Here is a 49659-nt window from a genome sequence, read left to right on the forward strand (position 1 = left end):
CAGAAAGCGAGACGCCGCCTGGGTCTCCGCCCAACCATGACACGCGCCCGGAATGCTCGCCGTGGGTCGCTCGGCCAGACGCTCCACCAATTGAACCACCCGCCGATCGCGGCGCGCGTCGCCCAGAGCGATCCCGCGAAATTCGTCTTCTGCCCAGCCCATGCGATCCCCAATGAACGTGAATGCTCAAACCTATTTTACCCGCACACGGGGAGTTGTGTGTAATGGGATGCGTATTGACGCGATAGATGCCCTCTGCCACTTCATGAACATTCGTGGCGTAACGGTGACTCGTCTGCGTCATGACATGGTTCTCCGGTGATTTGAAGATCCTGTCCCGACTCGCAGGCCGTCATTGCATTCCGATCACGAACGGCTTTGCGGCCTCGAATAAAATTGCGCGACCAAGCCATCATGCATTCCGCATCCTGGTTAGTTCTACTTTGTTACCTTCAAAAAATCTTTAAGTGTTTAAATTTTATGATAATAAACAAAAATACACATAAACAATAGGGTTCTAGTGGCGCGTTGAGCGCCTATAATCACCCATAAACCGCCAACATCTATCTTCAATAGGGGCATAGTAAATGAAGATTTATTGCGCCTAATAAAAAATAACTTAAAATTCATTAATTTATGCGACAGTCAAAGTTAACAAAGTAGAATTAGGAACTTGAGTATAGCTGAGCAATCAATTTCCACCTCACTGAAGCGATTGGACGGATAGACATTTATGCCATCATTGATGATCGTTCCTACAATTGCCTTGGCATCGATTCGACCGATCTGGAACATTGGTTTTATCCTTGCAAGCGAGGTTGGCCGATCAAACCATCGCAACCAAAGAACAAAAGAGGACACCCGAGGATGAGCCACCCATCGCTGACCGATCCCTTCGGTCGCCGTATCGACTATCTGCGTCTCTCGGTCACCGACCGTTGCGATCTGCGCTGCGGCTATTGTCTGCCCAAGGGGTTCAAGGGCTTCGAGGAACCCGAACATTGGCTGACCTTCGCGGAGGTGGAGCGCGTGGTCGCCGCCTTCACCGCGCTGGGGGTGCGGCGTGTCCGTCTGACCGGCGGCGAACCCCTGATGCGGCGCCACCTGCCCGAACTGGCCGCACGGCTGTCCGCTCTGCCCGGTCTGGAGGATCTCTCGCTCTCCAGCAACTGCACCCAGATGGAAGCGCTCGCCGAACCGCTCAAGCGCGCGGGCGTGCGGCGCCTGAATGTCAGCCTGGACAGTCTGCGCCCCGAGGTCTTCCGTGAGATTACCGGGGGCGATCTCGACCGGGTGCTGCGCGGGATCGCTGCGGCCTACGAAGCGGGCATGAACCCGATCCGCGTCAATGCAGTGGTGATGCGCGGGGTGAACGACGGGGAGATCGAGGATTTGCTCGACTACTGCGCGGCGCGCGGCTTCACCCTGCGCCTGATCGAGACTATGCCGATGGGCGCCACCGGACAGACCGTGGCGAGCGCCTTCGGCGATCTGGGGCCGATCAAGCAACGTCTGGAACAGCGTTTCGAGCTGATCTCGGATATTCTCCCCGGCGGTGGCCCAGCCCGTTATTACCGGGTCGGTGGGACCGAAACGCGCATCGGCTTCATCACGCCCATCTCCCAGCACTTCTGCGAGACCTGCAACCGGGTGCGACTGACCGTCGACGGCACCCTCTATCTGTGTCTGGGTCAGGACCACAGCTATCCGCTGCGGCCGCTGCTGCGCGAAGGGATCGGCGACGCGGAGCTGATCGAACATCTGCGCCGCGCCATTGCGCTGAAACCGGAACGCCATGAGTTCCGGGAGCGGCCGGAGCAGGTGGTGCGTTTCATGTCGATGACCGGCGGCTGATCATTCAATCGAGTGAACCGAGCATGGCTATCGATGACACCAAGAAGCAGCTCTCAACCGACGAGCGCAAGGCGACGACGCGCGCTCCGACGATCGCGCAAGGGATGCGGGTCAAGGCGGTCAAGGTCGGCCGCAACGATCCCTGTCCCGGCGGCAGTGGAAAAAATTCAAGAAGTGCAGCGGGCGCTGAGGAGTCAGTTGAAAACGATCGGCTATCGCACGTGATACGGTTTCGTATTCACGCACCCCAGGGCATCGCTGGCATTCACCAACACCGGCTGGATCCAGCCCAATCGGCTTTCGGTCAACCCCTCGCCATAGCGGATGCGCCGAAAGTGGCCGCGCCGCCAGTGCGGGCGCAGATGGTGCGCGGGTGCCTGGCCGGGCTCATCTTGGTCGCTCGCTGACCCTGTGTCCTGATGCGTGGCGATTCGTGAGCCGATCAGGATCCGGTCGTAGGCGGTCACCAACTGGCGCCCCAGGCGCTTGGCCTTTTTGGGGCCGAGACCGCGCAGGCGCCGCTCCAGATCGCTGCGCTCGCTGACCCGCACCTGCTCCGCTTCGGCGAGGTTGAGATAGAGCAGGATCTTGGCCAGCAGGTCGATCACCTCGCCCGCGCGCGTGACCTCGTCTGCTTCCGGGAGCACGAACCCCGGCTGATGGGTGATCCAGGCGGAGCGGTAATAGGCGGTGTGGCGGGCAAGTAGGGCGCTCAGCGGCTCGTCCTCGTCCTGGATGTAGAGCACGATGTCCTGCGAGGCATCGTCGAGGACGTTGTCCTTGCCGACCGGCGAGCCGGTGATCACCAGCTCCAGAACCCGGGTCTCCCGGGCCGGGTCGAGCCGCAACGCCCGCACCCGATCGGGCTTCTCATTCAGCCGGCCGTTGCGTGGAATGCGATGCGTGGTCACGTAGGCCCCCTCGACCTCGTGCAGTCCCGAGTCGCGATTGATGATCCTCAGTGGCGAGGGGCGGGCCAACTCGACGTAGACCGCCGGATAGGGGCAGCGAAAGAAGCGGACCGGCAACTGGGCCGCCAGATCCGTGGCGGCCAGTTGGGTCTGCAGGGACGTGGCGACCTGCAGAATGGGATCGCCATGGGCGCGCAGGCGGGCGCGGGCCAGCATCAGGACGAAAGTGCCCAGATTGAAGCTCCCCGGCGCACCGAGCGAGACCATGGCCAATTGGTGCATGCCCGGAACCGAATTCAGGATCCATTCGGTGGTGGCGGTCTCATCGGTGAGGTAGGGCCGGAGTCCCTCCAGCAAACCCGTCGGCCCGAGCATGAACTGCTCGGCGGGCTGCTCCAAAGCGACATCGACCCGCACCGGGTGCGGCAATTTCCAGAGATCGCGGTCATGCAGGCGAAGATTCATCGTGGCCACGCTGGGTGAGTGCCTCCAGGCGCGTCAAGCTCCTGAGTGTGGCCATATCTTAGCGCACAGACGCAAGCTGGCGTCAGGATGAAGTGCTCGGTCGCGCTCTTCAAAAGAGGCTGATCCGCGCTTCGTGGCGACTTCCTTGCCGGTGGAACTGGCCGTGCGATCGGGTAAATGCCGTCGACGGTCGGTGTCTCGAAAAAATGGTTAGCACTCCCCTTGCGCGAGTGCTAACCCGGTGCTACTTTGCATAATGTAGCAGCCGCCCATTCGGGGACTGTTGGCTGGCGGTTCAATCGAACGCCAATTGCTTGTTCATATTGCTCAATTGGAGGATATGTCATGACCACACTCGACTTTTCACCGCTGTTCCGCTCCATGATCGGCTTCGATCGTCTGGCCAATGCGCTGGAGACGGCCTATCGCAGCGAGCCCGGCGGCTATCCGCCCTACAACGTCGAGCTGCAAGACGAAAATCGTTACCGCATCACGCTAGCCGTGGCCGGCTTTGGCGAGGGCGAGCTCGGTATCGAGGCGAAGGAGAATCTGCTCACTGTTTCCGGCCAACGCCAGGCGACGGAGGCGGAGGGTAATTTCCTCTATCGCGGCATTGCCAACCGCAGCTTCGAGCGCAAGTTCCAGCTCGCCGACTACGTGAAGGTGGTCGATGCCAAGCTGGAGAACGGTCTGCTGCACATCGACCTGGTGCGCGAGGTGCCGGAGTCGATGAAGCCGCGGCGCATCGAGATTCACGGAGCAGGTACGAGCCCCGTGATCGAGCATGACGCGGCGGAGCAGGCCAAGGCGGCTTGATGACGGCATACTGAAATTGCCGCTCTTCTGAAGGTGAGAAGGCTGGGCTAAGTGCCTGGCCTTCTGCTGTTTGCCATCCGACTCGTTTAGCGACCTCCGAGAGGGGGGCGACTTACTCCGAGGGAGCCTCAGACCTCCAGCAAGACCATAGACCCTTCTAAGCGCGGGTTTTTTAATGCCGGCTGGGATCCTGCCGCGCGGCACCGACGACGAAGGCTTCCCGCGCGGCTCCGGGCTACATCCGCACACCGCGCTGCTCTAATTGACGCCGCAGGATTGGATCTGTCCGGTTCTTCGAGGTAGCGGCTTTCATGAAAACCACGACGCGGTCAATATCGCGAATCACGCCCAAGAGAGTGTCTTCTTGCGGATAAAGCATTCCGAACGACTCGAAGGCGATGTCCATCAGATGTTCGTCGGCGCGAGCGATGCCGATCGCATAAGCGATGTTGCAGCCAAGCCCTGATTGGTGATGATGAACGCGGTCGGCAAACCCCCGCCAAGCATTCACCCAGCCACTCCATTCCAGCGCCGAGACACTATCGCGACCGGTCCGCAGAAACAAGGTGAGTTTCACCAGTTCCGCTTCCCAGTCCCAATAGGGACTTTTCAATTGCTTGCGCAGGCGAGCAATGGTGCGTCCGTGATATTGCTGGCAATGGTCGCACTGATAATAGAGCGCCAACGCATACGCGATATATTCGCGATCAATCTCGCTGAGGGTAAAAGGATCGGATTCTCCTGGCACCCCAGTAAATGTGTGCGCGTGTAGTTCGTTAAGAACGTCATTGAAAGGCTGTCCTTGCACGGACTCTCTTACAGCTTGAACGACCACCTTGAACCTCGTGAGAAAATAATATGTCAGGGCTCGATGCTCGGCACCGAGAAGATTCTCCGCAACGCGCGATCCGGCATGACCTGATGTGGCCGCATCGTTACGTGAGTCAAAGACTTGGGGGCAAAACGCCGAAACGCCATCTCCGATACGCTTTTTCGGAATGGCTGGCGCTGTAGATATGTGGCGGGACCAAGCGTTATTTTTGACGAAAAGGGATGATCATGTCTATCTTCATATTGAACGCCTGCAAGACTGCATTTGGTTGGCGGTCCACCTTCATCCATCGGCGGCCTGTCGGACGTCACCTTGAAAGCGGCTTTAGCGAGGCGCGCGGGTCTCGCCGAGTTGCCGTTCGAGTGCATGCAATCGCTCGCGCAGGCGGTCCAGTTCATCGAGCAGGTCGAGCGCGAGGGCGGCGCCGGCGAGATTCAGATCCAGATCGCGCTGGAGTCGGACGGCGCGGCGGGCGCGGCGAACCTCCTCGCCGCTAAAGCGCCAGTCCTCTGGCTGTCCGCCCTGGGGGCGCAGCATGCCCTCGACCACCATGAGTTCGATGACTCGCCCATTGGCGCCGCAAAGCTGGGTGAGTTCCGTTAGCGAAACGGTCACGGCTTCATCCAGCACGATCCCTTCGATGACGGTCTCGATCTGCGCCATGGATCAGACTCCCAACTCGGCCCGCGGGTTGAAGTTCAGACGCTCAGCCATGAGTCGATACGCCTCGCGCGCGGCCTCGGTGTTGGCTGGCGGTGCGACGATCTCCAGCACCACGATCGTGTCGCCGGGCGGCTTGCCGGGCAAACCGCGTCCTTTCAGACGCAGCTTCTGTCCGCTCTGGGAGCCCGCCGGGATCTTCAGGCTCACCGAGCCGCCCAGGGTCGGCACGGTCACGGATGCACCCAGGGCCGCCTCCCAGGGGGCAATGGGCAGACGCAGCTGGATATCCTTGCCGTCCGGCGTGAAATGCCGATGGGGAGCGATCTCGATCTCCAGGTAGAGATCACCGGACGGGCCGCCATTCAGGCCGGCCGAACCCTGTCCCGCGAGCCGGATCTGCCGGCCCTGGGTGACGCCTTCCGGGATGCGGACGTTCAGGGTGCGCGAGCGCGTGCTCCGGCTGCCGTCCGCGGCGGTTTCCTGCGCGTCGAGCTTGATCTGACGGGTCGCGCCGCGATAGGCGTCCTCAAGATCGATCACGATTTTGATGCTCTGGTCCTGGCCGCGGCGGCGGCGGGTTTCCCGATGATCGGAACGGAAGGCGCGTCCGAAGACGCTGGCGAAGAAGTCGCTGAAGTCGGCGGTCTCGTTCGGATCGAAATGGAACTCCCGATTGCCGGCGCCGCCGGGCGGCGGACGGAAATCCTGCCCGGCGCGCCAGTTGCTGCCGAGCGCGTCGTAGGCGGCACGTTTCTCCGGATCGTGCAGAACCTCGTTGGCCTCGTTGACCTCCTTGAAACGCGCCTCGGCGTTCGTTTCCTTGCTGACGTCCGGGTGAAACTTGCGCGCCAGCCGGCGATAGGCGCGCTTGATCTCGTCTTGCGAGGCGTTGCGCGCCACGCCGAGGGTTTTGTAGTAGTCCTTGTATTGCATCGCAACGTCTCGGGAAAATGGGCGGACAGATACTCGGAGAAACCCGAATCATCGCCGAGAATGGGGACGATGGGGAGCGATTGCATCTTTCCGCCGGGTCCAGGCTGCAATCGGATGACGCCCTGGATGTCTCTAAACCGCGTCCGGTAAGGTATGCGTAGTTTTGAGTGGTCAGCCAAGTTGGCACCCATCTGCGATGTCGGCGTCGACGCGGTTTAACGATTTAATTTTGAAACACTTTAAACCGCGCCAGCTCCGACGATCATAGAGGCTTCCGGGGTCGATTCAATCCATAAACATCGCATACCGCGCCGGGCGCGGTTTAATACCGCTCGGGACCATGCGCGGGCACGGTCCGCTCCCTGGCCCAGGTCCGCAGCGCCTGAATCTGGGTGTCCATGATGACCGACAGCGGCTGGGTGCTGGCCAGTTCGCCAAGCAGGGTCGCGGTCTCCAGCGTGCCATCGCGCGTCGTGTCCGCGTAGAGCGCGGAGACCACCGCCTGCTCGATGCCGGCGCCGGTGAAGCCCTCGCTCGCCTCGGCCAGGGCATGCAGGTCGAAGCGGTCGGGCTCCTGACCGCGCTGGCGCAGATGGATCGCGAAGATGTCGCGCCGAACCTCGGCGGTGGGCAGATCGACGAAGAAGAGTTCGTCGATGCGGCCCTTGCGGATGAGTTCGGGCGGCAACCGCGAGATGTCGTTGGCGGTGGCGACCAGAAACACCCGCGTGGCACGTTCCGCCATCCAGATCAGCAGCGTGCCGAGGATGCGCCGGCCCACTCCCTCGTCTTCCGAGCCGCTGGCGATGCCCTTTTCGATCTCGTCGATCCAGAGCACGCAGGGCGCCATGAGGTCGGCGGTGTCCAGCGCTCGGCGCAGATTCTTCTCGGTCTCGCCGATGTATTTGTCATAGAGCGCGCCGAAATCGAGCCGCAGCAGCGGCACCCCGAAGCGTCCGGCGACGGCCTTGGCGGCGAGGCTCTTGCCGCCGCCCTGCACGCCCAGCAAGAGAATGCCGCGCGGATGGTCGCGCTGGCGGGCGGGATCGAGGAAGGCGTCGCGGCGACGGTCGATCCACGCCTTGAGGTTGTCGAGGCCGGCGACCTCGGCGAAGGAACGGGTGTCATGCTCGAAGCTGATGATCCCCTCGGGGCTGAGGAGTTCGTACTTGGCGCGCTTGACGGTCTGCACGTCATCCTGGGTGATGGCGCCGTCCTGGCGGATGGCGTTGCGGATGAGACGACGGGCATCGGATTCGGTGATGCCCAGCAGATTGTCGGTGAGCTGTTCGACGGCCTCGCGGCTGGCGCGTACCGGACGGTCCTGGACGGTCTCCTGCCAGCGCCTGGCCTCCTCGCGGATCAGCGTCTGGATGCGCTGACGATCGGGTAGCCGCAACGAAAAGCGCACGCTGAGATGACGCAGTTCAGGAGAAATCTCCAGTCCGTGGCTGACTAGGATGAGGGTGCGCGGCAGATTGGCGTAGCCCTGCGCGATTTCCTTCAACAGCCGGACGTGCAGGGGCTTGTCCAGATAGGGATGAAAATCGAGCAACAGATAGAGGCCGCGCTGATTGGTGAGCTTGATGTGACGCAGAGCCTCGCCGGGATTCGCGAGCGGCTGCTGGGCCGGGGCGTCGAACTCGATCCGCTGGAGTCCGTCGGTGACGGTCCAGCAGAACGCGGGCTCGGACAGGCGCATCGCCAGCCGGGCGAAGAGTTCGATCACCCGCGGCTCCTCGATCGACTCGATCAGGACGATCGGCGTGTCGGAACGCAGCAGCAGTTCCAGGTCGTGAAGGTCCGGTGTCATGCTGACTCCTGATCTTTAAAGAGAACGGCTGTCCTCGACGGCGCCTCAGCCTTCGGACTCTGCATCGTCCTTGAGACTGTCGATCCGATCGCGAGTCTAGCCGCGACGGACCGGGACCGGCAACCGATCGAATCATTGCCGATCGAAGACTTGAATGGAACTTGACGCGCGGTTTCATCCCGCTCGATCATCCAGGATCGCCGTGCCGATCGCCTACAATCGACCGCTGCCACGTCACATCACCCAAGAGAGTTTTCCATGACCGCGAAAGACCATCTGATCATCTTCGATACCACGTTGCGCGACGGCGAGCAAAGCCCCGGCGCCTCCATGACCCGCGACGAGAAGGTGCGGATCGCCAAGGCGCTGGAACGCCTGCGGGTGGATGTGATCGAGGCCGGTTTCCCGATCGCCAGTCCGGGCGATTTCGCGGCGGTCAAAGCCGTCGCCGAGGCGATCAAGGACAGCCGGGTGTGCGGTCTGGCGCGGGCGCTCGATGCCGACATCGATCGCGCGGGCGAGGCGCTGAAGGGCGCCAACGCGGGGCGCATCCATACCTTTATCGCGACGTCGCCCATTCATATGGAGAAGAAGCTGCGGATGTCGCCCGATCAGGTGCTCGAACAGGCGGTCTATGCGGTCAAGCGGGCGCGTAACTATACCGATGACGTGGAATTCTCGCCGGAGGATGCCGGGCGCTCCGAGATCGATTTCCTCTGCCGGGTGCTGGAGGCGGTGATCGCGGCGGGCGCCCGCACCGTCAATATCCCCGATACCGTCGGCTATAACATCCCGGATCAGTTCGGCAGCCTGATCGCGACCCTGCGCGCGCGGGTGCCGAATGCCGATCAAGCCGTCTTTTCGGTCCATTGTCACAACGATCTGGGGCTCGCGGTCGCCAACTCGCTGGCGGCGGTGCGCAACGGCGCGCGTCAGGTCGAATGCACCATCAACGGGCTGGGCGAGCGTGCCGGCAACGCCGCGCTGGAAGAGATCGTGATGGCGGTGCGGACCCGTCAGGATCTGTTCGACTGTCAGACCCAACTCGACACCACGCAAATCATGACCTGTTCGCGGCTGGTCTCGGGCATCACCGGCTTTCCGGTGCAGCCCAACAAGGCGGTGGTGGGCATCAACGCCTTCGCGCATGAGTCGGGTATCCATCAGGACGGCGTGCTCAAGAGCCGCGAGACCTACGAGATCATGCGCGCGCAGGATGTGGGCTGGAGCGAGAACCGCATGGTGCTGGGCAAGCACTCGGGCCGCAATGCCTTCCGCGCCCGCTTGGACGAACTGGGCGTGGCGCTGAACTCCGAGGAGGAACTCAACGCGGCCTTCTCGCGCTTCAAGGATCTGGCGGACAAGAAACACGAGATTTTCGACGAGGACTTGCAGGCATTGGTGACCGACGCGACGCTGGAGACGGCGAACGAGCGGGTCAAGCTGGTGTCGCTGCGGGTCTGCTCCGAGACCGGCGAGACGCCGCATGCCGAGCTGGTGCTGACCTTCGACGGCATCGAAAAATCGGGCGCGGCCAGCGGCGGCGGGCCGGTGGATGCGACCTTCAAGGCGATCGAGACGATCGTTGACAGCGCCACCGTGCTGCGGCTCTATTCGGTCAACGCCATCACCAGCGGGACCGACGCGCAGGGCGAGGTGACGGTGCGTCTGGAAAAGGGCGGGCGGATCGTCAACGGGCAAGGGGCCGATACCGACATCGTGATCGCCTCGGCCAAGGCGTACCTCAATGCCTGCAACAAGATCCTGCATCCGGCGCAACGCGCCCATCCGCAGATCGGCGATGTCTGATGGACGAAGCGGTCCGACGAGGCTATCTGCGCGCACTGGGGGTGTCGGTCTGGGAGCCGCGCTTTGCTCCTGCGCCGGATTCCGATGAGGCGAAGCTGAGCGATCCGACGCCACTACCTGACGCGGTGGCGAATCCGATCCAGACGTCCGATTCCAGATTGGCGCCGGGTGTCGGCGAGACGTTCGGCGGGGCGGATGTTCCGCCCGCCAGCGGGCGGAACATCCGCCCCCCACCGGACCGGGACGACCAGAGCTTGGCTCAAGAGTCCGATGACGAAGGCGCGATGTTCGAGGCGTATCAGTCATGGGCGCAGATGGGCGCTGACCCGATGGACGAGGGTCTGGACGAGGAGAAGGCGGAGGATGTCGCCACCATGGATTGGGATCCACTCATGGCTGCCGTAGCGGCTTGCCGTGCCTGCGGTCTGTGCGAGACCCGCACCCAGACCGTCTTTGGGGTTGGCAATCGGAATGCGGATCTGCTAGTGATCGGCGAGGCGCCGGGCGCCGACGAGGATCGGCAGGGCGAGCCCTTCGTCGGTCGGGCGGGGCAACTGCTGACACCAATGCTGGGTGCGATCGGACTCTCCCGCGAGCAGGTCTATATCACTAACGTGCTGAAGTGTCGCCCGCCGGGCAATCGCGATCCCAAGCCCGAGGAAATCCAGCGTTGCGAAGGCTATCTGCGACGCCAGGTAACCTTGATCCGACCGCGCGTCATCCTGGCGGTGGGACGCATCGCGGCGCAGAGTTTGCTGCGAACGGATGAACCGGTCGGTCGTCTGCGCGGACGCTGGTTCGCGTTCGGGGAGGCGTCGATCCCATTGCGCGTGACCTACCATCCCGCCTACCTGCTGCGCTCGCCCGAGCAAAAGGCCAAGGCGTGGGAGGATCTGGTAGTGGTCAAGCGGCGGTTGAGTGAGTTGGCGAATCCGTCATCGGGTCGCGACTGAGTAGTTGTACGGATTTTTCCACCCGCGATTTTCGCTAACCTACCGCCTGAATCACAGGGTTTATCTAAACTGACGGTCAGATCGCGATTGATCATGGGCACGGATATACCATGCGGAGGCTGGCGCGTGAATGAAGCCTGCGACAGTGATCGGCATTACCTTTTGAAAATCTAATTTCAATCGTGAAATATAATTTCATATTTAATTATTTTCTAATATAATTCTTTTCCGTGGTCAACCGAGAAAGTGACCACATTTGCTGACAAAATCACAAATTATCGGAGAAATAGAGATGAAAAAGCTTGCTACTGCCGCTGCAATCGCCGCCCTTCTCGGTGTGTCCGCTTCCGCCTCCGCTTGGTGGGGCGGTCCTTGGGGTAACGACGGTTACCGCAATGGCGGCTGGGGCGATGGAGTCGGCGACATGTTCAGCGACATGTTCGGCGACGGCTATGGCGACTTCAACATGAACATGAGCGGCGGCGGCCGTGGTTATGGTCGTGGTCGCGGCTATGGTCGCGGCTATGGCGATTACTACGGTTCTGGCTACGGCTATCCCTACGGTGGTTATGGCTATCCGTATGGCGGCTATGGCGCTCCCTACTATGGCGGCGGCTATCCGTATGCCGTCCCTTACGGCGCACCGGTTGCTCCCGTAGCCCCGGCCGCTCCCGCTCAGCCCCAGTCCAAATAATCAACTAGACGGCTGAACGCAAAAAAGCCAGGCTTCGGCCTGGCTTTTTTGTTCTTGATTCGCAGCGTTCGTTGTGGACTCTGATGATTGAGCCGCGCGCCAGTGCAGGACTGACGCAAGCGGAAGTAGCGTGGCGGATGGGCACGACACGGACGACGATCGCTTGCTTGGAGGGCGGCGGGTGCGACCATCGACCCGCACGCTTGAACGGTTTGCCGAGGCGACTGGAACGCGTTTGAAAATCAGGTTCGAGCGAGACGCACCGACATCTACCCCGCCAGAGATCTGCTAGAATCCGCCCAACCGCTCCAGATCGGGCTGTCAGCCCAAACTCCAGAAAGACGCGTCGCTAAAACACCAATGTGCTGATGGTTCTTTCAGCGTCATCCGGAGACCGACATGACTCCACCCAGGGCGCAACTCCCTAAATCCCCTACCGGTATCCAGGGACTCGACGAAATCACCGGCGGCGGCTTGCCCACCGGGCGACCGACGCTGGTCTGCGGCAGCGCGGGCTGCGGCAAGACGCTGCTGGCCATGGAGTTCCTGGTGCGCGGCGCGACTCAATACCACGAGCCGGGCGTCTTCATGACCTTCGAGGAGACCGGCGAGGAGTTGACGGCGAACGTCGCCTCGCTCGGTTTCGATCTCGACGACCTGATCGCGCACGGCCAGTTGGCGCTGGATTTCGTGTTCATCGAGCGCAGCGAGATCGAGGAGACCGGAGAATTCGACCTGGAGGGTCTGTTCATCCGTCTCGGCTACGCCATCGATACCATCGGCGCCAAGCGCGTCGTGCTCGATACGGTGGAGTCGCTGTTCGCCGGCCTGCCCAATCCAATCATCCTGCGCGCCGAACTGCGCCGCCTGTTTCGCTGGCTGAAGGACAAGGGCGTGACCGCCATCATCACCGGCGAGCGCGGCGATGGCCAGCTGACGCGCCAGGGTCTGGAAGAATACGTTTCCGACTGCGTCATCGTGCTCGATCATCGCGTGAGCAACCTGATCTGCACGCGGCGGCTGCGCGTGGTCAAGTATCGCGGCTCGACCCACGGCACCAACGAATATCCGTTTCTGATCGACGAAGACGGCATTTCGGTCCTGCCGATCACCTCGCTGGGTTTGCAGCAGGTCGTCTCCACCGAACAGGTCTCCACCGGCATTCCCCGCCTCGACGCGATGCTGTCCGGCGCGGGCTATTATCGCGGCAGCAGCATCCTGGTTTCGGGGACCGCGGGGACGGGCAAGAGCAGTCTGGCCGGGCATTTTGCCGTCGCGGCCTGCCAGCGGGGCGAGCGCGTCCTCTATTTTGCCTTCGAGGAGTCCGCCAGCCAGATCATGCGCAATCTGCGCTCCATTGGGATCGACCTGGAGCCCTGGGTGCGGCAGGGACTGCTCCAGTTCGAGGCGACCCGCCCCACCTTCGTGGGCTTGGAAATGCATCTGACGACCATGCACAAACAGATCGCCGGATTCCATCCCGGAATCGTCATCGTGGATCCCTTGAACAGCTTCATCAACGCGGACAATGAGGCCGAGGTCAAGGCGATGCTGATGCGCCTGATGGATTTCCTGAAGATGCGTCAGATCACCGGATTCTTCACCAGTTTGACCTCGGATGCCAGCCAGCTCGATCACACCGACGCCGCCGTTTCATCCCTCATCGACACCTGGCTGCTGCTGTTGGCCATTGACGCCGGCAGCGAGCGCAATCGGGCCCTGAGCATCCTCAAATCGCGTGGCATGGCGCACTCCAACCAGACTCGCGAGTTTCTGATCACCGCGCAGGGCATCGAATTGCGCGATGTCTATACCGGTCCGGGTGGCGTGCTAACCGGCTCGGCGCGCGAGGCGCAAGCGGCGGCGGAAAAGGCGACGCGGTTGGGCGCCCAGCAGGAGATCGAGCGCACCCAACGCCTGCTGGAACGCCGACGCACGGCACTAGACGCGCAGATCGCCGCCCTGCGTGCTGAGTTCGACGCGCAGGAAATCGAGACCCTGGCCCAGATCGAGCGCGAGCAGGCGCGGGCCGGGCAACTGGCGCTGGAGCGCGTGGACATGGCGTGGAGCCGCCGGGCCGATGCCCCGGAGGACACCGGAGGCCAGCCATGACCACGCCCCCCACGACGCCTGAATCGCCACCGGTCGGGGCTGAACCGGATACCTGGACCCTGCGGCTCTATGTAGCCGGACAGACGCCAAAATCCCTCCTCGCCTTTGCCAACCTCAAGCGCATTTGCGAGGAACACCTGGCCGGGCGCTACCACATCGAGGTGATCGACCTGATGCAACATCCCCAACTGGCGCGCGGCGACCAGATCCTGGCGATCCCGACCCTGGTGCGCTGCCTCCCCGCGCCGGTGCGCAAAATCATCGGCGACCTGTCGAATACCGAGCGCGTGTTGGTTGGATTGGATCTGCGCTCGCGCGTCGAATCCAAGCCGTCCTGAGGATCGCCGCCATGTCAACCGAACAGCCCTCCGATGTGCCCCCGGTCATGGAGCCGGCCCCGGTCAGCCCGCCACCGGAAGACTTTCTCCTGCGACTCTACGTGACCGGCGTGACGCCGCGCTCGGCCCGCGCCATCGCCAACATCAAGCAGATCTGCGAGGAGCACCTGGAAGGGCATTACGCGCTGGAGGTGGTCGATCTCTACCAGCAGCCCCAACTTGGGCGGGGCGAGCAGATCATCGCCGCGCCCACTCTCATCAAGGAACTCCCGCTCCCCTTGCGGCGGATCATCGGCGATCTGTCGAGCACCGAGCGCGTCCTGGTCGGGCTGGACTTGCGTCGGAAGGACTAGGTCAAGCAATCGCTCCCCATGGATAAACTCATCGCTGAAAACCAAGGCTTGCGCGCCCGCCTGGCGGAGGCCGAAGAGACGCTCAATGCCATTCGCAACGGTGAGGTGGACGCACTGGTGGTCTCGGGGGTCAACGGCGAGCAGATCTTTACGCTCCAGGGCGCCGACTATCCCTACCGGGTGCTGATCGAAGGGATGGGCGAAGGGGCGCTCATCCTGACCGCCGGGGGCGGCATGATCTTTTACGCCAACCAGCGCTTGGCCGACATGCTGAGGACGCCGCTCGAACACTTGATCGGCGCGACCTTCGAGCACTGGATCGCCCCCGCCGACCGGACCGCTTTTCAGGCGTTACTGCATCTGGATCAACCACAGCCGCAACGACGGATCGAACTGGAGCTGGTCGCCAGCGATGGCACGGTCGTCCCCTGCTATCTCTCCTTAAGTCTGTTTCAGATGGAAGATGTGCAGTGCAGCGTGTGTCTGGTCGCCACGGATCTGACCGAGCAGAAACGCAGCGAAGCGCTCGTCGTGGCCGCTGAAAAATTGGCGCGCTCGATTCTGGAACAAGCCGCCGAGGCGATCGTGGTGTGCGATCACAGCACACGGATCATCCGCGCCAGCGGGGTGGCGCACGTTCTGTGCGGCGAGAACCCGCTCGACCAGCCGTTCGAGCGCGTCTTTCCCCTGCAACAGGCCGATGGCGCGCCTTTTTCACTGAGGGAGATCGTCAACGCCGGCCAGCGGCGCTGGGTCGAGGTCAGACTGGAGCGTACGGGGTCGATCATCTACCTGCTGGTCAGCGTCGGGCCGCTCGTGGGTCCGCAAGGCGATCCGCTCGGCAGTATCGTCACGCTGACCGACATCACCCAACGCAAGGCGGCGGAGGACCAGATCGAGCAACTCGCCTTCTACGATCCGCTGACCCGGCTGCCCAATCGGCGCCTGTTGCAGGACCGGTTGCGTCAAGTGCTGGCGGCCGGTACCCGCAGCCACCGACAGGGGGCGCTGCTGTTCATCGATCTGGACAATTTCAAGTCGCTGAACGACACCCTCGGTCACGACATCGGCGACCTGTTACTCCAGCAGGTCGCCCAGCGTCTGATCGACTGTGTCCGCGCGGGCGACACCGTGTCGCGCCAGGGCGGCGATGAGTTCGTGGTGATCCTGAAAGACTTGAGCGAGCAGCCGGAGGAAGCCGCCGCCCAAACGCAGGACGTGGGCGCGAAGATCCAGGCCGCGCTCAACCAGCCCTACCGGCTCGCCGGACACGACTGCCGCAGCACGCCGAGCATTGGCGTCACCCTGATCACCGACCACCAAACCACGGCAGAAGATCTGCTGAAACGGGCCGATCTCGCCATGTATCAGGCAAAAGCGGCAGGCCGCAACACCCTGCGCTTCTTCGATCCGGACATGCAGGCCGTTCTGGAGGCACGCACTGCCCTGGAGGCGCAACTGCGCGACGGGCTGCGAGACGGGCAGTTCCTGCTGTATTACCAACCCCAGGTGGACCGCGAGGGCGGCCTGACCGGAGCCGAGGCCCTGCTGCGCTGGCGGCATCCCCAGCGTGGGCTGGTCGCGCCCAACGAGTTCATTCCGCTGGCCGAGGAGACCGGGCTGATCCTGCCGCTGGGCCACTGGGTACTGGAAACGGCCTGCGCCCAACTGGCGGCCTGGGCGCGTCAACCCGAGACCGCTGGCCTGACCCTGGCGGTCAACGTCAGCGCCCGCCAGTTTCGCCACCCGGAGTTTGTGGGACAGGTGCGGGCGGTGCTCGGTCTGCCGAGCGTCGATCCGCATCGGCTCACGCTGGAGCTCACCGAGAGTCTGCTCTTGGACGACGTCACGGACACCATCGCCAAGATGACCGCGCTCAAGGCCCTGGGCGTGGGGTTTGCGCTGGACGACTTCGGCACCGGTTATTCCTCCCTGACCTACCTCAAGCGCCTGCCGCTGGACCAGTTGAAGATCGACCAGTCCTTTGTCCGGGACGTGCTCGCCGACCCCAACGATGCGGCGATCGTGCGCATTATCGTCGCCCTGGCGCGCAGCCTGAATCTGGCGGTCATCGCCGAGGGGGTGGAGACCGAGGGCCAGCGGACATTCTTGCTCGACAGCGGCTGCCGTGACTTCCAGGGATATCTGTTTGGGCGGCCGGGACCGGTCGCGGCGTTGTGGGGCATCGGGTCAGCCCCTCCCGCGTCATCCTGAAACAGACCGTATGGCGTTGATGCCAAAACCCTCTAAAAGTCAAAATTGGCTGGCGAGGCTAAAGCCCAATACGCCAAACCACGCCTGTCGGAATGGACGCGGTTTAATCGAACATGGAAAGACTGGAGTAGGCGAGCGTCAAACCGATCAGGGTTGCCACCAGAACGTCGCTGGGATAGTGCAGGCCGAGCAAAATCCGGGAACTGGCGACCAGTGCGGTAAAGGGAATCAGCAGCCAGGCCAGTTGCGGAAAGTAGTAGACAGCCACGGCCGAGAAACTGACGGCATGAAGCGTATGCCCGGAGGGAAAACTGTAACGGTCGAGCGGCGGCACGAGGGCCATGATGTCGCTTGCGTAATGACAGGGCCGCTCACGGCGGGTCACGCCCTTCAGCGACTTGTACAGCGCCAGCGCCACGCCGCCGGTGATCAGCATGTGCAGGCTGGCCTTGAGACCCTCGACACCATAGAGCAATGGCAGGATCGCCATCAGACAATACCAGAAGACGCCGTCGCCGAGTCGGCTCACCAGCGCGAACGGGCGCTGGACCCAGACACGCTGGCCCGATCGGCTCCAGGTTCGACAGATGGATGCCTCGCGATTATTCAGGTGTTGCAGCCATGGTTTCATGATAAATCTCCATTCCACCGTGTCGGCGGATCACCTCGAAGAGACGTTCCTCGACCCTGCCCAGAACGCGATCCCAACTGATTCCCTCGGCGGTTTTCCTGGCCGCCGCGCCCAGTTGGCGCAGACGAACAGGATCTTGAGCGGCGGCGCGACTGGCGGCGATGAAGGCCGCGCTGTCGCCAACTGGAAGCGTCACGCCATTGCCCCAGGATTCAATGTGGGCATGTGCCGCCGCGTAATCAAATGCGATGACCGGCAGTCCGCTCGCCATGGCCTCGGTGACCACGTTGCCGAAGGTCTCGGTCAGGCTTGGGAAGAGGAAGAGATCCCCTGAAGCATAGTGGGCGGAGAGCGCGTCGCCAACCCTCGCCCCCGCGCAGATGAAGTCGGGGTACTCGCGCCGCAGATGCGCGAGTTCGGGGCCATCGCCGACGAGGACGAAGCGCGCGTTGGAATGCTCGGCCAGTATCGCCTGAAACGCCTCGCGGGCGAGATCCAGATTTTTCTCGGCGGCGACCCTGCCGACGTAGAGCGCGACCAGGGTGTCGTCATCGCAGCCCCATGAACGGCGCAACACCGGGTCGCGCCAGGTTGGCGAGAAGCGCGCGACATCCACGCCACGCCCGAACACATGGACGTTCTGAAAACCGCCGCTCGACAGCTCGGCCTTCAACTCCGCGGTCGGAACCAGGGTCGCATCCGAACGGTTATGGAAGTGGCGCAGGGTCTCGGCAATCTGGTGGGTCAGAATGCCGAGCCCATAATGCTGACTGTATTGATGGAATTGGGTGTGAAAACCGGTGACGGTCGGGATTCCGAGCGCGCGCGCGGCCGAGAGTGCCGAATGGCCAAGCGGTCCCTGGGTTGCGATATAGACCAGATGCGGCCGGGTTCGATGCCATTGGCGGCGCAGACGCCAGTAGACCGGAAGGCCGAAGCGCAGGCCGCGATAGCCGGGGATCGGCAGTCCGGGCACCAGAGAGTGAACCACCGGCCCACTGGGTATGCGCTCCCGATCGGTCTGCTGGCGCGGACGCACCAATTGAATCCCGTGTCCGCGTTCCGCCAGACCTTCCGCGAGGTGCAGCATGGTATTGGCCACGCCGTTGATCTCGGGCGGATAGGTCTCGGTGACGATGGCGATCTCCAGCCGAGCGGGTTTCCGAGAATCGGATGAAGTGCTGCGGGTTCGTTGCATGGCGTCAGGCAGGGCTCGGATCGGGGCTGGTCAGGGTGGATTCGTCGCTCGCGGGGGCGGTCTCCGGCTTGTCATGTCCGCGGCGCCGGTCATTCTGCGGATTCAGACCAAGCGTCGCGACGATCGCCAGCCGCGAGGACTCGGCCAGCGAGCGCCGTGTCGCGTCGTCGTCCACCTGCAACGGCGGGAGAAACTGGATGTGAGCGACCAAATCCGGGTGACGGATAATTTGCCAGAGATTGGCGATCAGCGTGTCGTCGTCGACATAGGGCGCGCGGGTATCCGGTGTCGGATCCTCGCCCCGACGATAACCGATCGCGACCGGCTGGATGCGAATCCCCGAATCTTGCGCGACACTGAAGAGCCGCGGATGAAAGCGGCGTACGCAATGACCTTCGCTGGTGGTGCCCTCGGGGAAGATCATCAGCGGATGTCCTTGCACGATCTCCGTGACGATGCGCGCGGCGATGCGGTCGGCCTGATGCGCGCCGCGCTCGATAAAGAGCGTCCCGGCGATCTCGGCCAACCAGCCGATGAGCGGCCAGCCCCTGACCTCTGACTTGGAAAGAAAAACGATTTCATGCTGGGCGCCGACGATGGGGATGTCGAGCCAGGAGATATGGTTGCCGACCAGCAGACAGCCAGGCTCGACGCGCCCCGCGATCCGCAGCCGCAGACCCAGCGCGCGGCACAGCCGGGCATGCCACCAGCGCACCGCTTGGGGCACCCAGACGGGCCGCCGGCCGATGCTGGAGCGCAGACGGATGTACAGGGCGATGATTGCACCCGTGGTCAGGTGCTCGATGACCCGCAGACTTCTCCAGAGCGATCTTGCCATCATCGGGTTCTCAACTGCCGGTCATACGTTCAAGGAAATGGCGCGAATAACTTGGGTTCATCTCATCAACATTAAGCAGCATGAGCACATCCGCCACCCCGAAATCGGGATCCCGGCAGGGTTCGCCGCAGGCTCGGGCGCCCAGCCGGACATAAGCGCGCAGCAGTGCCGGGAGGGGGGCGTCGAGGATGTCCTCGGAAACCTGGGCGGTCAGCAGCATCACGCGCGGCGTCACGCGCAGGCTCTCGGGCGACATGGCCTGCCGGCGCAGCCGGTTCATGATGGCCGCGGCCTGGAGATCCTGGTCTCCGAGCGGAACGCTGGCGCAGCCGAAGAGATAATCGAAGCCGTGTAGATTGATGTAGCCGGCCAGTCCGGACCAGAGTACCGCGATGGCCGATCCCTGGCGAAATTCCGGCGCGATGCAGGTCCGGCCGACCTCCAGGAGACGCCCCTTGAGACGGGTAATCGAGCCCAACTCGAATTCGCTTTCGGAGTAGAAGCGCCCGAGACGGACGGCTTGCGCGTCCGAGAGGAGGCGGGTGCAGCCGACAACCCGGCCGCTTTGCGCATCGCGCACCAGCAGGTGCTGACAGTGGTCGTCGAACTCGTCGATATCGAGACCCGCGACGCCCTTGAGTTGCGCCCCCATTTCCTCGCCGAAGACCCGATAGCGCAGGGATTGGGCCTCGCGGACTTCCAGGGCGGAAGAAGCGAGTTCGGCGAACAGACGTTCGCCGCGCGGGGCGGTCGACGCGGAGGCGGAAGCGACCATGGCAGACCCTCGAACTCATCGGCTAATGAAGAGGGCGATCTTAGGTCGCGACGATTGCAGGAAGATGTGGGTTGGATGACGGAAAGGTGAATCCGTCAGTTGTCAGTTGTCAGTTGTCAGTTGTCAGTTGTCAGTTGTCAGTTGTCAGTTGTCAGTTGTCGCCGTGGGGCGATTTCCGGAAAACTTCATGCCAAATTGAATCCGTGCGCCCGGAAACGCAGTCAATCCCGCAGGGACAGGATGGGCCAGCCGCGGGATTGCGCGATGGCGCGGAGTTGGGCGTCCGGATCGACGGCCACGGGTCGTTCGACTCGTTCCAGAAGCGGCAGGTCGTTGTGCGAGTCGCTGTAGAAGGTGCTTCCGGTCAGATCCCGCCGGTGCTCGGTGAGCCACTGCTCCAGGCGGATGACCTTGCCTTCCCGAAAGGCCGGAACGCCTTCGACCTCGCCGGTGTATTCGCCGTTCGACTCCGCCGGCTGGGTCGCGATCAGGTACGGGATGCCGAAACGCGCAGCGATGGGCGCGGTCACGAAGGCATTGGTCGCTGTCACGATCATGAGCGTATCACCGGCCGCTCGGTGGGCGGCGATCAGCTCCCGCGCCGCCGCGAGCATGATCGGCTCGATCAACTCGGTGACGAACCGCTCGCGCAGCGCCTCCAGTCGCTCGCGGGGGTGCTCGCGGAGCGGTCGCAGCGAAAAGCGCAGAAATTCCTGGATGTCCAGCGTACCGGCCTGATAGTCGCGATAGAAGCGTTCGTTTTCGTGTTCGTAATGATCGCCGTCCACGATGCCCTCGCGCGCGAGGAAGCGCCCCCAGAGATAATCCGAGTCGCCATTGAGCAGGGTATTATCGAGATCGAAAATGGACAGGGCCATGAGCCGGAGAACTCCCAGGAAAAGCGTGGTCGTGAAAAGTCGTTGAGACGGAAAAATCCGGCAGTTGGCGAGCAAACCGTCGCGATCCGCGCCGATCGTCGGTCATTCGAGATTCCGATCCCAGATTGCGCGCCGCTCCCCAGTCCGGGATCCGGGCGCAGGCTTGGCGTCGGGCCTCATCTTGCCCGAGCAAGCTCTTGATTAGCAATCGCTTACGTAGTGCATCGCTTGCCGGAAACAACTCGGATATGGAAGAATGGGCATAGACCTGACAACAGGATGACGATTCCTTGATCGACCACGACGGTTTTCGACCCAACGTCGGCATTATTCTGAGCAATCGGGATCGTCGCTTATTCTGGGGGCGCCGTGTTGGCCAGAATGCATGGCAATTTCCCCAGGGCGGCATCAATGCCGACGAAACTCCCGAAGAAGCGATGTACCGGGAACTTGAGGAAGAAGTCGGCCTGAAAGCCTTACAGGTCACCATTCTGGGCAGCACCCGGGGCTGGTTGCGTTACCATCTGCCCAAGCGCTACATCCGTCGGCATTGCGGACCGACCTGCATCGGTCAGAAGCAGGTCTGGTTCCTGCTCCGGGTGGACTGCGGGGAGGATGCCTTTTGCCTCGATACCACGGATAAGCCCGAGTTCGATGCCTGGCGCTGGGTCCGGTACTGGCAGCCGCTCCAGGAGGTCGTCTATTTCAAGCGTCGCGTCTATCAACAGGCGCTTGAGGAATTGGCACCCATCCTCTATCCCGAAGGCTTGCCGCGACACGAGGAGTATTTTACCGGGGTCGCGGGGTTTCTGCGCCAGCGCCATCCCTAGTGCATTGTCTATCCATCCAGGTATCCGCTTGTCAGAGAGTCCAACATTTCTTCTCGCGAGTCCTCCGCTCAGTATGCTGGAGTCGTTGCGGCGTATCGTTCAGGAGGTCAATAACGCCCAGGATCTGGAGCAGGCGCTGACGATCATCGTGCGTCGCGTCAAACAGGCGGTTGGCGCCGATGTCTGCTCCGTGTATCTCAACGATTTCGACAACCGCTGCCACATCCTGCACGCGACCGAGGGACTGAGCGGCAATGTTGTCGGGCGGGTGCGTCTGGAGCTTGGCCGCGGACTGATCGGCCTGGTTAGCGAGCGCGCCGAGCCGATCAATCTCGACGACGCGGCCACCCATCCGCGCTACGAACGAATCGTCGACATTGGCGAGGAGAGTTATCACGGGTTTCTGGGCGCGCCCATCATCCAGAATCGCAAAGTGCTTGGCGTGCTGGTGCTGCGCCAGCGTCAGCGTCGCCACTTCGAGGAGGACGAAGTCACCTTCGTCATGACCCTGGCGTCGCAACTCGCCGGGGCCATCACCTACGCCCGGACCAGCGGCGAACTGGTGCGTCTTCAGGACGACGGCATTCCGCAGCGTTTTTTGCCCGGACTGGCCGCCTCGCCGGGGATCGGGATCGGCCAGGCAGTCGTCGTCTACCCGCCGGCCGATCTGGATGCCGTCCCGGATCGCCGTCCCGACAGCCTGGACGTGGAGGAAGAGGATTTTCGGCGCGCGGTGCGCAATGTGGTCAATGACCTGGATCGCTTCGCGGCGCGAACCCAAAAGGTCTTGAGCACCGAGGACATGGCGCTGTTCGACGCCTGGCGCCTGATGCTCGAAAGCGACACCCTGATCGACGGCACCCTGTCGCGCATTCGCGCCGGCAACTGGGCGCCAGGGGCGCTGCGCGAGACGATCACCGAACACGCCAAGGTGTTCGACAACATGGACGACGCCTATCTGCGCGAGCGGGGTTCCGATGTCCGTGATCTTGGGCGCTGCGTGCTGATGCACCTCCAGAATCTGACCGCCGCGCCGATCCAGTACGCGCCCCAGACGATCCTGGTGGGCGAGGAGATCAGCGCGATGCAGATCGCCGACGTGCCGCGCGAAAAGCTCGTCGGCATCGTCTCCACTACCGGCTCGGGGTCGTCCCATGTCGGTATTCTGGCGCGTGGCATGGGCGTGCCGGCGGCGATGGGTGTCGCGGATTTACCGGTCAGCCGGGCCGAGGGTCGGGAGATGGTGGTGGACGGGTATCGCGGGCGCGTTTATGTCGCCCCCGGTCCGGCCGTTCGTTCCGAATATCAGCGTCTCGCCGAAGACGACGCGGTGCTGACCAACGAACTCCAGACCCTGCGTCATCTGCCCGCCGAAACCACGGACGGTTATCTGATGCCGCTGTATCTCAACACCGGGCTGGTCTCGGAGAACCGCCCGCTTGGGATCGAGGAATCCGCCGGGGTCGGTCTCTATCGCACCGAGCTTCCCTTTATCGTGCGCGACAGCTTTCCGGGCGAGGCCGCCCAGATGTCGAATTACCGGCATGTGCTGGAACTGTTCGCCCCGCGCCCCGTGACCATCCGCACGCTCGATATCGGCGGCGACAAACCGCTGCCGTATTTCCCGATGAACGAGGCCAACCCCTTTCTGGGCTGGCGCGGCATCCGCATCACGCTCGATCATCCCGAGATTTTTCTGACCCAGGTGCGGGCCATCCTGCGCGCGGCCATCGGACTCGACAACCTGCAACTGCTACTGCCCATGATCAGCTCGGTCGGGGAGGTGGACGACGCCCTGCTGCTGATCCATCGCGCCCATGCCGAACTGCTAGAGGAAGGCTATCAGGTCAAGATGCCCCCGGTCGGCGTCATGATCGAGGTTCCGGCCGCCGTCTATCAGTCCGAGGCACTGGCGCGGCGCGTCGATTTTCTCTCGGTCGGCACCAACGACCTGACCCAATACCTGCTCGCCGTCGACCGCAATAATCCGCATGTCGCCAAGCTCTACGACGAGTTTCATCCGGCGATCCTGCGCGCCCTGCTGCAGATCATCACCGGCGCACGAGTGCATGGCCGCGAGGTCAGCGTCTGCGGCGAGATGGCCGGCGATCCGCTCGCGACCTTTCTGTTGCTCGGCATGGGTGTGCACAGCCTGAGCATGGGCGCCGGCAGTCTGCTGCGGGTCAAGCGCGTCATCCGCAGCATCAGCCGGGCGCGGGCGCGCGAGGTGCTGAAGGTCGCGCTGCAATGCGAGGACTCCGGTTCGGTGCGCCGCCTGCTCCTCGATGCGCTGGAAGCGGTTGGATTGGGCGGGCTGGTGCGTCCTGGGAAATAACTCGGCTTGACCGGCGTCTTGCCAGAGACACGGGCAAGGATTTTTCGTGTTGCTGTGTACGTACCTGCACTGATTTCACGACAAAACATCAACACTCTTCAGATCGGACGCTCTCTGGGCCGGCTGCTGGAGCTGGGCAGGCCGGTCGTGGTCGTCGCGCAAGGCGAACGCGCCTGGACCGGGGTGCGCGAACGGCGGCTGGCGTGGCGCATCGTCCCGGCGCGGATCGTCGCTCCCGCTGGAAGCACCGCCCAACTCGCTGAGGGCTGAGTCACCTGCTCGGCACGGTGCCTTGGGAGCGCCATGCGATGCTGAATCCGTCCCGCCAACCGCGAGGTGCCCGATGCGCTTCTTCAATACCGAAGGTCCGAACCGGCCGGAGGATCACTACAGCCTGCCGCCGCTCTCGCGCTGGGATCTCGACGCGATCCTGACTCTGATCGACCAGAAAAAATACTTCCTGCTCCACGCCCCGCGTCAGACCGGCAAGACCACCTGTCTGCTGGCGCTGATGGCGCGGCTCAATCAAGAGGGGCGCTATCGGGCGGTCTATGCCAATCTGGAGACCGCGCAGACCACGCGCGAGGATGTCGCGCGTGGGATGCGGACCGTCTGCGGTGCCATCGCCGCCGCCGCCCGGCTCTATCTCGGCGAGGATCGGCTGCAGGACTGGGCCAAGGCGGCTTGGGAGGCACGCGGCGCCGATGGGATGCTGAACGGGCTGCTCGAAACCTGGAGCCTGAATAGCTCGACTCCCCTCGTCCTGCTGCTTGACGAAGTCGACGCCCTGATCGGCGATACCCTGATCTCGTTGTTGCGCCAGTTGCGCGCCGGCTACCCGCAGCGCCCGGGCGCCTTTCCGCAGACGGTCATCCTCTGCGGGGTACGCGATCTGCGCGACTATCGCATCCACGCCCGCTCCGAGTCCGCGCCCATCACCGGCGGCAGCGCCTTCAACATCAAGGCCAAATCCTTGCGCCTGGGCGACTTCGACGCCGACGAGGTGCGCACCCTGCTGCTGGAGCACACCCAGGAGACTGGACAGCCCTTCTCCCCCGAGGCGCTGGAGCGGGTCTGGACCCTGACCCAGGGCCAGCCGTGGCTGGTCAACGCGCTCGCCTATCGCGCCTGCTTCGAGTTACCTGAAGGCCGTGACCGGCGCCAGCCGATCACACGCGACCTGATCGACCGGGCCAAGGAAGCGATGATCGTCGAGCGTGTCACCCATCTCGACCAGCTCGCCCACAAGCTCCAGGAACCGCGCGTGCGGCGCATCATCGAGCCGATGCTCGCGGGCTCGGCGCTGGGCGATGCCCCGGTCGAGGACATCGAATACCTGCTGGATCTGGGCCTGCTGCGCCAGAGCCGCGACGGCGGCCTAGTGGTCGCCAATCCCATCTACCGCGAAGTCCTGCCGCGCGCCCTGGCCTTCACGCCGCAGGCGTCCCTGCCACAGATCGCCCCGACCTGGCTCGCCGCCGATGGCGCGCTCGATCCCGCGCGACTGCTGGACGCTTTTCTCGCCTTCTGGCGCCAGCACGGCCAGCCGCTGCTCAAGAGCGCGCCCTACCACGAGATCGCTCCGCATCTGGTGCTGATGGCCTTCTTGCATCGCGTCACCAACGGGATCGGCACCCTGGAGCGCGAATACGCCATTGGTGCCGGGCGCATGGATCTGTGTCTGCGCTATGGCGCGGTTACGCTCGCCATGGAGCTAAAGGTCTGGCGCGACGGGCGCCCCGATCCGCTTGCCGAGGGCTTGAGCCAGCTCGACGGCTATCTTGCCGGGTTGGGGCTGGACTCGGGCTGGTTGATCGTCTTCGACCGGCGCGCGGACCAACCGCCGATCGCCGAACGCACCGCGAGCGCCGACCAGCGGAGTCCGGCGGGGCGGCGCATCACCCTGGTGCGGGCCTGAGGGGTATCCCCATAAGCGCCAACTTAACCGTACCGTTGACGTTCTTGTGAATTCATCATCTCAATGACCCTGGCCGGAAGGGTTTGCAAGGCGCGTCGACGCGGGCGCTCCTGGAGCACCTCCAGGCAGGCCTCCCACTGCTCGGCTCGCCAGCGCTGGGCATCGAGAATCCAGCCTCGACCTGTTGGCGCACGATCATCAAGCGCCGCCAGGGCGTCAGCCGACGGGGTTGGTCCAGCGGGTCGAAGCCGCGCGTGGTGTGGCGTTGAGCGCGTCGTTCAACGACCAGTGCATCGAGTCATTTCCCTCGAATCCAGACCTCGCCCAACCGGCTGTTCTGCTGGGTGCGCAAGGCGTCGAGGTCAAGCAGCGATTTGAGCCGCTTGAACGCCAGTTCCACTTGCCAGCGCAGCGGTACAACGCTAACACGGTGGGGCCATCCAAGGTCTCGGGCGCCACGGTGGTGAAGACCATGACCCCGCCGGCGAGAAACCGGGTGGCCTCACTCGGGGTTCGCCCCTTGCGCTGGGCCGCTTGCCGGCAACGCCGGCGGGCGGCTTCCGCCGCCGTGGGCGGGAGACGCACGGCGTGTAGCCAACCCGGTCCGCTCGCCTCCGGCGCGCGCCGCCACCCCGGGAGACGGATCGTGTCGTCCGTGCCGGCGCGCCGCGACGCCGCGACAGCCCACCGCACCGCCGCCGGATCGCACACCTCCGCCTCCCCTGGGCGGACAAACCAGGGCATCGCCGTGGGGTTCAAGCGCACGATCACCCCCACACCACGCGCGAACCGATCGAGAATCACCCGTGGCTGATGGTAACCTCGGTCCACGAGCACGATATCTCCTGCCTGCCACGGGTCACGGGCCAGGGTGTCCCCGCCATCCACGCCGGTCACGTCCACGGCGTGCACGGTCAGGTGGGTTCAATCCAGCGCCAAATGCACCCGATCGTCCGTTCCCTCGGCGCCCGGTCCTTGCCGTGACGAGCCATCGACGATCAGCAACCGCCAGGCTGTCAACGGGGTCTGCGTGGCGGGTAACCTCGTGTGTAGCAACGCTTTCAGCCAGGGGCCGCAGGCCCGCAACCGCTGGTGGATCGCGGTCTCCGTGATCCGCTCCTCTCACCGCGTGAAGCGACCGGCGGTGGTTCGCAGAGCCTGATCCAATCCACAATACAGCATGACCACCTGCAGTCGTTGCGCGGGCGTCTTGAGCTTGCGCGGGCGGGCGAACGCCTTGAACTCATACGCCATCTCGGCGTACTCCGGTGGCAAGTCTTTCAGAAAGTCTTCAAACGCAAGATCGACGGGATTGGGTTCGTGGGACATGGCGGCAACATGCCCAACAATTCGCGGCTCTCCACGGATATTCAAGGGCTTGACGGCTATGTTGGCGCTTATGGGCGTGCATCTGGCGGTCGATCGGCTGCAGGGCTTCATGCGCCAGGTGACGGCCAATGGCCAGCGCCGCGCCTGGTACCTGCAACTCGACATCCGCAACTATTTCATGAGCATCGACAAGGCGTTGCTGTGGCGTCTGCTGGAGCCGCGCATCGACGATCCGGACGCGCGCTGGCTGACCGAACTGCTGGTGTTTCATGATTGCACCCAGGACTACGTTTACAAAGGCCGGCCCGGCGAGCTGGAGCGGGTGCCGCCGCATAAGACCCTGCTGCGCGCCGAGCCGGGCAAGGGACTGCCGATCGGCAATCTCAACTCGCAGTTTTTCGCCAACGTTTACCTGAACGGGCTCGACCAGTTCGTCAAGCACGAACTCAAGTGCCCGCACTATCTGCGCTACTGCGACGACTTCGTGCTGCTGTCGCCCGATCCCGATCAGCTCTCCGAGTGGCGCGAGCGGATCCGGGAGTATCTGTGGACCGAGCGTCTGCTGCGCCTGAATCCCACGCGCGAGCGGCTGCGGCCTCTGAGCGATGGGGTGGATTTTCTCGGCTATATCGTGCGGCGCGAGTATCGGCTGGTGCGCCGCCGGGTGGTCAACGCGCTGAAGGCGCGGCTGCGTGACGCTCGGGAGCGGTTGGTGAGCGTGCGTGAGGGCGTCGCCTGGTATCGCTTCGACGCGCCCGAACTGGAGCGGTTGCGGGCGGTCCTGGCGTCGTATCTGGGGCATTTCCAGGCCGCGAATACGTGGCGGCTCTGGCGCGGAATCCGGGCGGCGCATCCCTGGCTGGACGTCTATTTCGAATGGGACGAGGCGGCGCGCAAGCTGCAGCCGCGCGACGCCATGCCCAAGGCACTGACGCGGGCCTGTCAGCAATATGCCTGGGCGCGGGGACGCTTTCCGGGCGACGCCCTGTTGTTTCAGGTCGGCGCCTTCTACGAGGTCTATGATCGGCGCGATGCCGTGCTGGCGCGCGACCTGGGCCTGCGAGCGCTGCGCGAAAATCCGCGCCATGCCCTCTATGGCTTCCCCGAACGGCTGTTCGGACGTTATCTGAGCCGACTGCTGGCGCTGGGCAGGCCGGTCGTGGTCGTCGCGCAAGGCGAACACGCCTGGACCGGGGTGCGCGAACGGCGGCTGGTGTGGCGCATCGTCCCGGCGCGGATCGTCGCTCCCGATCGATTCATCGCCCGGCTTGATGGGGACTGAGTCGCCTGCTCGGCGCGGGCCTTGAAAGCACCGTGCTATGCTGACACGGTGCCGCCATCCGCGAGGTGTCCGATGCGCTTCTTCAATACCGAAGGTCCGAACCGACTCCAGGATCACTACAGCCTGCCGCCGCTGTTGCGCTGGGATCTGGAGGAGATCCTGGCCCTGATCGATCAGAAGAAATACTTTCTGCTCCACGCCCCGCGCCAGACCGGCAAGACGACTTGCCTGCTGGCGCTGATGGCGCGGCTCAACCGAGAGGGGCGCTATCGGGCGGTCTATGCCAATCTGGAAGTGGCGCAGCCCTATCGCGAGCAGGTGGACAAGGCTATGCGGGCGGTGGTGGAGCAAATCTCGCGTGGCGCCCGCGATCAGCTCAATGACCAGGGCGCGGCGGACTTGGGTCGGGAGATCGTCCAGACCTCGGGCGGTGGCACGGCCGTGAACGAGTTTCTCACCTGCTGGTGTGCCAGCTCGAACCAGCCGCTGGTTCTGCTGCTCGACGAAGTCGACGCCCTGATCGGCGATACCCTGATCTCGCTGCTGCGCCAACTGCGCGCCGGCTACCCGCAGCGCCCGGGCGCCTTTCCGCAGACCGTCATCCTTTGCGGCGTGCGCGATCTGCGCGACTACCGCATCCACGCCAGTTCCGAGCGCGAACCCATCACCGGCGGCAGCGCCTTCAACATCAAGGCCAAGTCACTGCGTCTGGGCGACTTCAACACCGACGAGGTGCGCACCCTGCTGCTGGAGCACACGGCCGAGACCGGCCAGCCCTTCACCCCCGAGGCGCTTGCTCGGGTCTGGGAACTGACTCAGGGCCAGCCCTGGTTGGTCAACGCGCTGGCCTATCGCGCCTGCTTCGAGCGGCGCGAGGGCCGCGACCGCACCCAGCCGATCACCCTGGCACTGATCGACCGTGCCAAGGAAGACATGATCCTCGAGCGCGTTACCCATCTCGACCAACTGGCTCACAAGCTCCAGGAACCCCGGGTACGGCGGGTGATCGAGCCGATGCTCGCCGGGACGAACCTCGGCGAGGTGCCCGAGGACGACATCCAGTATCTGCTCGACCTGGGCCTCTGCCGTCAGATCCCCGGTCACGGCCTGACCATCGCCAATCCCATCTATCGTGAGGTGCTGCCGCGTGCGCTGGCCTTCACGCCGCAAGCCGCGCTGCCCTCGATCAGCCCCAGTTGGCTTGCTCCGGACGGATCGCTTGATTCCGAGCGGCTGCTCGACGCCTTCCTCGCCTTCTGGCGCCAGCACGGCCAGCCCCTGCTCAAGAGCGCGCCCTATCACGAGATCGCCCCGCACCTGGTGCTGATGGCCTTCTTGCATCGCGTCACCAACGGGATCGGCACCCTGGAGCGCGAATACGCCATCGGCGCCGGGCGCATGGATCTCTGTCTGCGCTATGGGGCGGTCACGCTCGCCATGGAGCTGAAGGTCTGGCGCGACGGTGCCCCCGACCCGCTCGCCGAGGGCTTGAGCCAGCTCGACGGCTATCTCGCCGGGTTGGGGCTGGACTCCGGCTGGCTGATCGTCTTCGATCGCCGCGCGGGCCAGCCGCCAATTGCCGAACGCACCGCCAGCGCTGTCCAGCACAGCCCGGCGGGGCGGCGCATTACCCTGGTGCGGGCCTGAGAGCGTCCCGATGCGCGACGTGCGGCCCGCGAGGGCGAGCCGTGAAATATTCAGCATGGTAGACGGCATGCACACCCTGTCCTGCACCCTTGCGTGATGCCGACCCTTGGCGCACGCCCAAAAAATTCCGAACTCGGCGCTTGCCCTTCCGGCTGAGAGTCTTTCCCGATACTCGCCTTATTTTTCTCGATCGCGGCGCTTTCTTCGTTTCATCCCCCAACCGGCGCCGGCTCAAGTATCATTCGGAGATCCCCCAAGCACTCAGAGTCATCGCCGATGCTGGTCCTTCGCGGCGCGCCCGCCATTTCCGAGTTCCGTTTCCGCAAACTTGCCGATCGCTTGCGCGAGCATACCGGGACGCCGATGCAACCCTATGCCGAGTATGTGCATTTCGCCCAACTGACGGGCGATCTGAGTGCGCAGGGTCACGCGGTTCTGGAGCGCCTGCTGCGCTATGGTCCGAGCCTGCCCGGTCATGAGCCCGGGGGTGCGCTGGTGCTGGTGGTGCCGCGACCGGGGACGATTTCGCCCTGGTCCTCGAAGGCGACCGATATCGCGCGCAACTGCGGTCTGACCGCGATCCGGCGGCTGGAACGCGGGATCGCCTATTATTTGACCTCCGAGACTGGAGAACTCGATCCCGAGAGGCGGCGGGCGGCGGCGACTCTCCTGCATGACCGCATGACCGAACTGGCGCTGTTCGATCTGGAGTCGGCGCACCGGCTGTTCGAGGCGGCAGCGCCGCGTCCGTCCCAACGCATCGATCTGTTGGGCGCCGGTCGGCCGGCACTGATCGCGGCCAATGTGGAGCTGGGTCTGGCCCTGTCGGACGACGAAATCGACTATCTGGCCGCGAGCTTCACCGCGCTGGGCCGCAACCCGACCGACGTTGAGCTGATGATGTTCGCCCAGGCCAACTCGGAGCACTGCCGGCACAAGATTTTTAACGCCGACTGGATCCTCGACGGCGAGCCGCAAACGCGCTCCCTGTTTGGCATGATCCGCCACACCACCGACCAGTCGCCCGAGGGCGTGCTCTCGGCTTACAAGGACAACGCGGCGGTCATCGCTGGCTTTGAGGGTCGGCGCTTCCTGCCCGATCCGCTGACCGGAATCTACGGCGAGCACGAGGAAGACATCCATCTTCTGATGAAGGTGGAGACCCACAACCATCCGACCGCGATCGCGCCGTATCCCGGCGCGGCGACCGGCTCGGGCGGCGAGATCCGCGACGAGGGGGCGACCGGGCAGGGCGCCAAGCCGAAGGCCGGTCTGTGCGGGTTTTCGGTCTCGAATCTGCGCATCCCCGGTTTCGAGCAGCCTTGGGAAGTCGATCACGGCAAACCGGGGCGCATCGTCTCGGCGCTCGACATCATGCTCGACGGTCCCATTGGCGCGGCGGCCTTCAACAACGAGTTCGGGCGTCCGAATCTGATCGGCTATTTCCGCACCTATGAACAGTCGGTTCCTGGTCCCGACGGCACGCCCGAGCTGCGCGGCTATCACAAGCCGATCATGCTGGCGGGCGGCCTGGGCAACATCCGCGCCGAGCATGTCGCCAAGCAGCCATTTCCGCCGGGGACGCCGCTGGTCGTCCTGGGCGGTCCGGCGATGCTGATCGGGCTCGGCGGTGGCGCGGCCTCCAGCATGGCGTCGGGGAGTTCGGCGGAGGATCTGGATTTCGCCTCGGTGCAGCGCGCTAATCCCGAGATGGAGCGCCGCTGTCAGGAGGTCATCGACCGCTGCTGGGCGCTAGGCGAGGAGACGCCCATCCTCTTCATCCATGACGTGGGCGCGGGCGGACTCTCGAACGCGCTGCCCGAACTGGTGCATGACGGCGGGCGGGGCGGGCGCTTCGAGCTGCGCGAGGTGCCGAACGACGATCCCGGCATGTCGCCGATGGAGATTTGGTGCAACGAGGCGCAGGAGCGCTATGTGATGGCCATCGCGGCGGAACGGCTGGAGACCTTCCAGGCGATCTGCGCGCGCGAGCGTTGCCCCTATGCGGTTGTCGGCGAGGCGTCTGAGAGCGAGCATCTGCGTCTCGACGACCGTCATTTCGGCGACCGGCCGATCGACATGCCGCTGCCGCTGCTGTTCGGCAAGCCGCCCAAGATGCTGCGCGACGTGGCTCGCGTCCAGCCGCCAACAACCGCCTTCGCGACCGCCGACATCGATCTGGGCGAGGCGATCTTTCGGGTTCTGCGACTGCCCGCGGTGGCGGACAAGAGCTTTCTGATCACCATCGGCGACCGCAGCATCACCGGACAGGTGGCGCGCGATCAGATGGTCGGTCCCTGGCAGGTGCCGGTCGCCGACTGCGCCGTGACGCTGGCGGATTATCGCGGCTATACCGGCGAGGCGATGGCGATCGGCGAACGCACCCCGCTGGCCCTGCTCGACGCGCCCGCCTCGGGGCGCATGGCGGTCGGCGAGGCGCTGACCAATCTGGCCGCGACCTACATCAACCGTCTCGGCGACATCAAGCTGTCGGCCAACTGGATGGCGGCGGCGGGACATCTGGGCGAGGATGCGCGGCTTTACGAGACGGTCGCGGCGGTGTCTGAGTTGTGCGTCGAGCTTGGCATCGCGATCCCGGTCGGTAAGGATTCGATGAGCATGAAGACCGTGTGGCCGGATGCGGCCGGCAAGCGCCGCGAGATGACGGCCCCGCTCTCGCTGATCGTCTCGGCCTTTATGCCGGTCTCGGACGCGCGCCAGACCGTCACGCCAGAACTGCTCGCCGACGAAGGCGACACCGATCTGATCCTGATCGATCTGGGGCGCGGCCAGAATCGGCTGGGCGGTTCCTGTCTGGCACAGGTGTACGGTCAACTGGGCGACACGGGACCGGATCTCGATCATCCCGATCTGCTCAAGCGTTTTTTGATCGCGATCCAGGATTTGTTCGTCGAGCTGATGATCCTGGCCTATCACGACCGCTCCGATGGCGGGCTGCTGGCGACGCTCGCTGAAATGGCCTTTGCCGGACGCTGCGGGATCGATGTCGAACTCGATGCGCTCGGGCCCGATCCGGTCGCCGCGCTCTTCAGCGAGGAACTCGGGGCGGTGATCCAGGTGCCGCACACCGAGACCGACTGCGTGCTGCAAATCCTCAAATTTCACGGCCTGGGCGAATGCAGCGCGGTGATCGGAGCGCTCAACGATGACGACCGGATCCGTCTCCACCGTCATGCGCGGATGCTGTTCGAGGCCGCTCGCGCCGATTTGCAACAGGCGTGGTCCGAGACCAGCTACCGGATGCAGTCGCTACGTGATCACCCCGACTGCGCGGACGAAGCCTTCGCGCGCATCGCCGCCGAGGATCCCGGGCTGCATGCCGAACTGACCTTCGATCCGGACGACGACATCGCCGCGCCCTACATCGAGCGCGGCGCGCGTCCGCCGATCGCCATCCTGCGCGATCAGGGCGTCAACGGCCAGCAAGAGATGGCGGCGGCCTTCCATGCCGCCGGTTTCGCGTGCGTCGACGTGCATCTGTCGGACATCATCGCCGGTCGGGTCGATCTGGCGCGCTTCCGGGGGCTGGCGGCCTGCGGCGGCTTTTCCTATGGCGATGTGCTGGGCGCGGGCGAGGGCTGGGCCAAGACCATTCTGTTCAACGCCCGAGCGCGGGATCAGTTCCAGGGCTTTTTCGCACGCTCCGACACCTTCGCGCTCGGCATTTGCAACGGCTGTCAGATGCTCTCGAATCTGCGCGAACTCATCCCCGGCGCGGACCACTGGCCGCATTTCGTGCGCAACCGTTCGGAGCAGTTCGAGGCGCGCACCCTGATGCTGGCAGTCGCCGACACGCCCTCGATGCTGCTGGCGGGGATGGCCGGCTCGCGGATGCCGATCGCAGTCGCGCATGGCGAGGGTCGCGCCGAGTTTCGCGACGCCGCGCATCTGGCCGCCGCGCAGGCGTATGTCGTGACGCGCTATGTGGAGAACGATGGGCGGGTCGCCGAACGCTATCCGGCCAATCCGAATGGTTCGCCGGATGGGATCGCCGGGCTGACGACGACGGATGGACGGGTGACCATCATGATGCCTCATCCCGAGCGGGTCTTCCGCGCCGTGCAGAATTCCTGGTCTCCGGACGACTGGGAGCAGGATGGTGCCTGGATGCGGTTGTTTCGAAATGCGCGCGCCTGGGTGGATTAAGTGCGATGCCCGGACGATTCCGGAGATCTTCTTTTCAATTTTTTTGAGCGAGCGCCATGAATCATCTTTCGCGTCTTCTCTATGTGAGTCGAAGTAGCGCCCAAGTCGGCGAGGCCGAACTCAATGAGATTCTCGACGTCTCGCGGAAAAAGAACAAACTGCTGCAGATCACCGGGATTCTGTGCATGGGCGGCGGCCATTTCATTCAGATCCTGGAAGGACCGCAGGACGAGCTGATTCGACTCTATTGCAGAATTCTCGATGATCGGCGCCACTATGATTCCGTACTGATCGGCATTGCTCCCATTCAGCAGCGGATCTTCAAGGACTGGTCCATGGGCTATATCGAGAATCCACCGGAGATCATGGACGCTAACCGCCATCAATTGCTGGAGGTTTGGCGGGGACGAACCGAGTCGCACCAGCTCTTTACGCTGATGAGAGGGTTTCTGGATCAGCTTGGTCGCTGACGCTTAAGCCTTCGTTCGGCAATTGGAACCGCAACGCACGGATGCCGGATCGAAAAGGCCCGTTTTTCTGGAAAACGCACCGCTTCAATCCGGCTTGCGAACCTCGGATGTCTACTGAACGCTGCCGAAGGAAGGATCGGCGGCGCCGGCTGGCGGCTGGAGTCCGGCGAATTTGCACCCTTGCGCGACCGGACCGCCGGGGAACATCGCGTAGAGATATTTGAGGCCGCCCTTGGCGTGGAAGGCCTCGTCGAGTGCGTCATGCAATTCCCGCACGTTCGGCCTTTGATGCTGTTGAAAATAGCCCTGCAGCGCCTTGATGGTGGTCCAATGATCCTCGCCGAGTTGGATGCCGTCCGCCTCGGCGGCTTGTGCCGCGTCTTCTCGTGTCCAATCGGCCGGCGCGGAGGGGAATGCGTCGTCGCGGGTCGTTGCGCCCGGATTCATGATGTCGCTCATCGTCGTCGCCACGATACTGACCTCTCGAATCATCATAATTGATGGTAGTTGCGGTTAGGCGAATCCCGCTCATCCTGGGACGAATGTCCAAGCACGGGCATTCGTCGCGGACGAGCGGTTGCTCCGAGTGTCGATTTTGCGGGGTGTTGCGTCAAGGGGGATCGATGCTTCGGGTCGGTTTAGACGATCCGGGCGGCGCCGAGGATCGGTCGATGATTGCAGTCACGCGCGCCGATCTGCAATCACTAGCGCAACTCCCAAGGTGATTTTCTGAAAACAATCTACCCAGCAGGAAGGTGATGAATGGACAGGATTAACAGGATTGTTCAGGATGGACAGGATTTTGTAAAAAGCTGTTTTTAATCCTGTTAATCTTGAACAATCCTGTTAATCCTGTCCATTTCGAAGCCTTTGGCATGGGTTTAAACTTTCCCGGAAATCGCCCAAGACCGTCTCAGTTCGTTGTCGTTGTCGTTGTCGTAATCGCGGTCTCGACATGGCGAATATTCGACAACGACAACGACAACGAGGAGGCCCCGGTCTCGGAACTTGAGCAGCGAAGCGCTAGGAAAGCGCGTCGGGAATCAGGCACTCAGGAGGAAATACACCGCCGCCGCGGCACCGATCCCAAGGATGGCCGCCCCGGCAATCAGCCCATAGAGTCTGCCGATGGCCGAACCGAGCGACTGCTCCAGGGCTTGATTCGACTGCTGGGCGCTCATGAGTGCGGCATCGACGGCCTCCTTCGCTTCGCGCCGGGCCAGGGTCGCAGCCTTAAGCGCGACGGACTCTTCAATGGCATGCAACTGCTCGTGCGCGGGCTGATCGCCGCCCGCCGGTTTGGGCTGGAATGCGCGCAGTTGTTTCTCGACCGACTCCATGATCCGCGCCCGCTCGGCCTCGATTTCGCGCTTGAGCAGATCCGGCAGGGTCTCGGTCGCTAGACGGGTCGAAATGGCCTGGAAGTCCGCCATGGTGGGTGCCGGCGGCGCGGTTCGGCGCGTGGCCTGCTCCGTCGCGAGGCGGTCTTCCACGATGTGTCGGGCTTCGCTCAACAGGCTTTCGGTCAGATCGCGCCGCAGATCTTCGAGCATGGGGGTCAAAAGTCTGGCAAGTCTGGCCTCCAGGCGCGCATCGACCAATTTCGCGATGGCTTCCTCGGACAGTTCCGGGGTTGGTGCCGAAGCCGGTTGCGCGGCGCGTTCGATGGTTTCCACGACGGGCTGTGGTGTGACGCCGGACGCGAGCTTGTCACGCAGTTTGTCGAGAATCCCAGGCAGGAGTTCGGCCGCGGCCGATTTCGGCAGGATGCCGAAGACCCCTTTTTTGTTCGCGGTCGCGACAAATTCGGGCTCCTCGTGCGAGGTGCACATCACGATGGGTATCGCGGCGGTGCGCGGATCTTCCCGGATCACCTCCAGCGCCTCGAAACCGTTCAGCCCCGGCATCATATGATCCATCAGGATCGCGTCGGGCAGTAATGTCTTGAGGATCTCGAAGGCGGACTCGGCGGAATCCGCCGTTTCGACTTCGACGCCATGACGCTGAAGTTGCAGCCGCAGTGCGTAGCGCGCGGATTTTGAATCGTCGACCAGGAGTATCTTCATCGGGTCCATGACTTCCACTGATGGAGTTGAATGGTTGACGCGGGCCAGTCCGCCGGACGCCAGGTTTCGGGTCAATTAATGGTAGGTGAATCGCACCATGGCTGATAGCAGGATCGCCTTTCGTCTGTATGAGTCCGCCGAACAGGTGGCCGCCGACACGGCGTGGCGCGTTCTGGCGGCGGCCCGGCAGTCAATCGCGGCGCGCGGGCGATTTCAGTTGGTGTTGGCCGGAGGGCGCACCCCCCAGGCGGCCTATACTGTACTCGCCGATCAGGTCGCGGACTGGGACCGCTGGCACATTTTTTTCGGCGACGAGCGCTGTCTGGCGTCGGACGATCCCGAACGCAACAGTCTTGCGACCGCCCGCATTCTGTTGGATCAGGGGCCAATCCCGGCCGCGAATTGGCATCCCATCCTGGCGGAGCAGGGCGCCGAGCTGGCGGCCACTCGCTATGAGGCGCTGATCCGACCCCGGCTGCCCTTCGATCTGGTGCTGCTTGGAATGGGCGAGGATGGACATACAGCCAGCCTCTTCCCCGGCCATGCGATCGCACCCGAGGCGCTCGTCATACCCGTCCAGCAGGCGCCGAAGCCGCCGCCCGAGCGCGTCTCGCTAACCCCGAGCGCGCTTGTGTCCAGCCGCGCTATTCTGATCCTGGTCACCGGTGTCGGCAAGCGGGAAGCCCTGGCGGATTGGCGCCGGGGCGCCGACCTGCCGGTCGCGCGGGTCGCGTCCGCCGGGCCGAGGGTTGAGGTGCTGATGGATCGCGAGGCCGCGGGCGAATGATCCGGGATGTCGAGTGCCCGCCGGAAGCGGGCCAAGCAATTGCCGCCTACCCAGCGCTGACGGACGCGGCGTCCCAACCGGTCAGCAGTGCGCGGATGTTTGCGATTGCCAGCGGAACGGCCGCCTCGACCGCGGGCGTCAGCCGCTCGCCCCAGCCGATGAACTCGGGCTCGATGCCAACCAGCGCGCGTCGGGCGGGCAGGGTGTCGGTGAGCCGTGCCATATCCATCAGGTCCGAGAGGCTGACCTCGTGCACGCTCTTGGCGTGGGCGCGCAACTGGCGATCCATGGCCTCGCCCTCGAAGACACGCACGCTGCCGGGGGCGTCGCCCATGGCCGCGGCATCCACGACGATCAGGCGCGGGCAGTCCCCGATGGGCGCGGCGAGCGTGAAGCTCAAGGTGCCGCCATCGATGAATCGCAGCGGGGCGGCGGGGTCGGTCTCCGCCTCAAGCCGGCGGATTACCTCGGCACCGACCGCCTCGTCGGTCATCAGGATATTGCCGAGACCGAGGATCAATGTGTTTGACATCACAGACTGTGTCTCCTGGTGTGGACTGGGGCGACGGAAAGGATTGATCTGGATCCTTGCAGTGGAGACAGCCACCGCTTAGCCTCCCTCGTCAAGCCCGGAGTGTAAACGGAGACCCTGCCCATGTGTTTTGGAATTCCGATGCAAGTGCGGTCCATTGACGGCTTTATCGCCCATTGCGAAGCCAAGGGCGTCACGCGCGAGGCCAACCTTTTCATGCTTCAGTACGAAGACATCGCGGTCGGCGATTACATCGTCGTCCATCTTGGCCATGCCATCGACAAGGTGAGCGCCGAGCAGGCCGCCGAAGCTTGGGGGATCTATGATTCCATGCTCGCGGGCGAGGACGCCCGCGCGGGTTGAACGGCCTTCGGCCCGATCATCGCGGCTATCGGCTTGGTCGGTCTCAGCCTGCGGCGGTTTCCGGCGGACGTCTACCCAATTTCATCCATTCATGGTTCGATACACTGACCACTGACCACTGACCACTGACCACTGACCACTGACTCCATGAATCGAACCGTTTTTTTCGTCTCCGAAAGCACCGGCATCACCGCCGAGACGCTGGGCCACAGTCTGCTCTCCCAGTTCGATACCATCGACTTCGAGCAGGTCTACATGCCCTACATCGACACCGACCTGCGCGCGAGGGCGCTGACCCAGCGCATGCAAGAGGCCGCCGACCGCGATGGGGCGCGACCGATCGTCTTCGCGACCATGCTCAATAACGAAATCCGCGAGATTCTCAAGGGCGGCAACTGCTTCTACATGGAGCTGTTCGAGGGCTTCGTCGAACCGCTCTCCGCCGAATTGGGCGTGCCGCCAAGCCGCAAGGCGGGCCAGAGTCACGCCATCACCAAGCCGAGCTTCTACACCAAGCGGATCGAGGCCATCAATTTCGCGATGGCCAACGACGACGGGATTCGACCGGACAACTTTCACCGCGCCGATGTGGTGCTGGCCGGGGTGTCGCGTTCCGGCAAGACGCCGACCTGTCTCTATCTGGCGATGCACTATGGTTTGCGTTCGGCCAACTATCCCATCACCGAGGAAGACTTCGAGCGCGGCGATGTGCCGCAACTGGTCTGGGATTGTCGTCACAAGCTGTTCGCGCTGACCATCGATCCGCAGCGGCTGCAACTCATCCGGGAGGAACGCCGTCCCGGCAGCCCCTATGCCTCCATGGCACGCTGTCAGGATGACATCCGGATGGCGCAGCAGATCTACAAGCGGTTGCAGGTGCCGGTCCTCAATACCACCACGCAGTCCATCGAGGAGATCGCGTCTCACATCATCAAGATCCTGAAAGACAACCTCGACGGCTGGTCGGAACCGCTCGCCGAGCAACCCTGACCGGGTCGGATCTGCGGGTGCCGACATGGATCGGCGGTTGCGGGGATCGGGATCGGCATTGATAATGCGCCGATTTCGCTGCCCTTCGGGTGGCGACACCGAAACAGAAGGCGATCCAACATGAAGATCGGTATCCCCTTGGAGACGCGGTCCGGAGAGACGCGCGTCGCGTCCACGCCGGAGATCGTCAAGAAGCTGGCCGGCAAGGGCTTCGAGATCCTGGTCGAGTCCGGCGCTGGCGCGCGCGCCGGTTATCCGGACGCGGACTTCGCAGAGGCTGGCGCGCAACTCACCGACCGCGCCGGGGCCTATGCTGTCGACCTGCTACTGAAGGTGCGGCGGCCCGATGCCGGGGATGTGGAGGCAATGCGTCCGGGCGGGCTGTTGATCAGTCTGCTGGAGACCTGCGGCGAGGATCCGCTGCTGTCAGCCATGCTGGCGAAGGGGATGCGCGTGCTCGGGATGGAACGCATGCCGCGCACCTCGCGCGCCCAATCGATGGATGCGCTGTCCTCGCAGAGCAACCTCGCCGGTTATCGCGCGGTGATCGAAGCGGCGGCGCGTTATGGTCGCTTCTTCCCCATGATGATGACCTCGGCGGGCTCGGCCAAGCCGGCGCGCGTCGTGGTGCTGGGGGCGGGCGTCGCGGGTTTGCAGGCAATCGCGACCGCGCGCCGACTGGGCGCCGATGTCCATGCCTATGACGTGCGACCCGAGACCCGCGAGCAGATCCTGTCGCTCGGCGCCAAGCCGATCATGCTGGATCTGGGCGAAAGCGGGGCGGGGGAGGGCGGTTACGCCAAGGAGTTGTCGGAGGAGGCCAAGGCGCGTCAACAGGCGGCGCTCGGCGATGAACTCGCGAAGGCGCATGTCATCGTCACCACCGCGCTCATTCCCTGTCGCCCGGCGCCGGTGCTGATCACTGAGAAAGTCGTCGCGCGCCTGCGTCCCGGTTCGGTGATCGTCGATCTGGCGGCAGCGAGCGGCGGCAACTGTCCGCTAACCGTGGCGGACGAGATCGTCGAGCGCCACGGCGTGACCGTCGTCGGCATCACCAATTTCCCCGCCCTGGTACCAGCGGACGCGAGCGCCTTCTACGCGCGGAATCTATTCAATCTGATCGAGATCATGGTCCAGCCGGGCGAGTTCGGGCCGGAACTCAAGGATCTAGCCGAGGATGACATTACGGCAGCTATGCTGGTCAAGCCGTCCGCGTAACAAGATTTTTGTCAGGTGTCAGGTGGCAGTTGTCGGCAGGCAGCGAACGGATGCAACCGTCACTGCCGATCGACCATTTCATTGATGGCGTTGATCGTAACGTCGGCCACCGCCGTTGGCAGGGGCGGGCGAGACGCCCGTCCCCCAAGGGAATGGCCGGTTTTATAACCAAAGCCGCATTGATGACTGACAACTGCCACCTGAGAACTGACAACTGAAAACTTCCCCAGGAGTCCCCCCATGCCCGAGGCACTCGACCCCTCGATCGCCGCCCTTTACGTTTTCGTTCTTTCCTGCTTCATCGGTTACTGGGTGGTCTGGGGCGTCACACCCTCGCTGCACACCCCACTGGTGGCCCTGACCAACGCCATCTCCGGCATCGTCCTGATTGGCGCGCTGCTGGTCGCGGGCGATCCGGAATCCGGGATCCTGATCCAGTTCATCGGCTTCATTGCCGTGCTCCTGGCCTCGATCAATGTCTTTGGCGGCTTTCTGGTGACACACAGAATGCTCTCCATGTTCAAGAAGAAAAAGTAAGGACGGATCGCGATGGATTTCACGGTGAATCATCAGGCGCTGGCCTATCTGGTCTCGGCGATCCTCTTCATTTTCGGTCTGAAGGGTCTGACCCATCCGGCGACCGCGCGGCGCGGCAACTTCTACGCCATGCTCGGCATGCTGATCGCCATCGTGGCGACCCTGCTGGGGCGCGATGTCCAGTCCTACGGCTTCATCGTTGCCGGCATCGCCGGGGGCGCCGTGATCGGCGTCATCGTGGCTCTGCGCATCCAGATGACCGCCATGCCGCAGTTGGTTGCGGCCCTGCACAGTTTCGTCGGTCTGGCGGCGGTGCTGGTCGGCATTGGCACCTTCCTGCACAAGCAGGACGCCGGATTGCTCAACGCGGTGCTGATGGGCGAGATTTCCGCGGGCGTGGTCATCGGCGCCATCACCTTCACCGGCTCCATCATCGCCTTCGGCAAACTGCAAGGGTTGTTAAGCGGCGCGCCTGTCAAATTCATGGGGCAGCATCTGCTCAATGCCCTCATCGCGCTGGCGGTCGTTGGACTCGCGGTGCATTTCGCCATGACCGGGAGCCTGCTCTCGCTGGTCCTGATGACCCTGCTCGCCTTCACCCTTGGCGTGACGCTCATCATCCCCATCGGCGGCGCCGACATGCCGGTCATCATCTCGATGCTCAACAGCTATTCGGGCTGGGCGGCGGCGGCGACCGGCTTCACGCTCCACAACGATCTGCTGATCATCGTCGGCGCGCTGGTCGGCTGCTCGGGCGCCATCCTCTCCTTCATCATGTGCAAGGCGATGAACCGCTCGATCCTGAACGTGATCTTCGGCGGCTTCGGTTCCAGCAGCGGAGCAGGCGAAAGCGCCGGCGCGCAGGCCGCCGAGAAGGGCGTCAAGTCGGCGGTGGTCGAGGACGCCGTGTACTGGATGGAGGACGCCGGTAAGGTCATCATCGTCCCCGGTTACGGCATGGCCGTCGCCCAGGCCCAGCATTCGCTCAAGGAGTTGATGGAACTGCTGGAAGCGCGCGGGGTGGAGGTCAAGTTCGCCATCCATCCAGTCGCCGGACGCATGCCGGGGCACATGAACGTGCTGCTCGCCGAGGCGGATATTCCCTATGATCGGGTGCTGGAGATGGACGAGATCAATCCCGAGTTCCCGGGTACCGACGTGGTGCTGGTGGTCGGCGCTAACGATGTCGTCAACCCGGCCGCCAAGGAAGACAAGACCAGCCCCATCTATGGCATGCCGATTCTGGATGCCGGTCGCGCGCGCCAGGTCTATTTTCTCAAGCGCTCCATGCGTCCCGGCTACTCGGGCGTCGATAACCTGCTGTTCTATCAGGACAACACCTCGCTGGTCTTCGGCGACGCCAAGGAGACGATCGACGGTATGAACAGCGCGTTGAAGGGCGGAGGACACTAACCCCCGGCGCGCGCGGCCAGCGCGGGTCGCCACACTGGGAGCGCCGACAGGCTGTCGGCAATGTCGGCAACTCCAAGGCCGACGGCATTCGGCGTCAGCCTCGTTTCGACTCGACGGACGGATTGCCCAACGGCGACTTGTACGCCGGGCTGGCCCCGACTACCCTCATGGCCTGTGCCAAGCAACCGAAGAGTCCTGCCATGAGCGCCGCGCTGCAACTCTACGAGCAACTCACCGAAGCCCCGGACGACAAAACCCGCGCGCGTCTGATCGCCGAGGCGTTCGACGTGCTGGAGGCGCGCTTTCCGCAGATCGGCGATCTTGCCACCCAGGGGCATGTCCGAGAATCCGAACTGCGCTTGCAACAGGGTGTCGAGCAGGTTCGCGGAGAGTTGCGCGAATCCGAACTGCGCCTGCAAAAGGAGATCGAACAGATCCGCGCCGAACTGAAGCTGGACATCGCGCAGCTGCACGCCGAACTGAAGCTCGACATCGCGCAACTGCGCGCCGAGGTCGAGCGCACGAAGACCGATCTGCTGAAGTGGATCGTCCCGCTGATGTTCGCCCAGGTGGCCGCGATCGCGGCGCTGGTGAAACTGCTGTGACCTGCTGGCGACTCCCATGAACCAAGACACCGTCAACAAATCCGTCGTCCTGCTGATGGCGCTCGGGATCTCGGCGTTGTTTTTCGCCATGATCCAGCAATTCCTGATGACCCTGTTCCTCGCGGGGCTTTTCAGCGCCCTGGCGCGACCCCTGTTCCTGCGTTTTCAGGCGTTGCTCAACGGCAATCGTCACCTGGCGTCCCTGTTGACCCTGCTGCTGATCGCGGTGGTGATCCTGATCCCCTTGGTGCTGCTGGTTGGTGTGCTGATCGGCCAGGCACTCGATGTCAGCCAGATGATTACCGTCTGGTTCAAGGGCGCTTTCGCCGATCCTCGCGCGATCGACACCTATCTGCGGCATCTCCCGTTTTACGACCAATTGAGCATCAATCGCGACCAGATCATTCAACAAGCGGGCGCACTGGCTACCGTGATCAGTCGGCTCCTGGTGGAGTGGGTCTCGTCCGTGACGCTCGGGACCGCGAATTTCGTCTTCATGGCCTTCGTGTTCCTGTACAGCATGTTTTTTCTCCAGATGGACGGGCCGAAGCTGCTCGAAAAGGGGCTTTACTATCTTCCGCTGAAGACCAACGAAGAGCGGATGATGCTCGCCAAATTCACCTCCGTAACGCGCGCGACCCTGAAAGGTTCGCTTCTGATCGGTCTCTTGCAAGGCACTCTGGCGGGCATCGGCTTTGCCGTCGCGGGTATCCCCAACGCGGTCTTCTGGGGGACGGTGATGGCGCTTCTGTCGGCCATCCCGAATGTCGGCGCCGCGCTGGTCTGGATTCCCGCCGTGGCGATCCTGATCCTGCAAGGGGATATCGGCGCCGGCGTCGGGCTGGCGCTTTTCTGTGGTCTGATCGTCGGGAGCCTGGACAATGTCCTGCGGCCGATCCTGGTCGGTAAGGACACCAAGATGCATGAGCTGATGATCTTTTTGAGCACCCTGGGAGGCATTCTCATGTTTGGGCTGCCGGGGATCTTCATCGGCCCCGTCATCGCATCGCTCTTCATTTCGATCTGGGAGATTTACGGCGTTGAATTCGCGGCGATTTTGCCGGATGTGCATATTGTCCTGCTCGATTCAACCGATCCTGGCGAACTTGATCCAGTCCACGACATCTCCGCGCCTGTGGATCCGGATTCGGACACTGTCAAGGAACAGGATGATCAGGGGCGGGATACGGCGTTTTCAGGCTCCGCCGACATGGAGACCGATGTTCGATCCGAGGTTAAAGGTTGACTGAAAATCCTTCCGGGCGTATAGTTCCGCGTCTTCGTAGCGGGCCGCGCAATCACAGCCCCGATCCGAAGCCGGGGTATAGCGCAGTCTGGTAGCGCGCCTGCTTTGGGAGCAGGATGTCGGGGGTTCGAATCCCTCTACCCCGACCAATTTGCGAAACAAAACAGGTAATGCGCTTGTCCGTACATTGCCTATGACGCGCCCGAATTAAGCGCCCGTAGCTCAGATGGATAGAGCAACGGCCTTCTAAGCCGTGGGTCGCAGGTTCGAGTCCTGCCGGGCGCGCCAAATGATGAATGTCAGTTTTGCTATGGTGGACGTAGCTCAGTCGGTAGAGCGCAGGATTGTGATTCCTGTGGTCGTGGGTTCGATCCCCATCGTCCACCCCATATAGAAGCGGTTGTGTCAGCCGAGGCTCAAATGTCGCGGCTTCTCAGCCCAATCCCGAAATACCGGGTCGTTAGCTCAGTTGGTAGAGCAGTGGACTCTTAATCCATCGGTCGTAGGTTCGAATCCTACACGACCCACCAATATAAAGAAGCAAAAACAGGCGGTTACAGCAATGTAGCCGCTTTTTTTATGCCCGCTGGTTGGGCTTTCCGGTCCATTTCTGGTCCACCGTTATCCATTGGTCACGCGGTTGGAATGGGCGATCGCCCCGCACGGGAACGCGGTAAAATCCCCCTTCGGCTTCAGTGATACGCTGTGTGTCGTCATCGATCTGTCTACCTGCTGTTGAACAGATTGGCTCGTCCGTCTTGATGGAAGGCTCCAACCCCCATGCTCACCGGTGAAATCCGCAACCAAGTCGATCAAATCTGGAATGCCTTCTGGTCTGGCGGGGTCTCGAATCCGTTGTCGGTGATCGAGCAGATCACCTACCTGCTGTTCATCAAGCGCCTGGACGATCTGCATACCTTGGAAGAGAGCAAGGCTGAAACGCTCGGTCTCCCCATGGCGCGGCGGATTTTCCCCAAGGGAGGGGATGACAAGGGCTGTCTCTACGAGGACATGCGTTGGTCGCGGTTCAAGCATTTCGAGCCGCGCGAGATGATGGCGGTCGTTGACGAGCATGTCTTTCCCTTCCTGCGCAATCTGGGCACGGAAGGGTCCAGCTATGGCCGCCACATGCGCGATGCCCGCTTGGGTTTCAGCAATCCCGCCTTGTTGGCTAAGGTGGTCGAGATGCTCGACAAGATGCCGATGGAGGATCGGGACACCAAGGGCGATCTTTACGAATACATGCTCGGCAAGATCGCTTCTGCCGGTCAGAACGGCCAGTTCCGCACGCCCCGTCACATCATCCAGCTCATGGTCGAGTTGGTAGCCCCTACTCCCGATGATGTGATCTGCGACCCTGCCGCCGGTACCTGTGGCTTTCTGGTCGCCGCTGGGGAATATCTGCGCGAGCGCCATCCAGCCCTATTCCGCAACGAGCAGCAGCGCCGGCATTTCCATGAGGGTCTGTTTCACGGGTACGATTTCGACCCGACCATGCTGCGCATCGGCGCCATGAACATGACCCTGCACGGGGTCGAAAACGCAAATATCACCTACCGTGACAGTCTTGCCCAAGACCACACCGCCGATGCCGGTACCTATTCGCTGGTGCTGGCGAATCCGCCCTTCGCCGGTTCGCTCGACTATGAATCGACCGCGAAGGATCTTCAGAAGATCGTCAAAACCAAGAAGACCGAACTGCTTTTTCTCGCCCTCTTTCTGCGCCTGCTGAAAACCGGTGGCCGGGCAGCGGTCATCGTGCCTGATGGTGTGCTCTTCGGCTCCTCCAAGGCTCACCAAGCGTTGCGCCGCATGCTGGTCGAGGATCACAAGCTCGATGCCATCGTCAAGCTACCGTCAGGCGTCTTCCGGCCTTATGCCGGGGTGTCCACCGCGATCCTGTTCTTCACCAAAACCGGGGTCGGCGGAACCGATCAGGTCTGGTTCTATGAGCTTCAGGCCGATGGTTACTCGCTCGATGATAAGCGGACGAATCTGTTACCGCTGGACAAGCTCGGGGCGATTCCACGCGAGACCCTGAGTGCAGAAGAGCATGCCAAGAATAACCTGCCCGATGTGCTGGCACGTTGGCAGGAGCGCGAGGGTACTGAGCGCAAGCGTCCGCGTACCGCGCAGAGTTTCTGTGTGCCGAAGGCTGAGATTGCCGCGACCGGCAGTTATGACCTGTCGCTCAACCGTTATAAAGAAGTCGAGCATGAGCAGGTCGAGCATGAAGCGCCCGCTGGCATCATCCGTGAGTTGCGGGAAATCGAGAAAGAGATTTCACAGGGATTGACGCGGTTGGAGGAGATGTTGGGATGAAATTTCCTTCAGTTAGATTGGCAGAGGTCGCAATCATTGAGCGCGACGGAATTGATGCATCCGAAATATCGTCTAACACTGAATATCTTGGGTTAGAGCATATTGAAAGTGGTGGCCGTATTCTTGGTTCGCAGAAAGTTTTAAATGGAGAATTGGCAAGCACTAAATTTCGCTTTGGAAGTAAACATATACTTTACGGAAAACTTCGACCTTATTTAGCTAAGATTGCTTTGCCTGATTTTGAAGGTATTTGCAGTACAGATATACTTCCTATTAATTCCGGTCCACGCATCGATAGAAGGTTTCTTGCGCATTTTCTCCGGCAGCCTTCAATGGTTGATTTTGCTGCGTCGCGTGCAACAGGCGCTAATCTCCCAAGATTAAATCCAAAGGTGCTTGCTGAATTTGAAATTCCTCTTCCTCCTGTCGAAGAACAAAAACGCATTGCGGCGATCCTTGATCAGATAGACAGCCTGCGCCGCCTGCGTCAGAGCGCCATTGATCGCCTGAATAGTCTCGGGCAGGCGATTTTCGACGAGATGTTCGTAAAAGATCGTGGAGCCCATAGTTGGCCTGTGTCTAGGGTTGCAGATGTTGCAAAAGAAATTCGCACAGGACCGTTCGGAAGTCAGTTACTCCATTCTGAGTTTGTCGACGAGGGAATCGCTGTTCTCGGCATCGATAACGCAGTGAATAACGAGTTTCGTTGGTCAAAATTTCGATATATTTCGCCTGAAAAATACAGAGATTTAAAGCGTTATACAGTACGTCCTGGAGATGTTCTGATCACCATCATGGGGACATGCGGACGTTGCGCAATCGTGCCTGATGATATTGATGTTGCGATTAACACGAAGCATCTTTGTTGCATTTCGCTCCAGCAAGAGCTGATCCTACCTGGTTTTTTACATGCCGCGTTTTTGATGCATCCTGCCCTCTTGAAGCAATTAGGTGTTCAAGCTAAAGGCGCTGTAATGCCTGGATTAAATATGAATATCATCAAATCATTGAAGTTATGCATTCCGCCGATCGATCTTCAGCGAAAATATGTAGAACGTATATCGATCATGACGACACAAAAGCAAAACATGCTTCAACACATGGCCGGCTTAGATTCGCTCTTTGCTGCGAGCCAACAGCGCGCGTTCAATGGTGAGCTATAGATTCGACAGATGTTCAGCAATATGCATATCCTTTGGCAACGTCACTTTACCGGAGTCAGCCATAATGCTTCCTTTCTCTTTATCGCTTATTCAAATAAAACCTAAATATTTTTATCACCTGTTTTTTTATTTAATATTCATCGCGCTAAATCTTAATTTTACTTTTTGCATTGCTCAAGAACAAATTGGAAATGAGTATATAAAGCAAATCATATCCATTGCATCAAATAATAATGATTTGGGGCGTATGGAAAAATTAAATACGCTTAAAAGAAAGCTCGAAAATCTGCCAAAGAGAGTCGCTGAAGATCATAATAAAGAAATGGCAAAAAAAAATAACCAAAAAGGATTGAATGCGTATAATTCAGGAAAATTTAGGCAGGCAATTAATTTTTTCCTGGATGCAAATAAATTAGACCCTGATGATGCAGAAATAAATTACAATTTAGGCCACGCTTATCTAAAGCTCGACAACTTAAACAATGCGTATCCATCTATCACCAGGTCTCTTATTAATTCGCCAAATAATATTTCTGCGTGGAACGATCTTGCTAAATATTTTTCAATTACAAATAGATTAGAAAAATCAATCGCATGCTATATTGCCGCATTTTATATGTCTGAAGAGACAGGCAGGGAAGAGATAAGGATTTTATTAGAGAAAAAAATGGGTTACACAAACAACAAAGAGGAAAAAACAACGATCAACGATGCGTTAGTTTCGCTTCTTGACGACACAAGCAGTAATCAATCCCTTTCTCCAGAGTCGTTAGAGAAAAAAATCGTTTACACAAACATCAAAGAGGAAAAAACAACGATCAACAATGATGCGTTAGTTTCGCTTCCTAACGAAATAAGTAGTAAACAATCAATTTCTCCAGAGTCGTTAGAGAAAAAAATGGTTTACACAAACAACAAAGAGGAAAAAACAACGATCAACAACGATGCGTTAGTTTCGCTTCTTAACGAAACAAGCAGTAAAGAATCAGTTTCTCCAGAGTCGTTAGAGAAAAAATGGTTTACACAAACAACTACAGAGGAAAAAACAACGATCAACAACGATGCGTTAGTTTTGTTTATTAATTCTACTTTGTTATCTTGACATAAGCTTATGATTTGCAAATATTATTTCTAGGGAAAAATAATGTTGGAAAATGGTGAATCATGGCTAACAGTATTGATAATGAAAAAGATGTGGTGTTGAAAACCATGGTTGATAATCTCTCAGTTCATATTGAGGATTATCATGAGTATTTTCAAAACGAAACGTCTGATGGTCACGAGTTGAGTCGAGCTTACATCATGGGCCTGATCAAAACTGAAGCGGGAAAACGAAATATTGAACGCATCAACGAAGAA

The 49659-nt window shown here is 62.0% G+C and carries 45 protein-coding genes and 4 tRNA genes; 33 read left to right on the plus strand and 16 right to left on the minus strand.

What is annotated here, in order from left to right; all coding sequences use genetic code 11:
* Positions 1 to 162, minus strand: a 162-nt coding sequence (locus CCR95_RS03995) for an IS4/Tn5 family transposase DNA-binding protein (RefSeq protein ID WP_201092084.1), incomplete at its 3' end; no start/stop codon positions are given.
* 705 nt (positions 163 to 867) lie between these two features.
* Between CCR95_RS03995 and moaA the strand changes: the two genes are divergently transcribed.
* On the plus strand, positions 868 to 1854 hold the full coding sequence (moaA, locus tag CCR95_RS04000) for a GTP 3',8-cyclase MoaA (protein WP_201092085.1): 987 nt from the start codon (positions 868 to 870) through the stop codon (positions 1852 to 1854).
* A 212-nt stretch (positions 1855 to 2066) separates the two neighbouring features.
* On the opposite strand, the gene CCR95_RS04005 is transcribed toward moaA, so the two are convergent.
* Positions 2067 to 3230, minus strand: coding sequence for an AcrVA2 family anti-CRISPR protein (locus tag CCR95_RS04005; RefSeq protein WP_201092086.1), 1164 nt, complete (start codon positions 3228 to 3230; stop codon positions 2067 to 2069).
* Positions 3231 to 3575: 345 nt separating this feature from the next.
* On the opposite strand from CCR95_RS04005, the gene CCR95_RS04010 reads away from it, so the two are divergent.
* Positions 3576 to 4046, plus strand: coding sequence for an Hsp20 family protein (locus tag CCR95_RS04010; RefSeq protein WP_201092087.1), 471 nt, complete (start codon positions 3576 to 3578; stop codon positions 4044 to 4046).
* A gap of 235 nt (positions 4047 to 4281) precedes the next feature.
* Here CCR95_RS04010 and CCR95_RS04015 read toward each other — a convergent pair whose 3' ends face one another.
* From CCR95_RS04015 to CCR95_RS04030, 4 genes are all read right to left on the minus strand, one after another.
* Positions 4282 to 4881, minus strand: coding sequence for a hypothetical protein (locus CCR95_RS04015; protein ID WP_201092088.1), 600 nt, complete (start codon positions 4879 to 4881; stop codon positions 4282 to 4284).
* A gap of 321 nt (positions 4882 to 5202) precedes the next feature.
* Complete coding sequence (locus CCR95_RS04020; protein WP_201092090.1) at positions 5203 to 5541, minus strand: chaperone modulator CbpM; 339 nt, start codon at positions 5539 to 5541, stop codon at positions 5203 to 5205.
* 3 nt (positions 5542 to 5544) lie between these two features.
* On the minus strand, positions 5545 to 6474 hold the full coding sequence (locus CCR95_RS04025; protein WP_201092095.1) for a DnaJ C-terminal domain-containing protein: 930 nt from the start codon (positions 6472 to 6474) through the stop codon (positions 5545 to 5547).
* Positions 6475 to 6796: 322 nt separating this feature from the next.
* Positions 6797 to 8287 carry an AAA family ATPase gene (locus tag CCR95_RS04030; protein WP_201092099.1) on the minus strand — a complete coding sequence of 497 codons (1491 nt, stop codon included), beginning with the start codon at positions 8285 to 8287 and terminating at the stop codon, positions 6797 to 6799.
* Positions 8288 to 8545: 258 nt separating this feature from the next.
* On the opposite strand from CCR95_RS04030, the gene CCR95_RS04035 reads away from it, so the two are divergent.
* The 7 genes from CCR95_RS04035 to CCR95_RS04070 all read left to right on the plus strand — a co-directional run bounded on the left by CCR95_RS04035 (position 8546) and on the right by CCR95_RS04070 (position 16760).
* Complete coding sequence (locus CCR95_RS04035) at positions 8546 to 10096, plus strand: 2-isopropylmalate synthase (RefSeq protein ID WP_201092101.1); 1551 nt, start codon at positions 8546 to 8548, stop codon at positions 10094 to 10096.
* Positions 10096 to 11049 (plus strand): uracil-DNA glycosylase, encoded by a 954-nt coding sequence (locus CCR95_RS04040; protein ID WP_201092103.1) that lies wholly within the window; start codon positions 10096 to 10098, stop codon positions 11047 to 11049. The genes CCR95_RS04035 and CCR95_RS04040 overlap by 1 nt, the downstream gene beginning before the upstream one ends.
* Positions 11050 to 11341: 292 nt before the next feature.
* Complete coding sequence (locus CCR95_RS04045; protein ID WP_201092104.1) at positions 11342 to 11743, plus strand: sulfur globule family protein; 402 nt, start codon at positions 11342 to 11344, stop codon at positions 11741 to 11743.
* Between the two features lie 399 nt (positions 11744 to 12142).
* Positions 12143 to 13855 (plus strand): circadian clock protein KaiC, encoded by a 1713-nt coding sequence (gene kaiC, locus CCR95_RS04055; protein ID WP_201092108.1) that lies wholly within the window; start codon positions 12143 to 12145, stop codon positions 13853 to 13855.
* Positions 13852 to 14193, plus strand: coding sequence for a circadian clock KaiB family protein (locus tag CCR95_RS04060; protein WP_201092110.1), 342 nt, complete (start codon positions 13852 to 13854; stop codon positions 14191 to 14193). The genes kaiC and CCR95_RS04060 overlap by 4 nt, the downstream gene beginning before the upstream one ends.
* A 47-nt stretch (positions 14194 to 14240) precedes the next feature.
* Positions 14241 to 14546, plus strand: a complete 306-nt coding sequence (locus tag CCR95_RS04065) for a circadian clock KaiB family protein (protein WP_201092161.1) — start codon at positions 14241 to 14243, stop codon at positions 14544 to 14546.
* A gap of 18 nt (positions 14547 to 14564) precedes the next feature.
* Complete coding sequence (locus tag CCR95_RS04070) at positions 14565 to 16760, plus strand: putative bifunctional diguanylate cyclase/phosphodiesterase (protein WP_201092112.1); 2196 nt, start codon at positions 14565 to 14567, stop codon at positions 16758 to 16760.
* Positions 16761 to 16863: 103 nt separating this feature from the next.
* Here CCR95_RS04070 and CCR95_RS04075 read toward each other — a convergent pair whose 3' ends face one another.
* From CCR95_RS04075 to CCR95_RS04095, 5 genes are all read right to left on the minus strand, one after another.
* Positions 16864 to 17391 carry a phosphatase PAP2 family protein gene (locus tag CCR95_RS04075; RefSeq protein WP_201092114.1) on the minus strand — a complete coding sequence of 176 codons (528 nt, stop codon included), beginning with the start codon at positions 17389 to 17391 and terminating at the stop codon, positions 16864 to 16866.
* Positions 17363 to 18589 (minus strand): glycosyltransferase family 4 protein, encoded by a 1227-nt coding sequence (locus CCR95_RS04080; protein ID WP_201092116.1) that lies wholly within the window; start codon positions 18587 to 18589, stop codon positions 17363 to 17365. Before CCR95_RS04080 ends, CCR95_RS04075 begins: the two co-directional genes overlap by 29 nt.
* 4 nt (positions 18590 to 18593) lie before the next feature.
* Complete coding sequence (locus tag CCR95_RS04085; RefSeq protein WP_201092118.1) at positions 18594 to 19430, minus strand: lysophospholipid acyltransferase family protein; 837 nt, start codon at positions 19428 to 19430, stop codon at positions 18594 to 18596.
* Between the two features lie 7 nt (positions 19431 to 19437).
* The gene (locus CCR95_RS04090; protein ID WP_201092120.1) at positions 19438 to 20202 is read right to left on the minus strand and encodes a GNAT family N-acetyltransferase; all 765 of its coding nucleotides are present in this window, start codon (positions 20200 to 20202) and stop codon (positions 19438 to 19440) included.
* Between the two features lie 221 nt (positions 20203 to 20423).
* On the minus strand, positions 20424 to 21080 hold the full coding sequence (locus CCR95_RS04095; protein WP_201092122.1) for a histidinol-phosphatase: 657 nt from the start codon (positions 21078 to 21080) through the stop codon (positions 20424 to 20426).
* 290 nt (positions 21081 to 21370) lie between these two features.
* Here CCR95_RS04095 and CCR95_RS04100 point away from each other — a divergent pair, with 290 nt between their 5' ends.
* The 4 genes from CCR95_RS04100 (at position 21371) to CCR95_RS04115 (ending at position 26163) form a co-directional block, all read left to right on the plus strand.
* Positions 21371 to 21910 carry an RNA pyrophosphohydrolase gene (locus CCR95_RS04100; RefSeq protein WP_014779871.1) on the plus strand — a complete coding sequence of 180 codons (540 nt, stop codon included), beginning with the start codon at positions 21371 to 21373 and terminating at the stop codon, positions 21908 to 21910.
* 73 nt (positions 21911 to 21983) lie between these two features.
* The gene (gene ptsP, locus CCR95_RS04105; RefSeq protein ID WP_201092126.1) at positions 21984 to 24245 is read left to right on the plus strand and encodes a phosphoenolpyruvate--protein phosphotransferase; all 2262 of its coding nucleotides are present in this window, start codon (positions 21984 to 21986) and stop codon (positions 24243 to 24245) included.
* Between the two features lie 54 nt (positions 24246 to 24299).
* Positions 24300 to 24515 (plus strand): hypothetical protein, encoded by a 216-nt coding sequence (locus CCR95_RS04110; protein WP_201092127.1) that lies wholly within the window; start codon positions 24300 to 24302, stop codon positions 24513 to 24515.
* Between the two features lie 73 nt (positions 24516 to 24588).
* A complete protein-coding gene (locus CCR95_RS04115) occupies positions 24589 to 26163 on the plus strand; it encodes an AAA-like domain-containing protein (RefSeq protein WP_201092128.1) in 1575 nt (524 codons plus the stop codon).
* 216 nt (positions 26164 to 26379) lie between these two features.
* Here CCR95_RS04115 and CCR95_RS04120 read toward each other — a convergent pair whose 3' ends face one another.
* Both CCR95_RS04120 and CCR95_RS04125 read right to left on the minus strand, forming a co-directional pair.
* Positions 26380 to 27075, minus strand: a complete 696-nt coding sequence (locus tag CCR95_RS04120) for a hypothetical protein (RefSeq protein WP_201092129.1) — start codon at positions 27073 to 27075, stop codon at positions 26380 to 26382.
* 210 nt (positions 27076 to 27285) lie between these two features.
* A complete protein-coding gene (locus tag CCR95_RS04125; protein WP_201092131.1) occupies positions 27286 to 27492 on the minus strand; it encodes a hypothetical protein in 207 nt (68 codons plus the stop codon).
* A gap of 58 nt (positions 27493 to 27550) precedes the next feature.
* Between CCR95_RS04125 and CCR95_RS04130 the strand changes: the two genes are divergently transcribed.
* From CCR95_RS04130 to CCR95_RS04145, 4 genes are all read left to right on the plus strand, one after another.
* A complete protein-coding gene (locus tag CCR95_RS04130) occupies positions 27551 to 28774 on the plus strand; it encodes a reverse transcriptase domain-containing protein (protein ID WP_242523050.1) in 1224 nt (407 codons plus the stop codon).
* Positions 28775 to 28846: 72 nt separating this feature from the next.
* Positions 28847 to 30421: an AAA-like domain-containing protein gene (locus tag CCR95_RS04135; protein WP_201092135.1), complete on the plus strand. Its 1575-nt coding sequence runs from the start codon at positions 28847 to 28849 to the stop codon at positions 30419 to 30421.
* A 276-nt stretch (positions 30422 to 30697) separates the two neighbouring features.
* Complete coding sequence (gene purL / locus CCR95_RS04140) at positions 30698 to 34588, plus strand: phosphoribosylformylglycinamidine synthase (RefSeq protein ID WP_201092137.1); 3891 nt, start codon at positions 30698 to 30700, stop codon at positions 34586 to 34588.
* A gap of 56 nt (positions 34589 to 34644) precedes the next feature.
* Positions 34645 to 35058 (plus strand): BLUF domain-containing protein, encoded by a 414-nt coding sequence (locus CCR95_RS04145; RefSeq protein WP_201092139.1) that lies wholly within the window; start codon positions 34645 to 34647, stop codon positions 35056 to 35058.
* Positions 35059 to 35169: 111 nt separating this feature from the next.
* On the opposite strand, the gene CCR95_RS04150 is transcribed toward CCR95_RS04145, so the two are convergent.
* Together CCR95_RS04150 and CCR95_RS04155 are read right to left on the minus strand one after the other, a co-directional pair.
* A complete protein-coding gene (locus tag CCR95_RS04150; RefSeq protein ID WP_207188510.1) occupies positions 35170 to 35517 on the minus strand; it encodes a TusE/DsrC/DsvC family sulfur relay protein in 348 nt (115 codons plus the stop codon).
* A gap of 584 nt (positions 35518 to 36101) precedes the next feature.
* Complete coding sequence (locus CCR95_RS04155) at positions 36102 to 37124, minus strand: response regulator (RefSeq protein WP_201092144.1); 1023 nt, start codon at positions 37122 to 37124, stop codon at positions 36102 to 36104.
* 97 nt (positions 37125 to 37221) lie between these two features.
* Here CCR95_RS04155 and pgl point away from each other — a divergent pair, with 97 nt between their 5' ends.
* Positions 37222 to 37911 (plus strand): 6-phosphogluconolactonase, encoded by a 690-nt coding sequence (gene pgl / locus CCR95_RS04160; RefSeq protein ID WP_201092145.1) that lies wholly within the window; start codon positions 37222 to 37224, stop codon positions 37909 to 37911.
* A 46-nt stretch (positions 37912 to 37957) separates the two neighbouring features.
* Here the strand turns inward: pgl and CCR95_RS04165 are convergent, their stop codons facing one another.
* On the minus strand, positions 37958 to 38446 hold the full coding sequence (locus CCR95_RS04165) for a hydrogenase maturation protease (RefSeq protein ID WP_201092146.1): 489 nt from the start codon (positions 38444 to 38446) through the stop codon (positions 37958 to 37960).
* 120 nt (positions 38447 to 38566) lie between these two features.
* On the opposite strand from CCR95_RS04165, the gene CCR95_RS04170 reads away from it, so the two are divergent.
* The 15 genes from CCR95_RS04170 to CCR95_RS04240 form a co-directional block, all read left to right on the plus strand.
* The gene (locus CCR95_RS04170; RefSeq protein ID WP_201092147.1) at positions 38567 to 38806 is read left to right on the plus strand and encodes a HypC/HybG/HupF family hydrogenase formation chaperone; all 240 of its coding nucleotides are present in this window, start codon (positions 38567 to 38569) and stop codon (positions 38804 to 38806) included.
* A 147-nt stretch (positions 38807 to 38953) separates the two neighbouring features.
* Positions 38954 to 39796, plus strand: coding sequence for a posphoenolpyruvate synthetase regulatory kinase/phosphorylase PpsR (ppsR, locus tag CCR95_RS04175; RefSeq protein WP_201092148.1), 843 nt, complete (start codon positions 38954 to 38956; stop codon positions 39794 to 39796).
* Positions 39797 to 39916: 120 nt separating this feature from the next.
* Positions 39917 to 41014, plus strand: coding sequence for a Re/Si-specific NAD(P)(+) transhydrogenase subunit alpha (locus tag CCR95_RS04180; protein ID WP_201092152.1), 1098 nt, complete (start codon positions 39917 to 39919; stop codon positions 41012 to 41014).
* A 240-nt stretch (positions 41015 to 41254) separates the two neighbouring features.
* Positions 41255 to 41551 (plus strand): proton-translocating transhydrogenase family protein, encoded by a 297-nt coding sequence (locus CCR95_RS04185; protein ID WP_201092153.1) that lies wholly within the window; start codon positions 41255 to 41257, stop codon positions 41549 to 41551.
* Between the two features lie 12 nt (positions 41552 to 41563).
* Positions 41564 to 42964, plus strand: a complete 1401-nt coding sequence (locus CCR95_RS04190) for an NAD(P)(+) transhydrogenase (Re/Si-specific) subunit beta (RefSeq protein ID WP_201092154.1) — start codon at positions 41564 to 41566, stop codon at positions 42962 to 42964.
* Positions 42965 to 43164: 200 nt separating this feature from the next.
* Entirely contained in the window at positions 43165 to 43569 is a 405-nt protein-coding gene (locus CCR95_RS04195) for a CCDC90 family protein (RefSeq protein WP_201092155.1), read from the plus strand.
* A 16-nt stretch (positions 43570 to 43585) separates the two neighbouring features.
* Positions 43586 to 44815 (plus strand): AI-2E family transporter, encoded by a 1230-nt coding sequence (locus CCR95_RS04200; protein ID WP_201092156.1) that lies wholly within the window; start codon positions 43586 to 43588, stop codon positions 44813 to 44815.
* 72 nt (positions 44816 to 44887) lie between these two features.
* A tRNA-Pro gene (locus CCR95_RS04205) sits at positions 44888 to 44964 on the plus strand.
* A 62-nt stretch (positions 44965 to 45026) separates the two neighbouring features.
* A tRNA-Arg gene (locus tag CCR95_RS04210) sits at positions 45027 to 45103 on the plus strand.
* Positions 45104 to 45128: 25 nt separating this feature from the next.
* A tRNA-His gene (locus CCR95_RS04215) sits at positions 45129 to 45204 on the plus strand.
* A 65-nt stretch (positions 45205 to 45269) separates the two neighbouring features.
* Positions 45270 to 45345 (plus strand) — tRNA-Lys (locus CCR95_RS04220).
* Positions 45346 to 45595: 250 nt separating this feature from the next.
* Complete coding sequence (locus CCR95_RS04225) at positions 45596 to 47137, plus strand: type I restriction-modification system subunit M (RefSeq protein WP_201092157.1); 1542 nt, start codon at positions 45596 to 45598, stop codon at positions 47135 to 47137.
* The gene (locus CCR95_RS04230; RefSeq protein ID WP_201092158.1) at positions 47134 to 48300 is read left to right on the plus strand and encodes a restriction endonuclease subunit S; all 1167 of its coding nucleotides are present in this window, start codon (positions 47134 to 47136) and stop codon (positions 48298 to 48300) included. The genes CCR95_RS04225 and CCR95_RS04230 overlap by 4 nt, the downstream gene beginning before the upstream one ends.
* 64 nt (positions 48301 to 48364) lie before the next feature.
* A complete protein-coding gene (locus CCR95_RS04235; RefSeq protein WP_201092159.1) occupies positions 48365 to 49402 on the plus strand; it encodes a tetratricopeptide repeat protein in 1038 nt (345 codons plus the stop codon).
* Between the two features lie 62 nt (positions 49403 to 49464).
* On the plus strand, positions 49465 to 49659 hold a 195-nt coding region (locus CCR95_RS04240; protein ID WP_201092160.1), incomplete at its 3' end, for a hypothetical protein.

It is taken from the genome of Thiocystis minor, from assembly GCF_016653465.1.
Taxonomy (GTDB): Bacteria; Pseudomonadota; Gammaproteobacteria; order Chromatiales; family Chromatiaceae; genus Chromatium; species Chromatium minus.

Excerpts from the sequence above, each read along its gene's own strand:
- CCR95_RS04045 (WP_201092104.1), top strand. The coding sequence starts at position 11,342 with ATGAAAAAGCTTGCTACTGCCGCTGCAATCGCCGCCCTTCTCGGTGTG.
- CCR95_RS04095 (WP_201092122.1), bottom strand. The coding sequence starts at position 21,080 with ATGGCCCTGTCCATTTTCGATCTCGATAATACCCTGCTCAATGGCGAC.
- CCR95_RS04020 (WP_201092090.1), bottom strand. The coding sequence starts at position 5,541 with ATGGCGCAGATCGAGACCGTCATCGAAGGGATCGTGCTGGATGAAGCC.
- CCR95_RS04150 (WP_207188510.1), bottom strand. The coding sequence starts at position 35,517 with ATGAGCGACATCATGAATCCGGGCGCAACGACCCGCGACGACGCATTC.
- CCR95_RS04035 (WP_201092101.1), top strand. The coding sequence starts at position 8,546 with ATGACCGCGAAAGACCATCTGATCATCTTCGATACCACGTTGCGCGAC.
- CCR95_RS04145 (WP_201092139.1), top strand. The coding sequence starts at position 34,645 with ATGAATCATCTTTCGCGTCTTCTCTATGTGAGTCGAAGTAGCGCCCAA.
- CCR95_RS04080 (WP_201092116.1), bottom strand. The coding sequence starts at position 18,589 with ATGCAACGAACCCGCAGCACTTCATCCGATTCTCGGAAACCCGCTCGG.
- ptsP (WP_201092126.1), top strand. The coding sequence starts at position 21,984 with ATGCTGGAGTCGTTGCGGCGTATCGTTCAGGAGGTCAATAACGCCCAG.
- CCR95_RS04155 (WP_201092144.1), bottom strand. The coding sequence starts at position 37,124 with ATGAAGATACTCCTGGTCGACGATTCAAAATCCGCGCGCTACGCACTG.
- CCR95_RS04230 (WP_201092158.1), top strand. The coding sequence starts at position 47,134 with ATGAAATTTCCTTCAGTTAGATTGGCAGAGGTCGCAATCATTGAGCGC.
- CCR95_RS04185 (WP_201092153.1), top strand. The coding sequence starts at position 41,255 with ATGCCCGAGGCACTCGACCCCTCGATCGCCGCCCTTTACGTTTTCGTT.
- CCR95_RS04200 (WP_201092156.1), top strand. The coding sequence starts at position 43,586 with ATGAACCAAGACACCGTCAACAAATCCGTCGTCCTGCTGATGGCGCTC.
- CCR95_RS04060 (WP_201092110.1), top strand. The coding sequence starts at position 13,852 with ATGACCACGCCCCCCACGACGCCTGAATCGCCACCGGTCGGGGCTGAA.
- pgl (WP_201092145.1), top strand. The coding sequence starts at position 37,222 with ATGGCTGATAGCAGGATCGCCTTTCGTCTGTATGAGTCCGCCGAACAG.
- purL (WP_201092137.1), top strand. The coding sequence starts at position 30,698 with ATGCTGGTCCTTCGCGGCGCGCCCGCCATTTCCGAGTTCCGTTTCCGC.
- CCR95_RS04090 (WP_201092120.1), bottom strand. The coding sequence starts at position 20,202 with ATGGTCGCTTCCGCCTCCGCGTCGACCGCCCCGCGCGGCGAACGTCTG.
- CCR95_RS04180 (WP_201092152.1), top strand. The coding sequence starts at position 39,917 with ATGAAGATCGGTATCCCCTTGGAGACGCGGTCCGGAGAGACGCGCGTC.
- CCR95_RS04005 (WP_201092086.1), bottom strand. The coding sequence starts at position 3,230 with ATGAATCTTCGCCTGCATGACCGCGATCTCTGGAAATTGCCGCACCCG.
- CCR95_RS04125 (WP_201092131.1), bottom strand. The coding sequence starts at position 27,492 with ATGTCCCACGAACCCAATCCCGTCGATCTTGCGTTTGAAGACTTTCTG.
- kaiC (WP_201092108.1), top strand. The coding sequence starts at position 12,143 with ATGACTCCACCCAGGGCGCAACTCCCTAAATCCCCTACCGGTATCCAG.
- CCR95_RS04030 (WP_201092099.1), bottom strand. The coding sequence starts at position 8,287 with ATGACACCGGACCTTCACGACCTGGAACTGCTGCTGCGTTCCGACACG.
- moaA (WP_201092085.1), top strand. The coding sequence starts at position 868 with ATGAGCCACCCATCGCTGACCGATCCCTTCGGTCGCCGTATCGACTAT.
- CCR95_RS04075 (WP_201092114.1), bottom strand. The coding sequence starts at position 17,391 with ATGAAACCATGGCTGCAACACCTGAATAATCGCGAGGCATCCATCTGT.
- CCR95_RS04130 (WP_242523050.1), top strand. The coding sequence starts at position 27,551 with ATGTTGGCGCTTATGGGCGTGCATCTGGCGGTCGATCGGCTGCAGGGC.
- CCR95_RS04010 (WP_201092087.1), top strand. The coding sequence starts at position 3,576 with ATGACCACACTCGACTTTTCACCGCTGTTCCGCTCCATGATCGGCTTC.
- ppsR (WP_201092148.1), top strand. The coding sequence starts at position 38,954 with ATGAATCGAACCGTTTTTTTCGTCTCCGAAAGCACCGGCATCACCGCC.
- CCR95_RS04170 (WP_201092147.1), top strand. The coding sequence starts at position 38,567 with ATGTGTTTTGGAATTCCGATGCAAGTGCGGTCCATTGACGGCTTTATC.
- CCR95_RS04070 (WP_201092112.1), top strand. The coding sequence starts at position 14,565 with ATGGATAAACTCATCGCTGAAAACCAAGGCTTGCGCGCCCGCCTGGCG.
- CCR95_RS04085 (WP_201092118.1), bottom strand. The coding sequence starts at position 19,430 with ATGATGGCAAGATCGCTCTGGAGAAGTCTGCGGGTCATCGAGCACCTG.
- CCR95_RS04040 (WP_201092103.1), top strand. The coding sequence starts at position 10,096 with ATGGACGAAGCGGTCCGACGAGGCTATCTGCGCGCACTGGGGGTGTCG.
- CCR95_RS04190 (WP_201092154.1), top strand. The coding sequence starts at position 41,564 with ATGGATTTCACGGTGAATCATCAGGCGCTGGCCTATCTGGTCTCGGCG.
- CCR95_RS04135 (WP_201092135.1), top strand. The coding sequence starts at position 28,847 with ATGCGCTTCTTCAATACCGAAGGTCCGAACCGACTCCAGGATCACTAC.
- CCR95_RS04065 (WP_201092161.1), top strand. The coding sequence starts at position 14,241 with ATGGAGCCGGCCCCGGTCAGCCCGCCACCGGAAGACTTTCTCCTGCGA.
- CCR95_RS04195 (WP_201092155.1), top strand. The coding sequence starts at position 43,165 with ATGAGCGCCGCGCTGCAACTCTACGAGCAACTCACCGAAGCCCCGGAC.
- CCR95_RS04235 (WP_201092159.1), top strand. The coding sequence starts at position 48,365 with ATGCTTCCTTTCTCTTTATCGCTTATTCAAATAAAACCTAAATATTTT.
- CCR95_RS04115 (WP_201092128.1), top strand. The coding sequence starts at position 24,589 with ATGCGCTTCTTCAATACCGAAGGTCCGAACCGGCCGGAGGATCACTAC.
- CCR95_RS04025 (WP_201092095.1), bottom strand. The coding sequence starts at position 6,474 with ATGCAATACAAGGACTACTACAAAACCCTCGGCGTGGCGCGCAACGCC.
- CCR95_RS04225 (WP_201092157.1), top strand. The coding sequence starts at position 45,596 with ATGCTCACCGGTGAAATCCGCAACCAAGTCGATCAAATCTGGAATGCC.